Origin of the sequence: Cryptosporangium arvum DSM 44712, assembly GCF_000585375.1 — a bacterium.
Classification (GTDB): domain Bacteria; phylum Actinomycetota; class Actinomycetes; order Mycobacteriales; family Cryptosporangiaceae; genus Cryptosporangium; species Cryptosporangium arvum.
In genome coordinates, this window is the sequence record NZ_KK073874.1 from 3290738 (window position 1) to 3348408 (window position 57671).

At 68.3% G+C, this 57671-nt stretch carries 32 protein-coding genes and 1 pseudogene (2 of these 33 running past the window's edge); 10 read left to right on the forward strand and 23 right to left on the reverse strand.

The window, feature by feature from the left end; genetic code table 11:
• The 18 genes and pseudogenes from CRYAR_RS15385 to CRYAR_RS50710 form a co-directional block, all read right to left on the reverse strand.
• Nucleotides 1-868, reverse strand: partial view of a hypothetical protein gene (locus tag CRYAR_RS15385; protein WP_169745035.1) — the start only. 1010 nt of this gene lie to the left of the window's left edge; 868 of the gene's 1878 nt are visible here — the first part of the coding sequence; the start codon lies at nt 866-868; its stop codon lies off the left edge, out of view.
• A 100-nt stretch (nt 869-968) separates the two neighbouring features.
• Nucleotides 969-1840 (reverse strand): IS5 family transposase gene (locus CRYAR_RS45290; RefSeq protein WP_169744990.1). Its coding sequence is split into 2 segments (ribosomal slippage): nt 969-1451 and nt 1454-1840, totalling 870 coding nucleotides; the frame shifts between segments, so codons are not numbered across the junction.
• Nucleotides 1841-1866: 26 nt separating this feature from the next.
• Nucleotides 1867-4104: a P-loop NTPase family protein gene (locus CRYAR_RS15400; protein ID WP_035851513.1), complete on the reverse strand. Its 2238-nt coding sequence runs from the start codon at nt 4102-4104 to the stop codon at nt 1867-1869.
• Nucleotides 4101-4655, reverse strand: a complete 555-nt coding sequence (locus CRYAR_RS43095) for a hypothetical protein (RefSeq protein ID WP_051570269.1) — start codon at nt 4653-4655, stop codon at nt 4101-4103. Before CRYAR_RS43095 ends, CRYAR_RS15400 begins: the two co-directional genes overlap by 4 nt.
• 977 nt (nt 4656-5632) lie before the next feature.
• The gene (locus CRYAR_RS15410; RefSeq protein WP_035851515.1) at nt 5633-6112 is read right to left on the reverse strand and encodes a hypothetical protein; all 480 of its coding nucleotides are present in this window, start codon (nt 6110-6112) and stop codon (nt 5633-5635) included.
• Nucleotides 6109-6795, reverse strand: coding sequence for an alpha/beta hydrolase (locus tag CRYAR_RS43100; RefSeq protein WP_245620695.1), 687 nt, complete (start codon nt 6793-6795; stop codon nt 6109-6111). The genes CRYAR_RS15410 and CRYAR_RS43100 overlap by 4 nt, the downstream gene beginning before the upstream one ends.
• Entirely contained in the window at nt 6735-7205 is a 471-nt protein-coding gene (locus CRYAR_RS49580) for a hypothetical protein (RefSeq protein ID WP_051570272.1), read from the reverse strand. Before CRYAR_RS49580 ends, CRYAR_RS43100 begins: the two co-directional genes overlap by 61 nt.
• 540 nt (nt 7206-7745) lie before the next feature.
• Nucleotides 7746-8048 carry a WXG100 family type VII secretion target gene (locus CRYAR_RS43110; protein WP_051570274.1) on the reverse strand — a complete coding sequence of 101 codons (303 nt, stop codon included), beginning with the start codon at nt 8046-8048 and terminating at the stop codon, nt 7746-7748.
• 196 nt (nt 8049-8244) lie between these two features.
• On the reverse strand, nt 8245-9177 hold the full coding sequence (locus CRYAR_RS15425) for a replication-relaxation family protein (protein ID WP_051570276.1): 933 nt from the start codon (nt 9175-9177) through the stop codon (nt 8245-8247).
• A gap of 90 nt (nt 9178-9267) precedes the next feature.
• Nucleotides 9268-11592, reverse strand: a complete 2325-nt coding sequence (locus tag CRYAR_RS15430) for a type IV secretory system conjugative DNA transfer family protein (RefSeq protein ID WP_051570278.1) — start codon at nt 11590-11592, stop codon at nt 9268-9270.
• Nucleotides 11589-13289 carry a VirB4 family type IV secretion system protein gene (locus CRYAR_RS15435; protein WP_035851516.1) on the reverse strand — a complete coding sequence of 567 codons (1701 nt, stop codon included), beginning with the start codon at nt 13287-13289 and terminating at the stop codon, nt 11589-11591. Before CRYAR_RS15435 ends, CRYAR_RS15430 begins: the two co-directional genes overlap by 4 nt.
• Nucleotides 13286-14191, reverse strand: coding sequence for a PrgI family protein (locus CRYAR_RS15440; protein WP_035851518.1), 906 nt, complete (start codon nt 14189-14191; stop codon nt 13286-13288). Before CRYAR_RS15440 ends, CRYAR_RS15435 begins: the two co-directional genes overlap by 4 nt.
• Nucleotides 14188-15315: a hypothetical protein gene (locus CRYAR_RS15445; protein WP_051570280.1), complete on the reverse strand. Its 1128-nt coding sequence runs from the start codon at nt 15313-15315 to the stop codon at nt 14188-14190. The genes CRYAR_RS15440 and CRYAR_RS15445 overlap by 4 nt, the downstream gene beginning before the upstream one ends.
• Before the next feature lie 2 nt (nt 15316-15317).
• On the reverse strand, nt 15318-15563 hold the full coding sequence (locus CRYAR_RS15450) for a pilin (protein WP_063725715.1): 246 nt from the start codon (nt 15561-15563) through the stop codon (nt 15318-15320).
• A 243-nt stretch (nt 15564-15806) separates the two neighbouring features.
• A complete protein-coding gene (locus CRYAR_RS15455) occupies nt 15807-16547 on the reverse strand; it encodes a hypothetical protein (protein WP_157017717.1) in 741 nt (246 codons plus the stop codon).
• 261 nt (nt 16548-16808) lie between these two features.
• Nucleotides 16809-19208, reverse strand: a complete 2400-nt coding sequence (locus CRYAR_RS15460; protein ID WP_035851521.1) for an ATP-binding protein — start codon at nt 19206-19208, stop codon at nt 16809-16811.
• Between the two features lie 15 nt (nt 19209-19223).
• Complete coding sequence (locus CRYAR_RS15465) at nt 19224-19823, reverse strand: DUF6879 family protein (protein ID WP_035851522.1); 600 nt, start codon at nt 19821-19823, stop codon at nt 19224-19226.
• A pseudogene (locus CRYAR_RS50710) lies at nt 19816-20084 on the reverse strand (hypothetical protein). The gene CRYAR_RS15465 and the pseudogene CRYAR_RS50710 overlap by 8 nt, the downstream one beginning before the upstream one ends.
• Before the next feature lie 107 nt (nt 20085-20191).
• On the opposite strand from CRYAR_RS50710, the gene CRYAR_RS15470 reads away from it, so the two are divergent.
• Nucleotides 20192-20479, forward strand: a complete 288-nt coding sequence (locus CRYAR_RS15470; RefSeq protein ID WP_035851524.1) for a hypothetical protein — start codon at nt 20192-20194, stop codon at nt 20477-20479.
• A gap of 61 nt (nt 20480-20540) precedes the next feature.
• On the opposite strand, the gene CRYAR_RS15475 is transcribed toward CRYAR_RS15470, so the two are convergent.
• Together CRYAR_RS15475 and CRYAR_RS15480 are read right to left on the reverse strand one after the other, a co-directional pair.
• Nucleotides 20541-21374 carry a hypothetical protein gene (locus CRYAR_RS15475; protein WP_035851526.1) on the reverse strand — a complete coding sequence of 278 codons (834 nt, stop codon included), beginning with the start codon at nt 21372-21374 and terminating at the stop codon, nt 20541-20543.
• The gene (locus tag CRYAR_RS15480) at nt 21371-25369 is read right to left on the reverse strand and encodes an AAA domain-containing protein (RefSeq protein WP_051570286.1); all 3999 of its coding nucleotides are present in this window, start codon (nt 25367-25369) and stop codon (nt 21371-21373) included. Before CRYAR_RS15480 ends, CRYAR_RS15475 begins: the two co-directional genes overlap by 4 nt.
• 391 nt (nt 25370-25760) lie before the next feature.
• Between CRYAR_RS15480 and CRYAR_RS15485 the strand changes: the two genes are divergently transcribed.
• The 5 genes from CRYAR_RS15485 (at nt 25761) to CRYAR_RS15505 (ending at nt 44077) form a co-directional block, all read left to right on the forward strand.
• Complete coding sequence (locus CRYAR_RS15485) at nt 25761-26813, forward strand: serine/threonine-protein kinase (protein WP_211247462.1); 1053 nt, start codon at nt 25761-25763, stop codon at nt 26811-26813.
• Nucleotides 26814-26962: 149 nt separating this feature from the next.
• The gene (locus CRYAR_RS15490; RefSeq protein ID WP_084701898.1) at nt 26963-29752 is read left to right on the forward strand and encodes an SNF2-related protein; all 2790 of its coding nucleotides are present in this window, start codon (nt 26963-26965) and stop codon (nt 29750-29752) included.
• Nucleotides 29749-35118 carry a hypothetical protein gene (locus CRYAR_RS15495; RefSeq protein ID WP_051570288.1) on the forward strand — a complete coding sequence of 1790 codons (5370 nt, stop codon included), beginning with the start codon at nt 29749-29751 and terminating at the stop codon, nt 35116-35118. Before CRYAR_RS15490 ends, CRYAR_RS15495 begins: the two co-directional genes overlap by 4 nt.
• A complete protein-coding gene (locus tag CRYAR_RS15500; RefSeq protein WP_035851534.1) occupies nt 35115-41885 on the forward strand; it encodes a DEAD/DEAH box helicase in 6771 nt (2256 codons plus the stop codon). Before CRYAR_RS15495 ends, CRYAR_RS15500 begins: the two co-directional genes overlap by 4 nt.
• Nucleotides 41882-44077 (forward strand): UvrD-helicase domain-containing protein, encoded by a 2196-nt coding sequence (locus CRYAR_RS15505; RefSeq protein WP_035851536.1) that lies wholly within the window; start codon nt 41882-41884, stop codon nt 44075-44077. The genes CRYAR_RS15500 and CRYAR_RS15505 overlap by 4 nt, the downstream gene beginning before the upstream one ends.
• A 46-nt stretch (nt 44078-44123) precedes the next feature.
• On the opposite strand, the gene CRYAR_RS15510 is transcribed toward CRYAR_RS15505, so the two are convergent.
• Complete coding sequence (locus CRYAR_RS15510; RefSeq protein ID WP_035851539.1) at nt 44124-48746, reverse strand: DEAD/DEAH box helicase; 4623 nt, start codon at nt 48744-48746, stop codon at nt 44124-44126.
• Nucleotides 48743-52201: a hypothetical protein gene (locus CRYAR_RS15515; protein ID WP_035851543.1), complete on the reverse strand. Its 3459-nt coding sequence runs from the start codon at nt 52199-52201 to the stop codon at nt 48743-48745. Before CRYAR_RS15515 ends, CRYAR_RS15510 begins: the two co-directional genes overlap by 4 nt.
• A 116-nt stretch (nt 52202-52317) precedes the next feature.
• Here CRYAR_RS15515 and CRYAR_RS15520 point away from each other — a divergent pair, with 116 nt between their 5' ends.
• From CRYAR_RS15520 to CRYAR_RS50165, 4 genes are all read left to right on the forward strand, one after another.
• Nucleotides 52318-53469, forward strand: coding sequence for a hypothetical protein (locus tag CRYAR_RS15520; protein WP_157017719.1), 1152 nt, complete (start codon nt 52318-52320; stop codon nt 53467-53469).
• Nucleotides 53470-53948: 479 nt separating this feature from the next.
• Nucleotides 53949-55790 (forward strand): GmrSD restriction endonuclease domain-containing protein, encoded by a 1842-nt coding sequence (locus tag CRYAR_RS15525; protein WP_035851548.1) that lies wholly within the window; start codon nt 53949-53951, stop codon nt 55788-55790.
• Nucleotides 55791-56048: 258 nt separating this feature from the next.
• A complete protein-coding gene (locus CRYAR_RS15530; RefSeq protein ID WP_035851551.1) occupies nt 56049-56501 on the forward strand; it encodes a hypothetical protein in 453 nt (150 codons plus the stop codon).
• 36 nt (nt 56502-56537) lie between these two features.
• Complete coding sequence (locus CRYAR_RS50165) at nt 56538-56660, forward strand: hypothetical protein (protein WP_281174583.1); 123 nt, start codon at nt 56538-56540, stop codon at nt 56658-56660.
• Between the two features lie 720 nt (nt 56661-57380).
• Here CRYAR_RS50165 and CRYAR_RS45300 read toward each other — a convergent pair.
• Nucleotides 57381-57671: the final stretch of a zinc-ribbon domain-containing protein gene (locus CRYAR_RS45300; protein WP_084700527.1), read on the reverse strand. Its footprint extends 1302 nt past the window's final position; 291 of the gene's 1593 nt are visible here — the last part of the coding sequence; its start codon lies off the right edge, out of view; it ends in the stop codon at nt 57381-57383.

The window sequence follows — 57671 nt, forward strand, 5'->3', positions numbered from 1 at the left end:
CGGCACGGTCGCCCGTTTCGGCGAGCAAAGGTAGGACGGGCGCATTGGTCTCGACCACCCGTTCCCACTCCATGCCCTGCGCTTGCATTTCGAGCCGCCTCTGCGGGTCAATTTCGGCGAGGTAGGGGCGTAGCCGCAGCGCGACTTCGACGTCATTCGATGTCGCCAAGGTCTCACCCTGTGCGAGGGCTGCCTGGCACAGCTCGGCGGCGTCAAGCGGGTGACGGGAAGCCAACTGCTGGGCGAAAGCTTTACGCCAGGCGACGGCTGCCTCGACGTTCCTCGGCCTTTGCGCCTCGGTAAGCACCTCGGCGAGGATATCGAGTGCCTCTGTGGCTCGGGCTGCCTCGGCGAGGCTGAAGGCGATCTCGGTGTCGAGTGCCCAGGGTGCGGCGAAATGGGCGTGTAGTCGCCGTCCAGCTGTGCGCACCATGTCGAGGGGCAGCCGCGCGTCCGCGTGCGCTCGCGCGACCCCGGTGAGAGCGGTCAGCGCGAACGTATTGTCGGCGATGGCTGACGCGTCGCTGAGCGTCATCTCGATCCCGGTCAGGTCACCGGCGGAGGCAAACGCCTCTGCGAACGCGGCAATGAGCTTGCCGCTGGAGCCGTATCCGTCATCCGGTGCATGCCGGACGTCGTGGTAGGCCGCCCGGAGAATCGCCTGATCACCAGCTGTGCCCAGCACCGGAGCGGCCCTCACGTATTCGTCGGCAGGCCATCGTTCACTACGCGCCGACGCGCGTAACGCGGCCAGGGCTCGGCCGGCCATCGCCCGCCGCTCGCGAGGGTCCGCGAGCACGGCGAGACCAGCGAACCATGCATCGGCCTTCGTCTGGGCATCGGGCATCCGATCGGCGATCTCAGCCACCGACTCGCCTGCGGCCACGAGGGCTTTAGTCGCATGATGGGCGGCTGCTTTGGCATTGGCCGCCAGCATTCGGGCGGCTAGGGCCTGTTTGAAAAGCTGGTCACCGTAGCCATTCGTTGATCGCGGCGATGTGCAGCGTCGTGAGAAAGCGGACGGCGAGTTTGTCGTAGCGAGTCGCGACCGCCCGGTAGCGCTTGAGGCGGTTGATCCCGCACTCGACCGCGTGGCGCTGCTTGTAGGTCTCGGCGTTGAACGTCGGTGGGCGGCCGCCGGCGCTGCCGCGACGTCGGCGGTGGGCCAACCGGTCGGCTGGTTCGGGGATGGTGGCGCGGATTCCGCGTCGGCGCAGGTAGACGCGGTTGGCGCGGGATCCGTAGGCCTTATCGGCTAGGACCCGCGCCGGCCGTGTCCTGGGCCTGCCGACTCGACCGGGGACACCGATCGCGTCGATCACCGGCTGGAACTGCGGCGCGTCTCCGGCCTGCCCGGCGGTGACCAGCAGCGACAGCGGACGCTGTCCGCCCTCGGCCGCGAGATGGATCTTGGTGCTCAACCCGCCGCGTGACCGTCCCAGACCATGGTCGTTGGGCTCTGCGGTGCACCCTCCCGGCGGTTGTTTCTGATCGACCCCCTTTTACGGGCGCCCGCGGCGTGCTGGTGAGCCCGGACCACGGTGGAGTCGACGGACACGTCCCAGGTGATCAGCCCCCGGGCCTGGGCGCGGGACTGCAGATCGGACACGATGCGCGCCCAGGTCCCGTCCCGCTGCCAGTCCCGGAACAGCGCATACGCGGTCTCCCACGGCCCATACCGTTCGGGCAGGTCCCGCCACGGCGCCCCGGTCCTCACCCGCCACCGGATCCCATCAATGACCTGCCGCCGCGAACGCGGCGGCCGACCACCCGGCTTAGCCGACGGCAACACCGCCGACAAGACTTCCCACTCCGCATTCGTCAGATCACCACGAGCCACGCATCACCCAACGAACGAAGCGCTTTTCAAACACGCCCTAGTTCAGCGCCGTCGGCGATGCTGCCCTCCAGGACCATCTGTTCAGCCACCTCGGATCCGACGGCAACCCGAGCCGTGCTCCGCTCGGCTAGACGCATGGCTAGCTCGTGGTCGCCCACCTTGGCGAGAGCCCTACACACCGTCGTCAGGGCTGCCGTGTCGGAGAACATCAGCCGCGTGGCTCGATCTGAGCAGGTGACCGAATCGCCGAGAACGGCGTAGGCATCGATGACGTCGGCGAGGAGCCCTTGCTCAGGACTCGGCTGTACCGGGTCGGCCCGGTCGATGAATTCGACCACGAGGTCCACCCCGGCACGGTCGGCGGCTTGGGCGAACCCGCCGAGCATGCGGGATATCGCGGGTATCGGAAAGAAGCCAGCAGCATCCATGACCGCCAGGCTGGTGCGTAACGCGCCGCACCCGATGGCATGCTCGCCGGCTCGTACGAGCTCCATGCCGGCGGCCAGAAAAGCCACTGCCCGACCGGACGGGTCACGAACGGACTCCGCCAAGCCGATGGCCAGCCGCGAGGCCCCAGCGCGACCGGCGGCAGCGATCAGATCTTCCGGCACCGAAAGGGCCGCCGCGGCGAGGTTCGCCAGCAGCCAGCGGGCCCGAACCTCGGCCACCAGTGCACCTGTGCCCGAGATCCGCGACGCAGTGTCGACAGCGAGGCGGACGTCGACAGCGAACGATTCCAGCGACCCGTATCGGCGCGACTTCTCAAGCATCAGTGGCCTGCTGATCAGGTCGTCCAACTCCCGGAGCGAAACAGCGCCGGCTGCCACAAGGGCACTAACATGCTGGGCGAGATAGCTCATTGCATACTCGTCGGCGTCGCTCCATTCCACATCGCTCCAGGTGGCTTGCCCAGCGCGGTACGAGGACGCGATCCGTCGGTGCCCGTCCGTCACATTCAGGCGTTCGTGCAGGTAGTCACGGAAGGTGTCGTGGTAGACGCTGTATCCTCCGTCGTGTTCACGCACGAACTGCCGGATCACGCGAAGGCCCGAGACCAGTGGGCGATCGGGCAAGAACCGCTCGAGTTGGGAACGGGTCACCGGCGCGAAGGCGGCGGCCAGCAGCGTGAGCAGTGGCTCGACTGATCCTTCCCAGGCGGGCATTCGGTGCGCTGGCTGCGCGAGGTCGCCCGAGGGGAGTTCAACCCATTGGTCGCGCATCGCTCCGGCGACTTGGTCGACGAAGAATCGATAGAGACCGGTCAGGTCTTCGGGAAGTTCATCGAGACTGGCCTGCTCCGACGCCTGGATGCCCCGATACAGCGCGCTGAGGTACTGGAAATTCCCAGCGGCAAGGTCGACGGTTCGGGCGACGAACGCGTTCTCGTCAGCTCCGGCACGGGAGACTGCTCGGCGGATAATGGGGTTGGCGACCCGGCGGCGGGCGAATTGCAGAGCGTCCTGATTGACAACGCCCAGGTCAGCGCCTACGTGGTGCTCCTGAAGCCATTGTCGCTGACGGTCACGGAAGACACCGAGCAGGCTGTCGTCTGGCCGTGAGGCCAACACAACGAGGATGTTCGCCGGGAGCTGTGGGGCGTTCTCCAGCCAGCTCAGTATTGTTGGACCCCCCAGGTGGTAGCGCAGCTCGTCGAGGCTATCCACGAAGATCACGATGCGGGCCGCAGGGTCTTCGGCCGCGAGCACGGCGGCCGGATCGAGCAGCGCCAAGTACTGTAGGCTCTCCGGGCTGAGGAGGCGGTCTTCGAGGACAGCACGGCCGGCCCGAACGCCAATGACCTCACCTGCTGCGATCCTCACGTCCTGCTCTACCTGAATGGCCGTCTGATAAAACGGCGACAGGACCAGTTCCTCCACGTCGATGCCCACCGCGCGTGCCCCGGCACGGAGGGCGTCGATCCGCTGTCGGACCGCGATGCGGAGCCTGTCGGGACGAAACAAGGAGGGCCGCCGGCTCGCTAGCTGGTGGCCCAGCGCCAGCAAAAACGACTGCGCGTCTCCCGCCGACAGCGGCTGCCGACTGTCGCGTCGTACAAAATACCGCAGCGACTGACGGTCGTGGTCGGCTAGCCACGCCAGCGCGGCCGTTTTGCCGGCACCGGGTTCTCCCACCAGGAGCAGATACCGGCAGTTGGGATCCTGCAATGCGGCCTCAAACCGGTCTGCGAACCATGGCCGCGGCACGAAGTCCGGATCGTCGCGCACATACTGAGAAACGACGCCCTCGGCGAAGAGATCTGTCATCCGATCCGGCGGATCCGGAGTCCGGTCACGGAGCCGTCCTCACGCACCTCGCCGGCCGCCTGGTCGACCGCGATGTCGACGGCTCGTCCGATCGATTCGGCGTCTACGCCGGTTATTTCGCCCGATGCCTGGCTAATGCGCTGTGTGACAGTGAGCCGGGATCCCGTCTCCGCTCTGTCCTCGCCACGGAAAGTGAGTCGCTGTCCGTAGGCACGCTCCAGAATGTCTCGTGTTCGGCTAACTGCGGTAGCGAGTGACGCATCGCCCGGATCAACGTCGGACAAGCCGACCGCATACGGGGCCAGGTCCTGGATGAGGCGGACCAAGGTGGCCTCCTCGAGCTGAATGGTCCCGGTGTCCAGCTCAACACCAACCGGCACGCCATCGAGGACATCGGTTTCAGCCACGGGAACCTCAAGGGCGTCGTCCGAGTTCCTCTGCCGTCGGTCACGCCAGGCTTTGAGTACCTCGGTCGCCTGTGCGAACAGAAACTTGATGCTCTCTGTCGCTGCAGTCCCGCCGAGCGTCGCCCAGGTCAACGGATCTGTCACAACCCACCCCCTATGCCCAAAGGGTACAGTGACCGGCGATTTCCAGGGACCGTCCAACCAGGTGGAGTCAGCTTCGTTGTCCCGGCGACCCACGGCGGGAATCCCTCGGTCGAGCTCCAAGCCGGGGGGCGCAATACGCGAGTGACTGCCGCTGCGGACGATCTCGATTAACCGTCCTGCAGAAGCTCAGGAAGCTACCATGTCAGCGATGCGGAGGCACGCCGTAAATGCTCCTGTCTCGGCGTCTGGCGTGGGGCGGTGGACGTCTACCGCGCTGAACACTCGTCTGTCGCGCCGAGGGCGAAGCGCTGCTCTGCCGCTGATGACGGGTGGCGGTGCCGACAGCAGCCGGCGGAACGTCCGTGCATGCCGCGCCGTACGTCACGGCAGCTTTATCGGTCGCGCCCCAGGCTCGGTAGACCACCGCTGACGGTGCGCACCGAGGTTCCCGTGGTCCTTGCACGGTCGCGAGCGTCGGAATCTTTCCGCCGTGCCAGCTCCTTCTGGCGCTTCCGCGGCGGACCCGCACGATCGCGGCAGGGTAAACAGGGCTGTTCGCCAGGTGGCTTCTCGGCCAGGGCAGGCTCGGCGAACTGATCGAACTTGTGGCCGCACAAGGCCCACTCGATTTCGGCACTAATGACGCGATGCAGCGTCCTTCGCCGCCTGATCCCTCTTTTCGAGTCAGGGAATCGTACTTGGACGCGCCACATCGGACTACGCCGACGCGGCGCAGCTTCGTCGCACGCCATGTGCCGATCGTGACAGCAATCTGCCAAAAGGTCAGCCGAATCTGTGGGATTCCTGTGGTGACCCAACGGAGCGAGTCGGCGCCGGCCGCCGAAGCGTGATCGATGCTGCATCCCGCAATCTGCGTCTCACTCAACTAGCCGCGCAGAGTCCGGTCCGCGCTACCGGATGGGACTGTCCGGGATCCGTGCCACTTACGGGCTGGGTCGCTTGTTCTGTCTGCGACTTCATTCGTGGCGGTAGCAGGGTGTGGTGATTTGGAGGGCCAGGACGGTGGGCGGATTGCCGGAAAGAATACGGACGCCGTAGTCGTCGGGGTTGACGCCGGTGAGTTCCGCGCGGGTGTCGGCGAAGGGGCGGTAGGTGACGGTGGTCCATCCGGCGGTGGTCCAGTGGTCGCGGAGGCGCTGCAGGGCTGCGCGGTGTTCCGCGGTGGGCAGGGGCAGTTGGTAGCTGACGAAGACGTTGAAGGGTCCGTCGTCCTCGTCGCCGCAGGCTTGCGCTCGGGGTTGTTCGTCGCTGAGCGGTTGGGTGGCGCCGAGGTCGGTGCGGAGGGTTTCCGCGAGGGCGGCGACGGCGTTCTCGACGGCGGCGGGGGATCGGGCCGACAGCGTCGATGTGGGGGTCGGTGCCGGTTTCGGGTCGGAGTTGGTGCAGGCCGCGGCGAGCAGCAGGACAAGGGCGGCGCCGGCCAGGCGGCGGATCATCGCTGCGGGGGAGGGCCGTAGGGCGCGGGTTCGCGTGGCGGTGCCGGCCGGGGTGGCCCGGCGGCGGCTTGGTCGGAGGTGTGGTCGAGCGCGCCGGGGTTGGCGTCGAAGTAGTCGTAGTCGCCGGTGATGATCGCGGCCTGGTTGGCCAGGCTCTGGCTGGGCAGACCGCTGGGATCCTTCTCCCAGTAGTTTCCGTGTCCGGAGGTGTCGACGTGGAATTGGTTGGCTTCGAAGCGCAGCGCGGTGGGGTCGTCGCCGTGGACGGTGCCGGGAAAGTAGTTGGCGACGTCGTCGTCGGGGGCGGCGCCGGCCCAGACGCGGCGGCGGTCGATGTGGAGGTCGGCGGCGTGGTCGACGGTGGTTCCGGGGGAGCCGGCGACGACGAGGTCGTCGACGGCGAGGCCGTCGCCGTGGGCGGCGGCCCAGCCGGTGGTGGTGGAGCCGTAGCTGTGGCCGACGACGCTGAGGTTGGCGTCGTCGGTGTAGCCCTCGGGGGCGTCGTAGTCCAGCCAGGCGATCACCGACACGTCACCGGCCTCGGGGGTGAGGTCGTCGGCGACGTCCTGAAGGTTTTCGGCGCGGTGGAGCATGAGACCGGGTACGTCCTCGAGTTCGGTGTTCAGGCCGGGGACCATCGTGGATACGTGGGCGGCGGTGTCGGGGTTGCCGACGGCGACGATGGCGCGTCCCTCGTGGTGTGGCCGAAGTCGGGGTTGAAGCCCAGCAGGTAGAGGTTGCGGTCCTCCAGCTTGCTGTGGAGCTTGCGTGCCGGTTCGTAGCTCTCGTCGTAGATCGGGCCGCCCGGGGTGCCGTAGAGGGCGTCGGCGTTGGCCTGCATCTGGGCAATGTACTGGTCGAGGCGGGTCCGGTTGGCGTGATCGCGGGCGATGGCCGGGATGCCGTTGAGAGCGCCGATCTCGCTCGGGTAGGCGGTCAGATAGGCCTGTCGCTGGTCGGCGGTGAGGCCCTCCCACCATTCGCGAACGACCCAGGCCGACTGCCCGCGCGGAATCTCTGCCCGGTCCGCGCCGAGTAGCGCGGCGTTGTCGCGCGCGTCGGCGGCGGCGTTGAGGACCTCCGAGGGGCTCATCACGCCGCTGGGTGGATGTTCGTAGCGGGCCAGCGCGGTGGCGTACTCGTCGTCGAGGCGGGTCGCTTCGTCGAGGATGTCGCTGATCTGATCGGCGAAGGACTGGGCGGCCGCGTTGTTGCGGCGGGCCGCGGTGAGCGCGGTGTGTTCGTCGGCCGATTCGGCCGGGGTCAGGTAGGCGGGTTCGACCGTGCCGTCGGCGCGGACCCTGGCGCCGGCGTCGGTCGCGGCCTGCGTCAGGTCGGTCAGGCGTCGTTGGAGTGCGGTGAATCGGGGTGGCGGCGGCGTCCACCAGGGAGCCGACGGCCTGTGCCTGTTCGGACAGGAGGCTGAAGCCCTGGTCGACGCCGTCGAGGTGGCGGTAGGCGGCCGTCGCGGCGTCGCCGTCCCAGCGGCGCCGGTGGATCGGCGTGATCAGATCGGTTCGGGCCTTCTGTTCCAGGTCGGCGAACTTCGTCGCGTATCCCCGCCAGGCGGCGCCGAGGGTCTCGAGGTCGGTCAGCCGCGCGTCGCGCAGATCCTCCAGCGCCACCACGGGGATCAGTACCGGTCCAGCGCGCGGAACTCCGCCGCGGTGTCGTCGTCGGAACGCCGGTAGCCGGTGGCGGCGTCGGCGAGCGCGGTTCCGAGTTCGTCGAGGTAGTCGCGGTGGCGGTTGAGGGCGTCCGACCAGCCGTAGGCGAGCCGTTCGAGAACGTGCCGGGTGCGGAAGCCCGGCACCGCGCCCCCGGTGCCGAGTGTGTCGGACTCGAGGGCGGTCTGGTGCGTACGGACGGTGCCGCCGAGCTCGTCCACCGCGCCGGACGCGGTGAGCAGCGCAGCCGGATCGACACGTGTGCTCATCGAAGCCTCCCCGTGGGAAGTGTCCCGCCCGGACGCATCCCGCTCGACGCTGATCGGCGGCAGCGCGTCACAGTGCGAGCGCGATGCGTCGATCAATCACCACAGAACGCACGTCCAAGAAGTGCACGGGGTTCACCGGTCGTGTGAGCCGAGGGTCGGCAATAACTCGGGACCTATGGCCCGCTGGACCTTCTTCTCAGCCTTTCAGCAGATGAAGCGGGTGCTCGTCCGGTAGCGGCGGCCCGGGCGTCAGCGGCCCGGGCTGACCGTGGTTGCTGGGCAATTCGGCAAGGGGCACGCGGTGGCGGCCGTTGCCGGCGAGCCGCCAGATCGGTCCGAAGGGTCCGACGACGTGGTAGCCGGATTCAGCGCAGGTGGATGCAATGACGAGAGTCGGTTCGGGTCGGTCGGCCAACCGGCGGTGCAGATTCTGCTCTCGGGCCCGGCTGGGCAGGACGAAGAGCAGCGGATACCGCGGTCCGGCTTCGGCACGGAGCCGCCGGTGGGAAGCGAGCTTGTCGACGAGTCGGCCGAGAGGTTCGGTGCCACGGTCGAGCTCGAGGAAGAACCCGGTTTGCTGGGTTCCGTCGCTCCAGACGCCGTGGCCGTCCGGATTAATGCGCCGACCGAACCGGGCAGCGGTCTGGCGCTCGGACCACCACCGAAGCAGACCACCTTCGGAGCGACGGCGGCCGTCGGCGAGCAGCGCAGTGAAGAACGCATTCGTCGCGAGCGTGTGGTCAAGAATTCGGCTGGAGTAGACGCGATCCTGTCGCTCCCGGAGCGTTTTCAGCGTGGGCGGGTTCTCGTCGCGGGTCAGCGCGACGTACCGCGACGAAAGCAGCCCCGGTAGCCAGCAGATCGGCTGGTTTGAGCCGGGATAGTTGCGGGTGAACCGATCGATGAACCCGATGCGGCGCAGCAGATGGAGCCGATGCCTGGCCGTGCTAGCGGCATCGAAGAGCACGGAGGTCAGCTGATCGGTGGTCAGCGTGGTGTGGTCCTCGAGAAGCAGCGCGATGGTGTGATCGCGGGGAGTCAGACGACGGTCGATCTCGAGGAGCGTCGTCTGACTCCCCGCAGGAAGCTCCCCTCCGGGGGAGTGTCGGGGCGGGCGGCGGGTGACCATGCAGCCTCCTAGCTGCGGTGTTGGCTGGGCAGGGTTAGCCGTGCCCCCGGCAGTTGGCCGACCAGGGGTAGGGCTGCCGGTTGGGACGGGTCAAGGGCTGGGCACGGAGCCGGCGGAGACTCGACGTACTTCGTCCGCGTCGCCAACGACGGCCTTGGGTGGATTGGTGCGCAGGGTGAATGCGGCGGTCTCGCGGTTGCCGATGACGAGCCGGCAGGCGGCCTGGAACGCGTCGAGGTGCGACAGGTCGTGTTCCTCGAGCTCCGGCTGGGTGTGACGAGCGAGCTGCCGGGCGTCCTCGGGAGCGCAGTTGAAGAACACTTTCTGTCGTGCGTTTGCTGAGATCGCGAGCTGGGTTTCCCGGGGTAGCTGGGCGAGGTTCTGGTGGGAGAGGACCAGGCCGAGGTGGTAGCCGCGGGCCTCGGCGAGCATGTCGTCAACCGAGCCGGGCAGGTTGAGGAAGTTGTGTGCCTCGTCGATGTAGGCGAAGGCATCGCGCCGGTCGGTCTCCGGCAGGCGTGCGCGACCGGTGGCCGCTTGCCAGGCGGAGGCGACGACGAACGAGCCCATCAACCTCGCGGTGTCCTCGCCGACCTGCCCTTTGGGGAGACGGGCGAGCAGGATGCCGCCATCGAGGACGCGTCGCATGTCGAAGGAGCTGCGTGGGGATCCGAAGGTGGCTCGGGGGAAGGGACGGAGTAGGACGTTGCGCAGGCGGGAGAGCAGGGGAGCGATGACCTGGGATCGCAGCGGCAGGGGCGCGGTCTCGTACCAGTCCCAGAAGCCTTGCAGGCCTTCCGGGTCGTCGAGGTCTGCGGTGTAGGTGCGGCGGAACGGCCGGTCCTGCAGCAGTTGTGGGATGAGCGTCAGCCGGGCGTCGTTTTTGCGGAGCAGCGTCAGGCACGCGACCCGCAGGACGTCGTCCATCCGCGGTCCCCAGTGCTTGGCGAAGATGCGCCCGAAGATCGACACGACGTTGTCCACGGCGAGGTCGGGGTCCCCGCCGGAGAGCGGGTTGAGGGTGACGCCGGTCGGCTGGTCGGGGTCGATGAGTACGAGGCGTTTAGCGTGCTGCGGCGGGATCCGGTTGATCAGGTCGACTACGAGGTCGCCCTTGGGGTCGATGACGACGACGCCGCGGCGGGCGTGGATGTCGTCGAGAATCATGTTCAGCAGGAGCGTGCTTTTGCCGGAGCCGGTGGAGCCGAGGACGTGCACATGTTGGCGGGCATCGGCCACGGGCAGCGCGACGGCGTGGCCGCCGAGTTCGGCTCGGCCGAGGACCTTGGTGTCGCGTCCGCCGGTGGGTACTGCGGTCGGTACGGGCCGCGGGGTGGCTCGGGCGCGGTCGAGGCCGGGTACCGCGAGGTCTTGCGGCAATGTCGCCAGCGTCGCGAGTTCGGTGGTGGAGAGCAAGAACCCGGAGCGCAGCGAGCGGCCGGCCAGCACCGTGGCGGGGCGTCGTAGGCGCATGCGGCGCGGGTGGTTGCGGCTGGTCCAGAAGCTGAAGGCGGATGCGACGCCGTGCGCCAGCGTGGCCAGCCGCGGGCGGAGGTTATCGGGATCGACCCTGCGGGGGTTGGTGTGGGTGACGCCGTAGCGGAGCGCGACCTCCCACTGCGGCTCGGTGAGCTTGTCGAGAGCAGTGCGACGGTCGAGCTGCGGCCGACGCGGTGCGGGCGCGGCCTGACGCCTGGTCGGTCCGACGAGCTCGCCGACCACGTCCAAGACGATCAGAAGCCAAGCTGCCGGGTCGAACGCCCACCGGGGTGTCCGACCGGTCTGCAGGCCTTCCACTCCGGCGCGAAGCCGGCGGGTCTGCCGCGCGGTGGCCGGGCGCGCGAGAACCTGTACACAGATGGATTCGGCGGCATGCAGGCCGGACGCAGTCGCGAGCAGAACCCGCAGCGGGTCGTTGTCGTGGTCGGTCTTCAGCGCATACCAAGGCGGCAGCGCCGGAGTGAGCGCGCCGCCAGCGTCGATTGCGTCGAGGGGCAGGGGTGGGTCGGCGTCGGTGACGGTGCAGGTCGCTCCGGGCCAAGCGCCGCGGACGGCGGCTTGCACGGGGCCGGTCGGCACGGTGGCAGGCAGCCACAGGCAGAGGGACAGTTTGCGACCGGACCAGCGGTATTCCAGACCGATGTGGGCCCGGCCGTCGCGAAGCCGGCGGCGCAGCCTGGCGTACAGGATTCCGGTCATGGCGGCCCAGAACGCGGATGCCCCGGCGGGATCGACTTCGGGCGGCGGATTGATGTGGACGAGGTGAGCGTGGCGGGTCATCCGTCGGTGTAGTTGTCGGATGCGTAGCGTCCGGGCAGCCCAACCGACGACGACGAGCGCCACGATCCAGGGCCACAGGTGTTCGGCGACATCGAGCGCCCACTGCGAGGGCGCCGGGAGCGGCTCGGCGATCATGAGAGCTCCAGGTCACCGGTGCAGAGCTGGTGTTCGCGGGGAGAGGCGACGACGTCGAAGGCCACCCGGTGGGTTCCGGAGAGCAGCAGTCCCTGGCCGCGGCCGGCGCTGAGCAGTTGCCGGGCTTCTCCGCCGGTGAGGCCGAAGGCGTCGGCGACGAGCTCGATGGCCTGCGGGGCTTGGCGCAGCAGGATCTGGGTCGCCGCGTTGGCGATGACGATCTGACCGAGCTCGGAGCCCAGCAGGTCGCCGACGTCCTGGGTGATGACGGCGAGCCCGGCCCGGCGCTTGCGCGCGGACTTCGCCAGCCGGGCCAGGAACCGGGCGCCCTCGCCGTCGCGGAGCAGCGTCCAGGCCTCGTCGACCACGACGAGCCTGCGCGGGGCGGCGGTGACGGGTGTGTCGACGTCCCGCCAAATCGCATCGAGCGCGAGCAGCATGCCGGGGGCGCGCAGCTCATCGGGCAGTTGACGGGTCGACCAGCACACCAGCTGCCCGCTAGGCACGGTGGTGGTCGGGCCGTCGAAGAGGTGCCGGAACGAGCCGGTGGTCCAGGGCGCGAGTCGTGCGGCGAGCGTGGTTCCGGCCGCGGTGTCCTGCGCGGTGAGCGCGTCGGCGACATCGCGGAGCAGCGGTGCTGGGCGTCGCCACGTCGCCGGGTCGTTGGTGATTCCGGCGTTGTTGTAGGCGGTGTTAATTGCGCCGTCGAGCGCGGCGCGTTCGGTGGGCGGCGGCTGGTGGCCGAGGAGCACGGCGATGAGGGTGTGCAGGAACAACGCGCGGTAGGTGCGCGCCTGCGGTCGGCGGTCTCCGGGTGGGATGTCGAGCGGGTTGAGGCGGACGCCTTCGGCGCCGAGGGCCAGGGTGACGCCGCCAACGGCGTCGACGAGGCGGAGGTATTCGTTGTCCGGGTCGATGATCGAGACGTGCACGCCATCGGCGAGTGACCGGAGGATCTCGAGCTTGACGAGGTAGCTCTTGCCGGCGCCGCTGCGGGCGAGCACGACGCTGTTGGCGTTGTGTTGGGTCCACCGGTCCCACCAGACGACGCCGTGGGAGGCGGGATTGAGGCCGTAGAGCACGCCGCCGGCGGCGGCTGGTTCTCCCGGTAGCGGTGCGGGCAGGTCCGGGCTCGCGAGGGGGAACATCGCGGCGAGTGCCTCGGTGTCCATGACCCGTCGCATGTTCAGGCCGTCGGTGGCCAGGGGCAGGCAGGTGGTCCAGCCCTGGAGTTGCCGCCAGGTGGCTGGTTGGGTGTCCAACAGCATCGACGCCGCGGTGGCGCGCACGTCTGCCACCGCGTCGTCAAGTTCGTCGACGGACTGGGCGTGGACGCTCAGGTAGAGGCCGACGCGGAACAGTTTGGATTCGCCGCGGGCGACTCGGTCGGCGAGCTCTGCGGCGTCTTCGGCGGCGGCGTCGGTCAGCGGATCGCCCAGCCGCCCGGTCGCCGCGTCGTCGCGGCGGGTGGATTCCAGACGAGCACGTTGGCGCCGCAGTTGCGTCGCGGCGACCGGAGCGGGGAGCGGATCGAGGTGGACGACGACGTCGAGGCGCCCGGGCCAGGCCAAGAGCGGATCGAGCCAGGCCGGTCCGACTTCGGCGGGGTAGCCGGTCACGACCAGCGTCGCGGCGTACCCGTCGCCGACCTGGACGTATCGGGGCGTGTTTTCGATTGTCGGGGCTGGATTCTTCATCGTGGGGCGCTCCTTCCGGTGAGTACCGTTCCGGGCCGGGCACGTGGCCAGGTCGTGTCGGATGGGGTGTAGGGATCGGTGGCGGCCGTGAGGACGGCGGTCGCGCGGGTGCCGTCGAGAACCGCGGTGCGGGCGCCGAGCGTCGCCAAGGTGGAGGCGGTGTGGTCGGCGCGGCGCAGAACGTCGGATCCACTGCTGGTGACGGCGATGAGGACGGTTCGCTGGAGCGGATCCCGGCGGGCGGCGAGTTCGTCGAGGAAGGCGGCGTAGTCGTTGGCGACGCCGGCCAGGGCCCGGTTGGGCAGCATGCCGGCGGAGCGCGCGATGCGGTGCGCGTGGCCGGAAAGGTCGACCCTTTGGGTCGTGACGACGATCTGGACGGGGGCGGTCAGGCTGTTGAGCCACTGTCCGTAGGCGCCGAGGAGCGCGGCTTGTTCGTGGGCGGTGCGCAGGTCGATGTTGACGGTCGTGCACGCCACCAGTGCCATCGACTTGTTGATGACGCCGGATTCGGCGATCGCGTCGGCAGGCAGCCGCAGGTGCGGCACCGTTCGTGGTGGCCGCTCAGCGTGGGGTGCCCATGCGGGAGTCTGGGTCGGCGGCGCGAAGCGCTTCGGAGCGGGCAGATGGCGGAGCGCGGCGAGCAACCAGGTATCCATCGGGAGGCCATCGCGTTTGCCAAGCGCCAGGACGATCGCCGCGCCGGCCAGCGGAACGAGAACGGCGACAATGAAAGCTGGCGGTAGTAGTCCGTCGGTGACTCGGAACAGGCCAAGGCCGGCAGTGCCTGCGACGGCCAGGACAGCCAGTTGACGGGCGGTAAGGCCGAACGCGATGCGGTCGGGAATTTCGACGTCGGCGGGGATGCGGGCTCGGGGGCTGGTTTCGGGTTCGTGGTTCATCGGTGGTCTCCTCGTCTCTTGAGCGCGCGGGTGTAGACGTCGACGCCCCCGGCGAGTTCTTCGCGGGTGTAGGGGCGGACCGGGCGGCCGGTGGGGTAGGCGACGCCGACCCTGCCGGGGCCGGCACCGGACGGGCGAGGCAACGGCCGCTGGGCACTGGGCCGAGTCAGCAGTAGCCAGGTGCCGTCGTGGTTCGACCGGTCGCGGGTCGGTGCCACGGCACGGCTGAGGACCCGCTGGGCGTTGCGCGTCAGCTGCTGGATTACTGCGACCCGCACGATCGTCCCGATCGTCGAGGTGCGGGGTTGCGCCACGAAGCGGCGCATCAGCGCGGGGATGCGGATGATGCCCAACAGCAGGCACAGGATGACGAAGAGGTTTATGACTTCGCCCGTGTCGTCGCCGAGGCCGAGCATCGGCAGGTTGGCCTGGGGGTCGAGCAGAATCGACAGCGTCAGGTGCAGGGCAACGGCCTGCAGGACGATGACGGTCAGGGCGCCGAGGAGCGTCCGCCACCACGTCTTCGCCAGAGCGTCGGTTTGCGGTATTCCGTGCAGGGCCAGCGCGATCGGCGCGACACCGACGGCGACGATCAACAGGCCGAGCCGGACGATCCACTGCACGAGCAGCATCCCGGTGAGCACTGCGATGATCACGCCGATCGCGAGCAGCAGAAAGCCGCCGGGGCTGGTGACATCGTCTGAGGTCAGTGCCGCGACCGTCAGGTCCCTGAGTTGCTGCACGGCCCCGTTGCCGGCGATGGGCCGATCGGTGAGGGCAACGATCAACGCGTTGGATCCTTGGATGACTGCCGCGCAGATCTGGGTGGCGAAGTTCGCCGCGATCAGGCCGACGATCAACCGCGGGATGAGCTCGCCGGGGCCGACTGTGGACTGGATGGTGCCGCGACCGGCGACCAGGATCGCGACCCAGAGGAACGCCAGCACGTAGCAGCCGTTGACGATGTTCGTGCTCGTCCGGGCAAAGGCCGTCACTTGCGGCAGTACGGTGACGTCCGGGCTGACGAACACCGTGGTGGCCAGTAGGTCCCACAGGGTGTTGAGGATGCCGACGACGGTCTGGGCGAACCAGGTCAGTAGCGAGTCCACGATCCAGCTGCCCACGGCTACACCCCGAGCCAGGACTTGACGATCCCCAGCAGGATCGGCGCGAGGACCGCCAGGGCGTAGCCGATCAGCGCCGATCGGATCGCACTCTTGCCCTTCTCGGCTTCGGTGGGGTCGCCGCCGGCGGCCATGATGCGTAGACCACCGATGGTCAGGAACAGGGTGGCGACGCCGACGAGCAGACCGACGACCCAGACGGTGATGTTGGCGATGATCTCCGGTAGTGAGTTGACGGCGATGTACACGGTTCCTCCTTTGTGGGGTTGCGGGACGCGCCGCCGGGGACCGGGGCGGGGCCGTGGGAGCGCTGCTCCTTTCAGCCGTGGGTGATCGGGTGCGAACACGGCCACTCAGGCCGGCCGCGCCCCGATCCCCGGGGCGCTGACGCCGGCCCGGGGTCGGTCCGACGTCGTGCCCACCAAGGCGCGTGAACCAGCGCCAACCACGAGGCCGTCGGGATTGTTCGGACCCAACGGTCGGTCAACAGGTCAGGTCGTCCGGGGGCGTAGGGGTACGAGCGACAACTCGCCGTCGCTGATAGCGGTCACGAGGCGCCGTTCGGCCCGACGTCGCCAGGCGGATGCGAGGCCGGCGCCGATTCCGATTCGCGCGCCGGCCTCCGCGAGCGTGAGGCGCTCAAGGCGGGTCGCAGCGATCAGGTTGGCCTCGTCGGCATCCAGGACACCGGCCGCGACCGACCGGGCGAGGACCAGGTCGGGGTGGTCCGATGGCGCGATTGGTCCTGCCGTATCAGTAGAGATGGCCCGAGCATTGGATTCGGCGTCGCGGGCCTTGCGCGCGGCGCGAACGCCTGCGTCGATGAGTCGGCCGCAGATCCGTGGTGCGTCGAGATTGATGGTTTTGAGGCGGGCGACGAAGCCTGTGAGGAGCTCGGCGTCGAGGTCGCTCGTGTCGCCGCGCCAACCGGCCGCGGTCGTGCCCGCAGCGCGGCGGAGACCGGGCATGGCGATGCCGACTGCGACGACGACCCAGGTGGGTCCGTCTCGGCGAGCGCGGAGGACGAGTTCACGCCAGACGGAGTCGCGGGTAAGGAGGGTGGTACCGGGCTTGAGTAGCAGGCGGCGAAGCTGATCGAGTGGCACCGGCCCCTGCGGAAGGTCGGTGACTTCACGGCCGTCGAACTCCAGTGGAGTGGGCGGATGGACCAGAAGAGCGAAAGCACGATCGGCGGCAGCCAGGGGAGACGACGGCCATGAATGCGCAGGCATGAGCGACCTCGTGGGGGACCGGCGCCGCTGCTTCCGACGGCGCGAGGACCCCTATCCGCGCATGCACGCCGAACACGACGGCGGCATCGATGAAGCTGTTATGCCTCCTCAAGCCTGCTAGAGCCAACAGATCGTCGGTTGCGGACGGTACCGAGCTCACAGCAGCGAGCGCTAACGAAGCAGGTCCGCGACCCGTTGATCGCTGTTGCCCGAACTGCTCACCGCGCGGCGCTCGGGTCCCAACAAGAACGAGGGGGTGAGCTACTCGGGCGCCAGCATTGCCAGCGATCGACTGATGGATTCTCGGAGTTGGTCGGTGGCGGGGTCGGCGAGGTCATCGACAAGCGCGAGCGCCTCTTGCCAGTGGGATTCGGCGTCGCTGCGGCGGCCGGTCTTGACGAGCGCGGCGGCGAGGTCGTTGAGGGCGGTGGCGAGGTTCCAGGCCGCGGTGACGGTGCGGAGGATGAGTACGGCGCCGCGGTGGAAGTTGATGGCTTCGTCGACACGGTCCAACCGTTGGTAGATGTGGCCGGTGCCGTTGAGTGCGAGGGCTTCGCGGACTCGGTCGCCGAGCCGGCGTTGGATGCTGGCGGAGCGTTGGTAGCTGATCAGGGCGTCGGCAGTGTTGCCGGTGGCGAGTTGCGCGGCGCCGAGGTCGAGTAGCCAGAAGCCTTCCCACATACGGTTCTCTGCCTCAACTGCGATGTCGACGGCGGCGCGGGCGTAGCGCAGCGCATCCGAAAAGGTGTTTTCGCGGAGGCTGATGCGGCTGAGCAGGCGGAGCGCGTTGCCTTCGCCTTCGGCGCTGTTCTCAGCGCGGAATTGAGCCCTCGCCTGCTCGAGCAGTTCGACAGCTTGGGTGAGCTCGCCGAGCTCGACCAGGGTTCCGGCGAGGTTCAGCTGGGCGAACGCCTGCCAGGAGGCGTCGCCGAGTTGGTCGAAGAGTGCGGCGCTCTGGGCGAAGTGGTTGGCCGCGTTGGTGAGGTGGCGGGCGCGGAGTTTGGTGAGGCCGAGGGCATTGAGCGAGACGGCTTCGCTGAGCTGGTCACCGAGATCCCGTCGGATGTCCAGGGCTGCGGTGTGATGGCGGATCGCGTTGTCGAGTTGCTGGGTCGCGACGTAGGCCATGCCGAGGCTGTCGTGCATTTCGGCCAAGCCGTGCTGGTCGTGGATGGCTCGGGCGGCGTCCAGGCCGATGTGAGCGCTGGCGAACCAGGCGTCGAAGAGATTGTGGCGCATGTAGTAGCGGCGGGTCAGTGCGGCGAGCCGCCACGCGAGTTCTTGGAGTTCGGGCTCGCGTGCGGCGGCTCGGATCGACGCCAGAAGGTTGTCGTTCTCGGTGTCCATCCAGAGGGCAGCCGAGCGTTCAGCGTCAAAGTCCGGTGGAGGTGTCCTTGGGGCCTGCGCGGGAAGCGGGATGGCGAGGTCGAGGATTCCGATACGTGATTCGGCGGCGTTCGCTGTGTGGGCGTACCAGGTGATGACCCGGCGGAGGGCCGCGATCCGGCCGGGCCCAGCGTCGTCGCGGCCTTGGTCGATGGCGAAGGCGCGCAGCAGGTCGTGGAACTGGAACCGGTCGGGGGCGATCTGGTCGATCAGGTGCGCTCCGGCGAGCACGTCCAGGAGGTGCCGTGCTGTGCCGAGGGTGTCTCCGATCAGGGCTGCGGCGGCGGGCGCGCTGAATTGTGGTCCGGGGTGCAGGCCCAGGAGCCGGAAGAGCTGTGCGGCGGGTTCGGGGAGCGCGCGGTAGGACCAGGCGAACACGGTGCGGACGGCGTCGGATTCGTCGTCGTCTTCGGCGGACAGGGCGTCCCAGAGTGCGTATTCGTCGCGGAGGTCGCGGATGAGGTCGATAGGCATCAGTGGTCGGCTGGCGGCGCGTTCCGCGGCGACGCGGAGGGCGAGCGGCAGCCGTGCGCACAACCGGGCCAGCTCCGTGATCTGTTCCCGGTCCTCGTGGGGGCGGTAGGCGTTGGTCAGGTTGTCCAGGAGAGTGACGGCGTCGGTTTCGGGGAGGACGTCGAGGGTGATGCGTTGGGCGCCGTCGCGGACGGCCGGCGCGGACAGCCGGCTGCGGCTGGTGACAATGACGAGGCAGTGCGCGGTGCCGGGTAGGAGCGGGCGGACTTGGCGGACGGTGGCGACATTGTCCAGGAGGATGAGGACGCGTCGTTCGGCCAGGCGCGATCGGTAGAGGGCTGCGCGGTCTTCCACGTCGGTGGGGATCGCGGTCGGTGTGACGTCCAGCGCGCGGAGGAACCGGTCGAGTGCGTCGGCGGCGGTGAGGGGTGCGCCGGGGTCGTAGCCGCGCATGTTCAGGCAGAGTTGGCCGTCGGGGAAGCGAGGGGCGACGCGGTGGGCCAAGTGGATCGCCAGTGCGGTCTTCCCGACTCCCGCGGTGCCGGCGAGGACATAGACCCCGGTCCGGGGAAGCTCGTCCGGGTCGCTGGCCCACAGGGCGTCGATGATGCCCAGTTCGTGGTGTCGGTTGACGAATCCGCGGACGTCGGCGGGAAGCTGGCGCGGTGTCCCGGCGGGTGGGGCGGTCGGTGTGTGGAAGTGGACTCCGCCGTGGACGTCGCGGGCTTGGACGACGTCCCCGGCTGACCCGGACAGGTCGGAGCTGGTGGAGTCGTCGTGGGGTCGATCTCGTCCCGGCATGAGATCTCGACCGCGCTATCCGACCGGCGGGGGTAGTGGTGCGACCTCGCGTTCGAAGAACGTCTGGATGTCTTCGCCGGTGGCGAACATCTGGCGAAGTGACTGACGGCAGGCTGCGGTCAGCTCCCGGTCGATGTAGCGGGCCGCGCCCGCGGCGATGCCCTCGTCGTCGTAGAGGACTTCGTAGGTGACGTCCGCGCCGAGCAGCACCAGTTCTGGGAGTGGTTCGAAGGGCTGGGCGGTCTCGGGTCCGATGACGCGGACCTGGTCGGCGGTCTCGGCCACCAGCCGCAGGAGATGCAGTTCCCAGGCCAGGTACGGCGTCAGCGGGAGTTCGACGACCCGGACCCGGAACGCGTCGATGTTCTCCTCGGCCAGGCGACGGCCCTCGGCCTCCAGGTCGGGGCGTTGTTCCTCGATCAGCCGCAGCGCGGTCGGCCAGTCGCCTGTGTTGAAGGCGCGCCAGCTTTCGTCGCGGGGTTCCTGGAAGGTTTGGCGGCGTTCGATTTTCCAGAAGCCGTCGGGGCCGGCGTTCCAGAATCGGTCGCCGAAGTCCGCGCGGTACTCGGCGCTGGTCAACTGCGTGCCGTGGGCGTGGTTGAGCAAGTCACGCATCCGGCATGACCGCCTTGGCCGCCAGGATCGTGGAGCGGGGGATCACCACGAGACGCTCGATGGCGGCGATCCGCAGGCCTGGTGGGAGGCGGTCGCGGTAGGACTGCGTCAGGTCGTGGCCGACGACCGCGACGTCACCGTTGTCGAGTTCCCAGATGTCCGGGCACTCGGTTCGGCCGCCGGTGGTCCCCAGTTCCTCGGGGGACTCCCGAGGCGGCGGAGGAGCGCGGCAGACTCGTCCGGCTTCCAGGCGTGGGTCACGACGATTCCTCGACGGCAGGGCTGCGTGCTCAGGGTAATCGGATCGTATCGAGTTGTGACGGGAGTCGGCTGGTGAAGGGCATCATGGGCAGATGAGTGCTCGGCGGGTGGCGTTGCTCGGCACCGGCGTGGCCGTCGTCGTGGTGGCTGTGCCATTTGTCTTTCTCGGGTCGGCGCGGGCCGTGGTGATCGGGGCGCTGGTTTCGGCAACGGCGGGGGTCGCAGCGGTGGGTGTCGCGGTGTGGGCGGCGCTGCGGCAACCGACGGTGGACGACGCAATCGCGATCCAACCGGAACCGGGTGCGGTGTCGAACGAGATCTCGGGGACCGTGCACGGCGGCGTGGTGCAGGCTCGGGACATCGACGGGGACATCCGCTTCAACCGCCCGGGCTGAATGGCCGACACTACAAACGCGCTGGCCCGGTGCGGTTCTGGTGACGGAGTTCGGGCACCCGTCATGGCGCGCTGGCTCCGAGATCGTTGAGGGCCGCGATCGTTACGTCCCAGCAGATCTGGACGGTGTCGCCGTCCGGCCAGTCGTTGTTGGCCCATTGCTGTCTGGCGTGAACGTAGTTGCGGAAGCCGCGTAGGCGTCCGGAGAACTCCTGCGCGTCTTTCTGTAACCAGCCCTTCCGGTGGGCGTGGCTGATGAGCTGCGCGAGGCTCGGCTCGCCTGGTGTTCCGTCGCGCCGTCGGGGACACAGGCGGTCTAGTCCGTCTGGGTCGCGGGCCGCGATCACCTCGTACAGAAGCCCCTCCAGGACGCTGCCGAGCATGACGATCGCGGCGATCGGGCTGCCGTACTCCCGGCAGGTCGCTGCCTCGCTCAGCCGGTCGTTGAGCACCCGTCGCTTGATCGGGTCGTCAACCAGCAGGTCGAGCTCGGCGGTGAGCACGACGGGAGCGGTCTCGGCCGCTGCGACCAGCCGCGGGGTGATTTCGAAGACACGAGGTCGCCCGCCCTCGTAGCCGACTTTCAGTCCATCGAGCGCGAGGCACTTGTTCAACGCGTCGCGAATGGTTCCCGCGGCGTCGGGGTCGCCTGGGTACTCCCGCGGATCGCAGAGTCGGCAGAGAGCTCGGTCGATCGCGGCGGGGTCGTCGGCCCGACCCTCCAGACACCCGACGACCCAGGACACCTTGGGCGACCCGTCGTAGTCGGGCGGCTGTTCCCAGTTGGCGTGCCGGAAGAACCGGGCCAGCTGCCAGCCGGCCCGTTCATAGGGGCCCTCGATGTCGCAGATGATCTCAGCGACCGCGCGCACGGTATTTGGGTCGAGTCGGCTCACCGTGTCTCCCTGGCAGCCTGGATGGCGGTGCCGATCGCGCTCTTGATGCGGGGACCTTGCCGCTTGAAGCCCAACTCGGCCATCACCGCACGCAGAAGTTCCTCGTTGTCCCGCAATACGCCGTCGCTCTTGACCCATTTGACGATGCGCAGCAGGTCGCGCGGGGGGTACTCGGAGATGGGTTGCCCAGGCTGGAACTTCGGCCGTGGCAGGGTCCGCCGACGTTCGGCCGGCGCAGCCGCGGTGGGGATCGTCACCGGGGTCTCCGCTGGTGCGTCGGCCGTCAGGACGGCGGCTTTCCACGCTTCCTGGACACGTCCGACCTCGCCTTCCGGGTCGCGGAACCACTGCGTCGACCAGATCCGGTGGAAACGCCAGCCGAGCCGCTCCAGGTGCTCCTGGCGGAGTCGATCGCGATCGCGGGCAGATCCGGACGAGTGGTAGGTCGCGCCGTCAGCCTCGACCGCGAGCACCATTCGCCCCGGCTGATCGGGGTGGGGCAGCGCGAAGTCGATCGTTGCTCCGGACACCCCGTACTGGGGTCGAGGATCGAGGCCAGCGGCCGACAGGCGATCTAAGACATCCTGTTCGAATCCGTTCAGGACGCGGGGCTCAGTGGCGCCATCGCGGAGCACCGCCTCGCCGTGCTCGGCGTAGTGCAGAAATCGGCGAAACAGTCGAGCGCCGGGTTTGCTCAGCCGAGATTCGTCCAGGTCGGCGGACGAGAACGTCGCGACGACTGTCATGCGCCTCCGGGCTCGGCTGATGGCGACGTTCAACCGTCGTTCGCCACCGTCCTTGTTGAGCGGACCGAAGTTGTGGTTGACCGTGCCGGTCGCGCCTCGAACGCCGTAGCCGACCGCGAACAGGATCACGTCTCGTTCGTCGCCTTGGACCCGTTCCACCGGCTTGACGAAGTACGGTTGCCAGTTCCCACCGGGCTCGGCCGGACGGCCGAAGAAGCCCTGTAGGCCTGGGCGATCCTGCAGCACTTTCCGCAGCTTGGACTCGATCCGGTCGGCATGCTTCTCACCGAGGGTGATGATGCCCAGCGTCTGCGTCGGTGTGGTCAGCGCATGATCGACGGCCAGTTCCACCACAGCGTCGACTTCCTCGGTGGCGCCACCTTGTCCAGCGACGGCCGAACCATCGACCTGGTGGAACGAGATGGGGCGCTGCGCGCTGATTCCGGGGAAGGTGGTCAGCGCCCGGTCGTAGATGTGCTCGTTGGAGAAGGCGATCAGCCGCTCGTCGGTGCTGCGGTAGTGCCAGGTCAAGCCGTGCTGGTCGAGCAAGCCGGTGTCGAGTACCTCAAGGATCGACTGGAAGTCGGTCAGCGTTACGCCGTCGTCGTCGATTTCCTCGTTCGGACCACCGGTGGCGAGGGCCAATTCGAAGAAGTTCGTCGGCGGTAGCTGTCGCTCGTCCCCGGCGACCACGAGCCGATCACCGCGCATGATGGAGGTGATCGCATCAGCTGGGCGTACCTGGCTGGCTTCATCGAAGATGACCACGTCGAATAGCCGTTGAGGCGGTAGGACCTGGCTCACGACCAGCGGTGACATCGCCCAGCACGGGCGGGCCGCGAGCATGAGGTTCGGTGCGCCGTCGAGCATCTTGCGCAGTGGCGGGTGGTTGCGCACCTTCCGTGATTCCTTTTGGACCAGCGCCTTCTCAGCCGGATAGTCGTTTCGTGCGTTGTTGAGGTGTTCGGCCACCCGGTACCGCACCCGGGCGGCGGCCTCTCGGAGGTGGTCCCGGTCTGCGGTGCGGAAGCGCTCGCTGGCCGCGTCGTGAACCGGTGCCTTGAACGTCCGGTAGGCAGCCACTCCCGCCCGCATCTCGGCGAGGATGCCGGTGAGCCACGCGGCGCGCAGACGGGTGACGCCTTCGTCCACGCTGACCCCGAGTGGTTGCAGCGCGGCGAGCACCGGACCGAGTCCGGCGGCCTCGAGCCGGCGCCGTGCCTCGTTGAGCTGCGGCAGGTTGACCAGCGTTTGCTGGTCCTCGTGGAGTCGGCGGACGGTCTGCTCGGCGTCGGCATCGCCGAGATCGTCGAATCGGGTGGTCACCAGGACCGCGCCTACCAGAGTCAGCTCCCGCTGCGCGGCGTTGAAGTGGTCGAGCACCTCCTCCAGCCCCGCAACCGAAACCGGCCCGGCTCCGGTGGGGGAGAGTGTCTGCCAATCCTCCCGTTCGGAGATCGCCAGGAGCAGATCACGGTGCAGCACCGCGCGTTTGCGCTGTCCGTCACGACGCCGGTCACGGAGTTCCCGGACGAGTCGGCGCCGTGTGCGCCAGCCGGGTTGATCGGATCGGCCGCGGCGCCACCGCCGGGAACCGGAGGCGTCGGCGAGCTGCTCCAGTGGCAGTCCGAAGACCTCCGGCCCGAACACCTGAACGGTTCGTTGTACCCGTTCGAGTAGGTCAAGAGTCACCCGCCACGCGGAGAGGCTGGCCGGCCGGGGCAGCCCCGTCTGGTCGAGCGCGTTCTGGAGTGACCGCCGCGCGTCGGGGAGGGTGGAACCCACCAGATCGTCGAGAACTTGACGTAACTGCTCGACCTCGGCCGCGGTGTTGACACTGGCATCCGCCCAGGGAGTGGTGTCCGGGGTGATTCGCAGGCCGTCGAGTTCGAGATAGCGCCGGAGGTCTTCGCTGACCGCGTCGAAGGCCGAGCCACCGAGGTTGCGCACTGCCCGGAGCGGCATCGTCACTCCGGTCCGCAGCGCGGACGGGATGCCTAGGAGCTCGCTCTGCGCGTCGAACGGGCTGAGCCCCCATGGCATCACCGGCTCGTGCATCGTCCGCCGATAGGCAAGGAGGTCACTGCGATCACGGCTCAGCCGCGTGTGCAGTTCGCCCACCTGCCGTTGTTCGGCCTGCCCGATCCTCTCCATGCTCTCGCGGACCTGGGCGATGACCGACTTCCGGTCACCGGCACCGGAGTGCAGGTCGAAGACCAGATCAGCCAGGCCGACTTTGTTTAGCCGGTCGACCACCGCGTCGATCGCGGCTCGTTTCTCGGCGACGAACAAGACTGTCTTCCGCTCCGCGGCGAGGGCGGCGATGAGGTTGGCGATCGTCTGGCTCTTGCCGGTGCCCGGCGGACCCTTGATGATCACGTGCCGGCCGCCCAGAACGGCGTCGATCGCCCGGGATTGCGACGCGTCGGCATCCAAGACCAGGTGTTCCGCGCTGGGCGTGATGGCGTCCGGCCCTGGACGTGCGGTTCCGGTAGGGGCGGCCGCCAGCGCTTCTCTCGCCCCAGGAAGGCCAGCGATCGCCGCGATCACCGGGTGACCGGCCAGCACTGACGCCGAGGCCCGCAGGTCGCGGACGATCGGGAGCTTCTCGTAGCTGAAGAAACCCAGCACCAGAGCATCGTCCACCCGGAAGTCAGTCAGCCGACCCGCAGCGGTTTCCAACGTGGCCTGTACCTCGGCCAGCTTCCCGTAGGCATCAGTTCCGTCCGGCCCCAGCAGAGTTGACTCGTCGAGTTCCACACCGTGCTGGCGGCGAAGGAAGTAGGCCAGCACGAGATTCGGTTCGATCGGTCCGCGGAGTTCCAGATCGAAGTCCTCCTGCGTCGGCGAGCGCGGAGTGATACGGAGTGGGCAGAGCAGCACCGGCGCGTGCGGCTGTTTGGTGACACCGAGAGAGTCGGCAAAGCGCCAGCTGGCCATCCCCAGGGCGATATACCCCGCATTGATGCCCTGTTCCTCGTCGATCGTCCGGATCTTCTTGGCGAGACTTCGGACACGCGTCCGGACCTCGGATCGAGTGTCGAGGTCCGGGTAGAGAGTGGAGAGCCGAACGACCTGACCAGCTAATAGCCGCTCGATGGCCGCTGCTGACGCTTCCGCGAGGTTGAGCGTGCTCGTCCCGTTCTGTCGAAAATAGAGGAGGTTGTTCTTGTACGACAGGTCGATGAGCTGCTGTTCCCATTCGCCGATCTTCTGCTCGATCGCGCGTTCGAGCACGCCATCGTCCATCAAACTCTCTCCGCCCACCGAAAATGATCACCGGAGCCACAATGCTCAGGATTGAACGCTTCAGAATCAAGAAGAACAGCTGCAACGTCAAGGCGAATTCGCCGATTTACGGCCGACGCGCGGGCTACCCGTTTGGGCGGCAGGAGTCGGTACTTTCGGGTTGATCGGCTTCTGGTTCGTCACTTCAGCCCCAACTGTCCCATGTAGAACCCACTGTTTGTTGCTGCGCAGAGGTTCGTTATCTTCGGCCTGTGTTCGTGTTGTTACTAAGCTGGCGCCACGGTTCACGCAGATAGGCGTTCGAAGACACGAGGAGTGACCGGCGGTCATGGGTGAGGCCTTCGATCGGGTGGGTCGATACACGATCGCTCAGGCGCTCGGCTCCGGTGGGATGGGCGAGGTCTACCTGGGCTATTCGCCGGCCGGCGATCCGGTCGCGGTCAAGCTGATCCGCGAGGACTGCCTCAACACGCTGGTGCGTGCCCGGTTCGAGAAGGAAGCATTGATCGCGCGGACCGTAGTGGGTACCAACCGCGTCGCGCGATTCCTGGACGCGGAGCCGCTGGCCGACCGTCCCTGGTTGGCGATGGAGTACATCCCTGGCGCGACGCTCCAGGCCTGGGTGGACGCCAACGGGCCGTTACCGGACGTATTGGTCGCCAGCCTCGGGGCCTTACTGGCCGAAGGCCTCGCCGCCGTACACGCTGCCGAACTGCTGCATCGGGACTTGAAGCCGCAGAACATCATCCTGGGTGACTACGGTCCGGTCATCATCGACTTCGGCTTGGCGGCGTTCACCGACGCCGGGCTGGGGTCACTGTCTCGCCGCGGCATGATTGTCGGCACGGTCCGTTGCATGCCGCCCGAGCAGGCCGAAGGTAACCCGCAGGTGACGACCGCCGCCGACGTCTATGCGCTGGGCACCGTCCTGCTGTACGCGGCCACGGGGCACTACCCGTATGACGGGCCGACCTGGCAGTCGATCGTCCTCCAAGTCGCCAACCCTGCCCTCGAGCCCGATCTCACCGGCCTCCCCGGCGCGCTCCGGCCGCTGATCACCGCGATGTTCGCGCACGAGGCGACCGACCGCCCGACCCTGGACACGGTGACCAGCACCTGCGCCGACCTGCTGCGGCTGGCCGACGTGCATCCGGTCGTAGCACGACGCGCGCTGATCGACCGGACGACGGCCCCTTCCTCCCCCCGGGTGGTGAGCACCCTGACCCTGTCGATCGAGGATGCGCTCTCCGATCTGGCCGGCGGCTCTGCCGACGAGGGATTCCGGCTCGACCAGGAGGAGACACCGGCCTCCTCGACGGCCAGCGACGCAGCCGAGAGCCCTAAGCAGGCGTCGGATCACGAGAGACCGGCGCCGAGGTCGTCGCCCCAGGCGAGGATCGCCGCGCAACTGCGTGACGCCTACGCCGTCGGCGCCCCGTTCTGATCCGAACCACCGCCGAGCCAGCCACAGGAGCGCGTGTGACAGCCCCGACCGACGCCGAACCGTCGTCGTTCCCCCCGGGCGCCCAGGTCGAGATCCGAGACGAGATCTGGCTGGTCCGCAAGGTGACCGTGACCGAGCACGACGGTGCGATGCTCGAGGTCACCGGTGTCTCTCCCTTCGTGCGGGATGTCGACGCCGTCTTCTACGCCTCCCTGGACACCATCACTCCGCTCGACCCCCGGAAGACCATCCTGGTCCCGGACGACTCGCCCTATCACCGCCGCGCCCGTCTGTATCTGGAGGCGGTGATCCGGAAGTCGTTCCTCCCGCAAACCGAGACCGGACTGGCGCTGGCCGGGGCATTCCTCGCCGACTACCAGGTACACCAGGTCCGGCCGGCGCAACTGGCGCTCTCGATGCGTAATCCGCAACCCCGGCTGTTGATCGCCGACGTCGTCGGGTTGGGCAAGACGCTGGAGATCGGGATCCTGCTCGCCGAGCTGATCCGGCGCGGCCGGGGTGAGCGCATCCTGGTTGTGACCCCCGCGCCGGTGCTCGAACAGTTCCAGCGCGAGTTGTGGACCCGGTTCGGTATCCCGCTGGTACGGCTGGACTCCACCGGCATCCAGCGGGTCCAGCAAGAGATCCCGTTGGGCCGTAATCCGTTCGCCTACTTCAAGCGCGTGATCGTCTCGGTCGACACGCTGAAGAACAGCAAGCTCTACGGCCACCACCTGGAGCACACCGACTGGGATGCCGTCGTGATCGACGAGTCCCACAACCTGATCAACCGCGGCTCGCACCGCAACGAGCTGGCCCAGACGCTCGCGCCCCGCACCGACGCGCTGATCCTCGCCTCGGCCACCCCGCACAACGGCGACGGCCGGTCCTTCGCCGAGCTGATCCGTCTGCTCGACCCGGCCGCGATCGCCGATCCCGCCAAGTACGACGTCAGCGACCTCGAACACCTCTACCTACGCCGCTCGAAGAACACACCCGAGGTGCGAGACGCGCTGCGGGGTGCTTGGGCCGACCGGGGGCCGTCGTTGCCGGTCCGGGCAGCCGCGACACCGGCCGAGGAGGCGGTGTTCGACGCGCTGGCCGCCGAGTGGCTACCCGCCGATGGAAAGCCCTCGGTCAGCGCTGCGCGGCTCTTCCCGTACACCCTGTTCAAGGCATTCCTCTCGTCCCACAAGGCGCTGTTGGAGACGGTCGGCCAGCGGGAACAGACGCTGAAAGACCGAACGGACGCCGAGGCCGAGCGCACCGCTCTGGCCGAGCTCCGCCAGGTCGCGACGAAGATCGGCGACGGTGACTCCGCCAAGCTGGCCGCGCTCGTCGCCGAGCTGCGTGATCTCGGGGTGCGGCCCGGTTCGGACACCCGCGTCGTGGTGTTCTCCGAGCGCACCGCGACACTCAACTGGCTGGCCGACGTCGTGCCGCTCGCGCTCGGCTTCCCGGCCGACAGTGCCGAGGACGAGAAGCGCCCATGGCTGAAATACCGCGGTGTGGTCGAGGTGATGCACGGCGACGTCACGAACGACCAGGAACAGATGAAGGTCGTCGAGCGGTTCGGCTTGCGCGACGCGCCCGTGCGGCTCCTGTTCACCGGCGACGTCGCCTCCGAGGGCGTCAACCTGCACCAGCAGTGCCACTTGCTCGTCCACTACGACCTGCCGTGGTCGTTGATTCGGATCGAGCAGCGCAACGGCCGGATCGACCGGTACGGGCAGAAGTACCCGCCGCAGTTCCGGGCCATGATCCTCACCAGCACTGTGCAATGGCGCCCCCGCGCGGCCCCGATGCTGGACCAGCCCGAACCCGGGTACCGGCCGTTCGATGACCGGCTGGTCGGAGAGATCCTGCTGGCCCGGGAGGCCGAGGCGCATCGGATCGAAGGATCGGCCGACGCCGTCTCCGGTCTGTACCGGCCCCAGGACGAGGAGGACCGGCTGACCCGCGACCTGATCGCCGGGCAGACCGTTCCGGAGTCGCTGGCCGCCTCCGCCCAGACCGCCGGAGGCTTCCTCGCCGGCTTGCTCGGCCGCCAGGCCGGCGCCACGCCGCCCAATAGCGAGGTGCCGCGCGCCGTGGTCCCCGCGCTGTTCAACCACACCGAGGACTACGTCCACACCGCGCTGCGCCAGGTCTTCCACGACGCGCCCGAAGGCGCCCTGTCGCTCCGCTACGACGAAGACGGCGCGATTTCCCTCACCCCACCGCCCGATCTCGTCTACCGGCTACGCGCACTGCCGGCCAGTTACCTCTCCGAACAGCGGATCCTCGGCACCGCAGACGAACCGGGCCGGATGAGCGTGACGTTCTCCCGGAAGCTCGCCGGGCATCGGCTGGACGCCGCCCGTGAATCGTCGGACACGATGTGGCCCTCGGTGGTCTACCTGACCGACATCCATCCCGTGCTCGACTGGCTCACCGACAAGGTCCTGATCGAGTTCGGCCGCCACCAAGCGCCGGTGCTCGGGGCCGCCGTGAGCACCCCGACCTTCCTGGTCCAGGGCATCTACTCCAATGCGCTGGGCCGACCCACCGTGGTGGAGTGGATGGCCGTTGACGGGCTGCCCGGAACGCCGCGGGTGACATCGATGACCGAGGCGCTGGCCGCCGCCGGCGTTGGCGCCGACATGCCCGGCCGGCGCACGCCGCACGACCTGCCGGGCCTCCAGTCGCTGGTGCCATCCGCGATCGACGCCGCCACCGCGCACCTGACCGCTCGACGGGCCGCTTACGACGCCGAGATCGACACCGCTCTCGCGCCGTACCGGCGGCGGCTGGACGCCTGGCGGCAGACCGCGCCGCCAGGAACCACCAAGTCCCGACACGCCGAGGCGGTCAACCGCCGCGGCGACCTGGTCCGTGGGCTCGAGACCGTTGGCGCCCCGATGCTGCGGCTGCTGGCCGTCCTGGAAGGCGACGCATGAGCACGTTCGACGCCATCGGCAACCGCGGCGAGTACTTCGCCGCGCATTACTACGCCGAACGGCTTCCGCTCGACCTCCGCAAAGGGATCTTCGGCCGGTGGACCGACCGGGAGACCGACGAACTGGAGCAGCGGCCGACTACCCGCGAGCAGGTTCGCGCACTACGTGGCGAGTACTTCACCGACCCCGTTCGGGGCTTTTTCGTCGAGCACGCCCGGCTGGCCGCAGAGAGTCTTCCCGCCCCGGACGGCGTTGAAGGCAGGCCCGTCGCTGACCAGGAGTGGGCCAAGCGTTTGACCGCCTGGCATCACACCGTCCTGCGCCACTTCGGCTATCCCGTCGACCGCCCCGATCAGGTGACCGTCCATCGAGCCGGACGCGAGCACACCCTGCGGGTCGCCTTCGCCGGCGACGGGATCCTCGCGGTCGACTGCGGCTGGGCGGTCGACGCCGACGCGGCCCTGGACGCCCACGGCCCGGACCAGCTGCTCGGCCCGGTCCGGATCTCGGCAGGCGAGTCGTACGCCACCGGCTCGGCGCTGGCCACCTGGTTGTTCAACAGCCAGATTGTCTGGCCGAACCAAACCGAACCGGGCTCGCCACCCCGCTTCGTGCTGCTGCTCGTCGGTGGTGTCCTGGTGTTGGCCGATCGTCACTGCTGGGGAGAGGGCCGTTTCCTCACCGCCAACCTCGACGGTGCGCTCCAACGCTACGACCGCCGCCAGAACGGTGAGCTCGCCACGATCGCCGCGCTGTTCAGCTACGAGATGCTCCGCACCGGGGCCAACGGCGAAGACCCGGCGATCGACGCGCTGCTGAAGACGTCCACCGAGAACGCAGTGGGCGTCGACGGCGACCTGCGTCAGGGCCTGCAGCGGTCGGTGGAACTGATCGCGAACGAGATCCTCGACCGGCTCATCGAGGCCGGCGTCGAACCCGCGCAGGTGGCCCGGCCGGACAAGCCGCTCGGTCGGGAACTCCGCGACGAGGCACTGCGCTACCTCTACCGAATCCTGTTCCTGCTCTTCGCCGAGGCCCGTCCGGAGCTGGGCATCCTCCCCTCTGACGACGGTAGTTACGAGGCCGGCTACTCACTGGCCCGGCTACGGGAGTTGGTCGCTCGCGACGAAGAGCTCATCGAGGGGAACACCGCGCGCGGCTTCCACCTCTACGAGTCGCTGAACGTGCTGTTCTGTAAGGTCAATAAGGGCCACCGCGCCTACGGCACCGAAGCGGGCGACTACCAGCCCGGCGACGACGAGGCCACACGCAAGGCCAAGAAGGAACGCCGGAGCGAGGACCGCGGCCTCCGGTTCGAACCGCTGCGGTCAGCACTGTTCGAGCCGACCGCGACCCGCTTGATCGGTTGTGAGGTCCCCGACCCACGGTCCGACGACATACCTGCTCCCCGGTTGGACCTGCGACTGCGCAACGGCACCCTGCACCGAGTGCTGCGGCTGCTGACCATGAAGCGGCCCCGCGGCAAGGAGCGCGGCGGTTTCATCTCCTACCGCAACCTCGGCATCAACCAGCTCGGCGCGGTCTACGAAGGCCTGATGTCCTACACCGGCTTCCTCGCCACCGAGGAGCTCTACGAGGTCGCCAAGGGTGGCAACCCGAAAGACGGTTCCTGGATGGTGCCGTCATCCCAGATCGGCCAGTTCACCGACGACAGCGTGTTCGTCCGCTACGACCAGGCCGACGAACGGCGCGGTCTGCGCGGCTGGAAGCGGCACCCGCGCGGCTCGTTCGTCTACCGCCTGGCCGGCCGGGAACGCCAGGTCTCCGCCTCCTACTACACCCCGGAATCGCTGACCAAACTCACCGTCGAGCTCGCCCTCAAGCACCGACTCGACCAGGACCGCGACGCCAACGGCGCGACGGTCGAGACTCGCGCCGCCGAACTGTTGCAGTACCGGATCTGTGAGCCCGCGCTCGGCTCCGGTGCGTTCCTCAACGAGGCGATCAACCAGCTGGCCAGTGAGTACCTACGGCGACGGCAGAACGAGACCGGCAAGACCGTGCCCACCGCCGACGCACTCACCGAGTTGCAGCGAGTCAAGGCCTACATCGCGCTGCACAACTCCTACGGCGTCGACCTCAACGCCACCGCCGTCGAGCTGGCCGAGGTATCGCTGTGGCTCAACACCATGCACCCCGGGATGCGCGCCCCCTGGTTCGGCCTGCACCTGCGGCGCGGCAATTCCCTGATCGGCGCCCGGCGGGCGGTCTACACCGGCAGCGATGCGGCCGGCCGCAACTGGCTCGCGTCCAAGAACCCGCTGCCCCCGACCGAACTGCCCTTCCGCGCCGCCGTTGAGAACACCGACGCCGACGCGATCCAGCCGTTGCCGGTGGGCGCGATCCACCAGTTCCTCTTGCCGGCTACCGGCTGGGGCACCGTTGCCGGAGAGTCCGAGGCCAAGGCGCTGGCGCCGGAGGCCGCAGCGCGGCTGGGCCGTTGGCGCAAGGGCATCCTCAAGCCGCCGAAGACTACGGGCGGTCAGCGGTCGGAGCTCGCCCGGTTGCAGGGGACCGCCCGACGGGTGGAGTTCCTCTGGGACCTGGTGGTCGAACGGATGCGGATCTCGGAACGCGAGATCGCCCGCCGGATCGACGTCTGGGGCGCGAACCCCGACGACCACGAGTACGTCTTCATACAGCGTCCGGAGCACCCGGTCCCGAAGGAGAAGGTCTATAAAGATCTGTTCGAGAAGGTCGGCACGCCGTACTGGCGGCTCAAGACCCTGATGGACGCCTGGTGCGCGCTCTGGTTCTGGCCGGTGGACCAGGCCGCTCTGTTGGACGGTGACGATCCGGCCTATGAGCAGACGCCGGTGACCCCGGCGCAGTTGAGCGAGCTGCTGGGGGTCGGCCGAGGGGAGCAGGTGGCACTGTTCTCCCGCGATGTCGAGCAGATGCAGCTGTTGGAGCCGGTGGTCGAGGAGACGAAGCCGGACGGCAAGAAGAAGCGCAAGGAGAAGCCGAAGATCCTTCGTGACGCCCGCATCGCGATGAAGGAGCTGGCCAACTGGATCGACTTCGCCGAAGCGCTGGTCGGTACCGAGGACATGCCCGAGGACTCATTGGCCTCTGGCTTCAAGACGTTGAAAGACCTGGACTACTACGAGAAACTGATACCGGGGCTGACCGGCATGGACGAGGAACTCCAGCTACAGGCACGGTTCCCCTGGCTGGACAAGGTCGAGTCGATTGCCGAGGAGCGAGGGTTCTTCCACTGGGAGCTGCACTTCGCGCTGGTGTTCGCCGAGCGAGGTGGCTTCGACCTCCAAATCGGCAACCCACCGTGGGTGCGCCCGGACTGGGATGAACCGGCTGTGCTCGCCGAGTTCGATCCGTGGTTCAAGCTGGCTGAGAAGGCTGACGCTAAGGAGAAGGAAGCTCGACGAGCCGATGTCATCGCGCGGCAGGAGTGTAGGGAGTACGTGCTGGCCGAGCTGACAGGGACGTCGGCCTCTGTGGCTTGGTTACGTTCGCCGCACGTGTATCCACTAGCTGCTGGCACTAGGCCTGATCTTTATCGAGCCTTCATGTGTCAGACATGGGCTCATACCGCCGTTGCCGGGACGGTCGGCCTGCTCCATCCAGATTCTCATCTGGCCGGCGTCGGTATGGAACACATCCGGGCAGAGGCCTATCGCAGGCTGCGCGTGCACGGCGACTTCGTAAATGCAGGGAACAGGTTTTTTCCGCCACCAGTTGGCCGTTCCAGTCACTTCGGTTTGCACGTCTATGGAACGCCCGGAGAAACATCGTTCGATCACCTATCCTGGCTCTTCTCTGTTGATGCTCTAAGGCACTCTTACAGGCAAGGTGTCCCGGATGAGGGGATACTGCCAGGAATCCGATTTGACGGCGATTGGGATACCCGTCCGCACCCTAGTAGGGTGATTCATGTAAATGCTGAATTGCTTGCTGTTTGGCAGGGCCTTACGGGCGATGAGAGCGGTCCCGCCGAATACGTGCGTCTACTTTCTCCAGTAAGTATCGCGGAGAATCGTGGTATCGAGTCTCTTGCGGGATTCCCGGTCCGCCTGGCGACCCTCTTGCCGCAGATCTCAGGTGGGTACAACGAGGCGACGGCAAAGTCTAAGGGGCTCATCCGGTATGAGGTTTCAGAACCCAGCGACTGGAAGGAGGTAGTGCTCAAGGGTCCGCAGATCGGAGTGGCTACGCCGCTGTTCAAGCAGCCTACGCAGGGGAGCGGCGAGGTCCTGGGGCTCGACTTGACGACGCTCCCGGCTGATGCCTTGCCGGCGACCGAGTACCGCAACGCCACCGATCGCGCCCGATTCGAGGCGGCGCAGGATCGGTGGATCGACCATCCGCTGCTGGAACGGCTGCTCGCTGACCCGGAGGAGCTGTCCGCAGCCCGGGTAGTCCTCAGCGAAGCCGCCGGTATCGCCCTCGACGCCGTCCCCGATGGAGATCTCCAGCTATATCTGACCGAGAAAGCGCGTCGCCGCTGTACGGAGTTCTACCGCGTCGCCTGGCGCAAGATGATCGCGCCCGATACAGAGAGAAGCTTGTACGTTGCATTGCTGCCGCCAGGCCCTAGCCATATCGATGGGATCAGGAGTGCGGTCGCCAGAGATAACAGATCCACGACCCTTTTAGGTGGCTTTTGGTCAGCGCTTCCTGTCGACTACTTTTTACGCACCACTGGCATAGGCGATTTGCATGTGGCTTCGGCCATTCGATTGCCGGCGCCGATTCCGGATCATCCGCTGGCCAGAGCGCTGCTGATTCGTACATCTCGGCTCAACTGCTTGACGGCCGCTTACGCCGACCTTTGGCCGGAGTTGCACGACCGGGCCTGGCGTGACGAATCGTGGGCAAATGGCTGGGACGGGCTACCGCCGCTCGGTGACGTCAAGCCGGAGTGGGACTGGAACACGCCGCTGCGGACTGACCGGGCTCGCCGTGCGGCCCTCGTCGAGATCGATGCGCTCGTTGCGGTCTGGCTCGGCGTCGACGCCGCCGCCCTGGAGGCCATGTACCGAGCCCGCTTCCCGATCATGGCTGACTTCGACGAGGTGACCTGGTTCGACGCGACCGGTCGTCGGCTCGCCGGAAACCGGTACGCCTACGGCCACGGCCAGACCAAGGAGCACTTCGAGCAGCTCCAGGCATACCTAGCCGACCAACGTCGGCCGCCGGAGAGCCGCCAGAACACCCCAGCGCCCGACGGCTACACCCCGCCTTTCTACAAGGCCGACCGGGTGAACGAGATGAAGGCCGCACACGCGGTCTTCCAGGCCCGGCTCGACGAGGCGATCGCGGCAGGGGAGTGGGATCCCGTAACCCATTCCCGCCCTGGCGTCCAGAACAGAGCAGGCGCGTGAGGCCGACCTTGGAGGCCAACGGCCTCACCGCGAATCTGTTGCAGTACCTCTCCACGACCTACGCGCTCTCCGACGAGGGGGCCCGCCGGGCACTGGAGGCATTCCTCGGCGACACCGACGCCGGCATGTTCCGTGGCCCGTTCCTGCGGATCCGCACGCCGTTCCAACCAGCGCCCGACAACTGGCGCGACGGGCTGGACTGGCCCGACCGGGGCTTCCTGCCGCCCGGGTTCACCCCGTACGCGCACCAGGCGGCGGCGTTCCACCGGCTCTCGTCCCGCCACCACCCGCCGCTGCCGACGCTCGTGACCACCGGCACCGGCTCGGGTAAGACAGAGGCGTTCCTGCTGCCGATCCTGGACCACTGCCGCCGCGAGCGGGCCCTCGGCCGCGCGGGCGTCAAGGCCGTGCTGCTGTACCCGATGAACGCGCTGGCCAGTGACCAGGCCGACCGACTCAACCACTACCTCCAACAGGACGCGTTCTCGCAGGTCACCGCGGGCCTGTTCATCGGCGACACACCGGACACCCCCTACCCGCGGGTGATGACCCGTCGGTCGGAGATCCGGAACAACCCACCGGATCTGCTGGTCACCAACTTCAAAATGCTCGATCTGCTGCTGCATCGGGCCGACGACGCACCGTTGTGGGCCGATGCGGATCTGCGGTACGTGGTGGTCGACGAGTTCCACGCCTACGACGGGGCCCAGGGCACCGACGTGGCCATGTTGCTGCGCCGGCTGGCGGCCCGGGTGGGGGCGGCCACGGCGGAGATGCCGCTCGGCGGGATCTGCCCCGTCGCGACGTCCGCGACCCTGGCGTCGCCCACAGAGGCGGATACGCCCGGGGACGCGCCCGACCTGCTGGCGGTCGCCGGGCAGATCTTCGGCACGCGGTTCACCGCGGACGCCGTCATCAGCGAGAACCGCCGATCGGTCGAGGAGTTCATCCCGCAGCACTCGCTGGCCGCCGAGCTGCCGTTGCCGGATCCGGAGACGCTGGCCGCGCTGCCGGATCCCGGCCGCAACGACGAAGCCATGGCCAGGCTGTCCGAGGTCGTCACTGGTCAGCCGGAACTCACCCCCGAGCAGCTCGGCGCGGTGCTGCGAACCCATGTGCTGACCCGTGCCTTGCTGACCGCGCTCGCGGACGGCGTCCGTGACCCGGCGCAGATCTTGGACGTGCTCTGGCGGCACAACGCCTACTCGTGGGGCCGCGCGGTCACCGAGCGCCCCCAGCAGGCGGCCCTCGCGTTGGCCCGGTTCGTCGCGCTCTTGTCGGTAGCCCGCGATCCGGACGCCGACCCGGCGCACCCACGTCCGTTGGTCCACGTCGAGGTACATCAGTGGGCCCGGTCCGTGACCCGGCTTCTGCGTGGCATTCTGCCGTGGCCGGAGGCGGAGTTCCGCTGGGACGCCGCTGACCCGGCCGGAGCCACGGCTGTCGACGGTGACCGGGCCGCGCCGGTCACCACTGCCACCGGTGGGCAGCGGGCGAACGTGTTCCTGCCCGCCGTCTACTGCCGCGAATGTGGCCGGTCGGGGTGGGCGGCGTTCTCCCCGGAGAGCGACGACGCGGCGCTACGTCTGGATCCGGTGCTCATCCGCCGCGCGTCCACCAGTAGGGACAAGATGCGGGTCCGCGCGCTGATCGCGGCGACCGACGCCGAAGCGCGTGAAGGTGCCGGATCGGGCCCGATGGCCGTGAGTAATCGAGCCTGGGGCGGCACCGGGCGACCGGCGGCCGCCGGTCTCGGCGGCGTCCTCATGGTGCTTGACGGAGCAGGCGGACGCTTGCGTCCGCCACAGCCGAGCACCGATTACCACCCGGAGACCGGTGAGCCGACGTTGACCGCCCGGGACTCGGCATTCGTCCTGGTCATTCTCGGGCAGACGGCGAACACGGCAGCGACCGGCGACTGGTGTCCGGCGTGCGGGGAGCGCAACGCGATCCGCTACCTGGGTACTCGGACGGCAGCGCTGGCCGCGGCGGCGCTGACGCAGCTGTTCACCGGCGGCGAGCTGGACGACAAGCAGAACGAACGCAAGACGTTGATGTTCAGCGACTCGGTGCAGGACGCCGCCCACCGGGCCGGTTTCGTCGCCAACCGGTCGTACGTGTTCTCGCTCCGGGCGCTGCTGGTGGCGCACCTGTCGGAGAGCCGAGACACCGCGCTCAACGACCTGATCGCCGACGTGGTGGCCGCGACGACCGACCTACAGACGTTGGCCGCCGTCGTCCCACCCGACCTGCACGACCGCCCCGGGGTGGACGCTCTTTTGGCAGGCGAGAACGGCGGTACCGCCGGGGTGTGGCAGACGATCGGCGAGCGATTGGCCTTCGCCGCGCTGATGGAGTTCGGGTTCCGGTCCCGGCAGGGCCGCACGTTGGAACTCACCCGCACCGCCGCAGCGCAGGTGTCGATCCCGAACAAGGATGCGGCAATCGCGCTGGTCCGGCAGGCGTACCTCGCGGGTACCGAGTTACCGGCTGACGCCCCGGAAGACGCCCGCTACCTGGGCTTTCTCCGAATCTTCCTGGAACGGATGCGGTGGCGGGGCGCGGTGCGCCACCGGTGGCTGACCCGGTATGCCCTCGACGCGGGGGTCAGCCGGTATTTCGTCTGGGGCAGGCGCCCGGCCGGGATGCCGGCATTCCCCGCCTTCGTGGCAGCGCCGGTGTTCCTGCTCGACCGCCCCCGGCCGCGGAGCGAGTTCGACTTCGCCACCGGCCGGCTGTCGTGGCACGAACGATGGGCGCAACGCAGCTTCGGCCTCACCAGGGACGCCGCGGCGAAATTCTGGGAGCGGTTGCTCCCGGCCCTGGCCTCCGACGGTCTGCTCGCCACCCGGGTCACGCGGGACGGACAGACCCGGCTCTACGGACTGCAACCCGGGGCGATCCTGGTTCGCGGCTTGACCGACGACGAGGTCAACGTCGCCGCGGTGCGTTGCCCGGTGTGCGCGTGGGAGCAAACGGTTCACCCCGCGCTGCTCGACCAGTGGCGGGGTCAGCCCTGCCCGTCCTACCGGTGTGCACGGGGTCGGCTGGAGGCCGCGAATCGGCCCGCCGCGAACGGAAGTGACCCGCACCGGCGCGACCGGGACTATCGCGACGACTACTACCGGCGGTTGTATCGGGGAGCAGGCACCTACCAGATCGTCACCGCCGAACACACCGGGATGCTCACCCGGCCACAGCGGGAACGGGTGGAGAAGGCGTTCAAGGCCGGTGGGCGGTTCACCGATCCGAACGTCTTGTCGTGCACCCCGACGCTGGAGCTGGGGATCGACATCGGTGACTTGTCCGCTATCGTGCTGGCCTCGTTGCCGCCGAGCCCGGCTCACTACGCCCAGCGCGTCGGCCGGGCCGGGCGGCGGACCGGCAACGCCTACGTCCTCACCGTCCTCGGTCACCGTCAGCGCGATCTGTACTTCCTCGACCGCCCGGTCGACATGATCGCCGGTCGGATCATTCCGCCTGGCTGTTACCTCTCCGCAGTGGAGATCCTGCGCCGTCAGTACCTGGCGCACCTGCTCGACCTGGCCGCTGCTGGTCGGCTGCCTGCAGCCGACGGTGGTACGGAGCCACTGCGTCCGTTGCCACGGACCGCGCCGGCGCTGTTCGGCGATTCCGGCTACCTGGTGGACCTCGTTGCCACAGCGCTGGCCCACGCCGAGGAGTTGCTCGGTGGGTTCCTCGCGCTGTTCCCGGGGGACACGATCGAGCCGCGTGCCGTCGATGAGCTGCGGGCGTTCGCCACCGCGGGGCTGCGCAGCGCGGTGGATCGGGCCGTTCGGGAGTGGCGGGAGCGGCTAGCCATCCTCGCGGAACGGCTCTCGGCGATCACGGCCACCTCTGCGGCGCTCAACCCCGACGACCCGGAGCAGGCGCAGCAACGCGCGGAGCTGGACGGGGAACGCCGGGGAATTGGCGCTCTGCTGGCCCGGGCCGGTGAGAAGGATGCTCCCGGAGCGCTGGTGGAGTTGGGTCTGCTGCCGAACTACGCGTTGGTAGACACCCGGACGGTGCTCGAGGCGACGCTCTACGCAGAACGGAGGGCCGAGTCCGACGAAACCGAGCGTTCCAGCGCCGAGGTCCGGTATCGCACCGAGCTGCGTGAGTACGACCGGCCCCGCCGGCTCGCATTGACCGAGCTGGCCCCGGGGAACACCTTCTACGTCAACGGTTACCGGCACGAGGTCACCGGCCTGGAGATCGGCACCCGTGACCGGCCCGGCTGGCAGGTGTGGCGGTGCTGTCCGGAGTGCGGCTACGTCCGGACCACCGAGGCCGAGAGCGACCGGACGCCGTGCCCGCGCTGCCGCAGCGGACGCATCGCCGATGACGGTTCCTGTCTGCACCGAGTGGTGGAGCCGAGCCGAGTCACCGCCCGAGATCGGCGGGAAGACGCGCGGATCCGCGACGACCGAGACGACCGAGACCCTCGGTTCTACGAGACGGTCACCGCGGTGGACATCCCGCAGGATACCGTCGAGCTGTCCTGGCGCCACGAGCGGCGTGTCTTCGGCATCGACTTCACCCGTGATGCCACGATCCGGACGCTCAACCTCGGTCCGGCCCGGTTCGACGTGCCCGCCCGCGACCTGTTCGCCGGTCAGCTGACCCGGGTCAACCCGTTCACGGTCTGCACCGGCTGCGGCGCGGCCGGCGCGGACGGGGCACCGGTGTTCGACCAGGACTCCGATGCGCTGCTCACCTCCGGCCCGGACGATCCGCGGCTGCGCCACCACCGGCCGTGGTGTCCGCTCCGCCAGGGACGCCGGGACGATACCGTTCAGCTTCCGGTGCTGCTGGCCCACCAGCTCAAAACCGAGGCTCTGCGGATCCTGCTGCCAGCGGCGACGGTGCTGGTCGAGGAGCGAGTGCACTCGTTCCGGGCGGCGTTGCGTCTCGGCGTCGACCGGCACTTCGGCGGCGACCCGGACCATCTGGACACAGCAATCGCCACCATGCCGGACCAGAACAGCGGCGAGCGTCGCTCGTACCTGGTGCTCTACGACACGCTCCCCGGTGGCACCGGCTACCTCCATCGGCTGACCGATCCGGTGGCGTTCAAGGCCACCCTGGCGGCCGCCCGGGCCGTGCTCGCCGCGTGCCCGTGCGCGGCCGAAGGGCGCCGGGCCTGCCATCGCTGCCTGCACCGCTACACGCCCGACAACCTTCAGCAGCACGCCTCCCGGCGGACCGCGCTGGAACTTATCGACGGGCTGCTCACCGGCCCGGACGGCAGCGACGGCTGGGACATCTCGGACGTCGGCGGCACCGACGACATCGGACTCGATCAGCAAGTCGAGTCCGACTTGGAAGCACGGTTCCTGGCCCTGCTGCGGACCTGGTCCACCGTGACCACCGACACGGTCCTGGAGGAGAACAGCGCGACCAGCGGACACCTGCGATTCACCGGCGGCGCGGACGTCGTCCACTGGCGGCTCACCGCCCAGCAGCCGCTGGACAACACGCGGCCGGACTTCAGTTTCCACCGCGTCGACGGACCGCCCTGCGCGATCCAGGTCTACCTGGACGGCCGGCGCTTCCACGCCTCGACCGACAACAACCGCCTGGCCCGCGACGCGGTCCGCCGGACGCGGCTGCGCTCGACGGGCAACCTGGTTTTCCAGCTCACCTGGGACGACCTGGACCTGTTCGAGGAACGCGCCGACCGCGCCCAACCGGTGTGGCCGCCGTATCTGACCGGTGCGCAGGACGCGGCGAAGGCGGCCTATGCCGCCTACGAAGGTGATCGGTCCGACTTCGCCGACACCGTCCTCACCAATCCGGTCGAAACTCTGCTGGCCTTTCTCCGCGATCCTGACCTCACGCGGTGGACCAGACGGGCCCGCGCCCTTGTCGCCGGGGCGGCCGCCATGCCCGGTACGGTGCACGTCGGGACCGCCGGCGGCTCCCAGGAAGTCTCGGGCCTGCTTCGCCAGGCGCTGTGGGAGTGCATCCCGCCAAGCGACCGACCGGATGACCGTCCGACGACGGACGTCGCGCAAGTCGGCGGCTCCGTACACCTGTTTCGCGCCACCGACACCGCGGAGCTTCCGCTGGTGCTGGTGGTCGACGAGAGGTCGCCGGAGGCGTGGACCGCGTTAGCCGTCGTCAACGATCTGAACGCCGACTTGGACAGCATCACCGCGAAGCACACCTGGCGCGCGTGGTTGTACTGGTCGAACCTGATCCAGTTCCTGTCGTTGCAGGGACGGGCCGACGGGGTGCAGCTGACCGCGAGCCAGACGCTGGAGTATCCGGTGGAGCAACTGGCGATCGCCGGTGGTGTCGGCGAGCTCAGTTCGATGAAGGGCAGCGCCTTGGTGCCCTACGTGCCGGCGCCCGCGGAACCAGTGAACGACGTGCCCGCCGGACCGACGTCGGGCTCCGCGCGCGACCCCGGCTGGGACGTCGAGATCCTGCCCTACCTCGACGAGCAGGACAGCGCCCTGGCCAGACTGGCCAGGACCCTTGCCGAACGAGGCAAGCGCGTCCCGGTGTTCGGCTACGAACTGGGTCAGAGCGGCTGGCCGGCTGACTTCGCGTGGTCCGATTCGGGTGTACGGATCGCGGTGGTGACCGCCCCGCACGATGCGGACGACGACGAAGCGCGCCGTCGTGACGCTGCCTATGCCGAAGCGGGATGGACCGTGCGGACCGCCGCTGACTGGAACCTCCACCTGGAATCACTGCTGGCCGTGTTGCCGGATGCGGCCGAACCCACGGAAGCCGTTGAGGAGACACACGCATGAGCGCCCGGTTGAGCCTGTACCAGAAGGCCGAAGAGGAGCTCTACAAGCTCGACTCGTCGGTCAAGGCGAAGTTCTACAACTTCTCCCACCAGTTTCGCCAGGATCCGTGGAAGGGATTGAGTCTCAAGGCGCTCAAGGGCGCGCCCAACATCTATTCGGCGCGAATCGGCGCTGACTACCGGGCGCTGCTGACCCGAACCGGGATCGATGACAACGGGACGGAAAGCTGGCTGCTCATCGCTGTCCGGCACCGTAGCGCCGTCTATGAACAGCTGTCGGTGACGGTCAACCGGATCAGCGGTGAGATCGAGTTCGTCGACCTCTCGGTTGTCGGACAGAGCGCGCTGAACCGGGCAGGCATCATGCTGACGCCGGCCACGATCGACGACGACGAGGCGTCGGCACCCACGGAGGTACGCCCCCCCGAGGTGGTGGAGCCGGCTGCGGCCCTGCTGGCGGATTGTGACTTCAAGACACTGCACGACCTCGGCGTGGCCGATTCGCTGATCTCGCTGGCACTGTCGGTCACGAGCAGCGACGAACTCGATGATCTGGTCAAGGACGCGCCTCTGCTCTCGAAAGACGTCCTGTACGGACTCGCGGCAGGCATGTCGGTCGATGAGGTCAGGGCGGAGATCACCGGCAAGGTCGCGGCGGAAGGTCCCATCGACCCGGACGACTTCACCGCTGCACTGGCCCGCACCACCGTCACCTCCGTCGACGACAACGTGCGGAACGTCCTGGAGGAAGGCGACTTCCGCGCGTGGAAGGTCTTCCTTCATCCCACCCAGCGAGCGCTCGTCGACCGCAAGTACTCCGGGCCGGCACGGGTCAGCGGCGGGCCCGGGACGGGCAAGACCATCGTCGCGCTACACCGGGTCCGCCATCTCGCCGAGCAATTGCCGGACGGAAGCGACCGGCCGATCCTGCTGACCACGTTCACCAAGAACCTCGCCGCCGACCTGCGAGCCCGGTTGGCGTCGCTGCTCGACCCCGATGCCCTGGCACGCGTCGACGTGCTCCACATCGACCAGCTCGCGGCCCGGGTGGTGGGAGAGAACGCTGCCCCCGGTCAGGGCAAGAATCGGGTCGCCGATAGTTTGGTCGTCGACCGGATGCGGGCCCTCCTGGAGGCGTCGGGCGAGCAGCGCTGGGAAGCGGAGTTCCTGGTCGAAGAGTGGGAGCAGGTCGTCCTCGGCCAGTCGCTCGCCACCCGGTCGGACTACTTTCGGGCTCGGCGTGCCGGGCGGGGACGTCCCCTCAACCGGGCCGAGCGCGGCGACGTCTGGAAGCTGATCGAGCAGCTCACCGCAACGCTGGACACCGAAGGCGTGGAAACCTGGGGGCAAGCAGCCGATCGGGCGGCCCGGTTCGAGATCGAACGAGCCGCAGCCGGCAAGTACCGGTACGACCATGTCGTTGTGGATGAAGCGCAGGATCTGCGCCCCGCGCACTGGAAAATGCTGCGCGCGATGGTCCCGGCTGGTCCCGACGACCTGTTCCTCACGGGCGACACCCACCAGCGGATCTATGACAATCAGGTCGCGCTGGGCACGGTCGGTGTCCAGATCCGTGGGCGATCGTCCCGCCTGACGCTCAGTTACCGGACCACCAGGGAGATCCTCACGACGGCGCTGGAGATCATGTCCGGTGAGACGGTCGACGACTTGGACGACGGAACCGACACCCTGGAGGGATACCGGTCAGTGCTCCACGGCCCCGCGCCAGACCTGCGGGGCTACGCCAGCTGGAACGACGAGCTGCACGGTCTGGTCGAGACCGTCCGGTGGTGGCACACGGAGTTCGAGGCTTCGGGTCGTGATCCGCGAGGGCTGGTGGCAGTCTGTGTCCCCGATCATCGGCGGGTGGGTGCGGTAATCACCACGCTGACCGGTGATGGTGGGTTCACGTGCGCGGAGCTCACCAAGGACGGCCCGCGTGGTGACGGGGACATCCACGTGGGAACGATGCACCGGTTCAAGGGGCTGGAGTACCAGCGGCTGGCGATCGTGGGGGTTTCGGACGGGGTCGTGCCACGGGCCGCGATTATTCGGCTACAGGATGAGGATCCGGCGCGGTATCTGAGGGAGCGGCGGCGTGACCGTGCGCTGTTGTTCATGGCGGCGACGCGGGCGCGCGACGCGTTGGCGGTGAGCTGGCACGACAAGCCGAGCCAGTTCCTCCCGCACTGAGTGGTGGTCGGCGGGCCGGCATGGGGTTGCTGGCCCGCCGCCTCTCTCAGCCGACCGTGACCAGCGGTTCGAGCACGGATAGCGCGCCCCGACGGGAGAGTTCGTCGTGGTAGCGCCGGTTGCGGTATGACCGGAGGCAGGCGTAGCACGAGGTCTCCGCGCCGCACTCGCACTCGGCGACCCGGTTGCGCGCGATGCGAAGGACCTGGCCGATGTGCTCGCCGATGCGCAGGACGTTGCCGGCGCCTCCGGGCACGGTGTCGAACAGCCCGATGTCGGGACGCCCGTCACTGCGCGGATCGAGAGAGCCGTCGACGTCGTCTCGTGCGATCCGCAGTAGCTCGGAGGCGCCCTCCAGGATCGCGTACAGCGCAGACCTCCATGCGGAGACCGGAAGCTGACCGGAGCCCGGCAGGTCGAGGGTGAGCAGGTCTGTCTGGAACCGGTGCGCGAGGGAGCGGAGCTCCAGCGTCCCGTCGCACTGGTCGGATCGACGGAGGTCGGGATGGGAACGCGGCAGTTTGCCGATGCCCTGCGGGGTGCCCCAGCCGCATCGACGACAGAGTAGCCAGCCGGCGCCCCGGACGCCGTCGGCCACCACGACCAGCGTCCCTCGCGGGCCGGAGAACACTGTGGCCTTGTCTCCCGACGGGAGGTCGACGATACGTTCCGTGCTCTCAGGCGATTGATCGACGATGTACGTGGCGCCGTGCCAGCTCCGCCGTGGTGGGCTGTCGGACGTCGAGGTGGTCGCTCGGTCCGCGATGAACCCGAACTCGGGCACCAGGTACTGGCGGGGCTTGCCCCGTCGATGCGTACCGCACAGATCGCAGACCGGGTCCAGCGGGGCCAGCGACTCGCGGTACGCCCCGCACACGGTGCACTCGTCGTAGTACTTGGACGGAAGTTCCCTGCCGGGAAGACGGTAGATTCCGGCCGACCGCAGCAGTTTGCCGCCGGCGACGATCTCCGCGCCGGGCGCGTATTCGTAGATCGCGCTGCTCAGGTCGCGGCTGAGCTCCAACTGGCTGCGCAGCTTCTGGTCTTGTAAGTACTGCGTCCGTAGCTCGACGCTGTCGACCGGGAAACCGTACTTCGGCAGAACGTTGCGGGTGGCGAGCATGCCGAGCAGGTTCCGGCCGGCCAGTGTCTTCACCACCTCCTGGCAGCGCCTGGCCAGGGTGTAGTTCCGCTCGGCGCCGGCCACACGCTCGAGATCGGTGAAGAATTCGACGTCGGTGGCCACCTCGACTCGCACGGCGTCCAGCAGGTCGAGGAGCCGTTCGATCCATTCGCCGGTGCCGACGCCGATTTCTCGTGCGACGTCGGCCGGCAGAATCCGGCCCAGGGCGTCCACGACCGGCTGGGGCGGGGGGGCGAGGTACCGGGCCACCAGATCGATAGCGCGTTTCCCGTCCGGTCCGGCGAGCACGAAGTCACCGATAGTCGACCACTCCAGCCCGTGCTGCTCCTTCGCCCAGCGGAAGAACGCCGCGAGGACCACCGAATGAGCGTGGCGACGATCGATCCGTTCGTTGGCCAGCGGGATGTACGGGGCGCGCACCTGGCCGGCGATCATCTGCTCCGGCCGGGCGAACTGTGAAAGATCGTGCGACTGGCGCTGCGCGTAGGTGACTACCAACGCGGCCGAGCTGGTCCGCCGACCGGCACGCCCGGCCCGCTGAACGTAGTTGGCCGTGGTCGGGGGCATGTTTCGAAGCATGACCGCTTGGAGATCACCGACGTCGACGCCGAGTTCGAAGGTCGTCGAGCATGACAGGACGTTCACCTCGCCCTGGATGAATTTGTGCTGGATCTCGGCGGCGACCGTGGAACGCCACTGCGCGGTGTGCTCCATCGCGTGGAGTGGTACGGGGTCCATCGAGCGGTAGAGAGTCCGATAGTGGTCATCGTCCTCATCGTCGGGTGACCACGCCTGGAGCGCGCCGCTGCACCCGAGCGCGGGACACACTTGCCGAACAGACGTTGGGGCAAGGCGGGCGCAACGGTCACAGCGGAACAACTCGGCCGCCGCCGAGATACGCAGCGCCGAGTGATCGACTTGGTGGACGACTCCGAGAGAGCGATCGGACATGGAACTCAGGGCACCGTCGCGCTGCGCCGCGAGCCACCGGAAGATCCCTGCGAGCAATTCGGCGGGGTCGGAGTCGGCGCCGGTGGCGGCCGCGATCTTGGTGAGGTAGTCGATACGGCGGTTGGTACTGCTAGCCGGTGACCAGGCCAGCACCTTGCGCTTCGCGTCTGGTCCCTTGCTGCGGACGTAGATCGGGCCAAGCCTCGGAGCGAAGATCTCGTCTCGCGGATCGACGTTCTCCGGCATCGTCAGCACACCCTGGCGTACCAGCCCGCGCAGCAGCTCCGCCACGACGTCCCGGGCTTCGGAGTCGGTCAGCCCCAATCCGGTCATGAGCGGCGCCGGCAGCGCGCCGCGACCCAGATCCAGGGCGAGCCGCATCATCCCGGTGCCTTCCAGCGACTGCCGGTCGTCGGTCGACACGAGCTCGGCCATCAACCATCGCAGCGCCTCCCGCGCCTTGCCCTGGCCAGTCATCCTCCGGGAGAAGAACCCGAAGCGGTCGGCTTCCTTGGCGAGGTGAAATGCCAGGTCGTCCACGCTGACCGGTTCGTCGTCGAACGACCGGGCGCGCCGGAGGCCGAGAACGATCAGGCGCCTCCACTGCAGCCGCTGGTAGGTGCGGTCGAGGTACGGGGCGAAGAATGCCGCCGCTTGCCTGCTGTCGTTGAACAACAGCAGCTTGCGGCCCTCCCCCGGGTAGTCGGCGTCGTCTCCCTCGGCGGGCGGAAGGCTCTGGTAGACCGCCGTCGTCAGGACGGCGGTGGCGGCGTCGGAGCCGGTCTCGAACAGACGGATGCTGTGCTCCCCGCGCGCACCGCACGTGACGCACCCACCAAGAGTGCCTGACCTCCTGGTGGCGAGCCGACGTGTCGCGGTGACGACGCCGGAACACCCGCTCCGACCGCAGCGGGTTCGAGGAGCGGAGTGCAGGGCGCCGCAGCGCAGGCACAGTCCGGACTCCTCGTCGGACAGTGCGGTACCTGAGCCGTCGTCGAGCGTCGCGTCGTCCTCGTCCTCTCCGGATCGCCCGGCGGCGAGGGCGAGCCAGACCGTGTTCGGATCGGTCGCCCGTCGAGGCCTGAGCCGCCCGTCGTCCTCCGTTCCGGCGAGATACACCTCCCCGCAGCGCCGGCACGAACCGAACTCGAACATCGCGTTCTCGCACTGGTCGCACACCGTGTGGCGGGCCAGCGAGACGTGGGGTGCCTCGGTGCCGAGACACAGGAACGCTCCCTCGGTGGCACGGGCAAAAAGGTGGTAACGGGCGGAGAGCACAGCCGATCCGTCCGGATGACGCATCGCCGCGGCGAGCCGCACCATGGCGTCCAAAACGTGTGAGGCATCGGCGACGTCAGCGAGGAGCTCCGCGAGGACGCTTCCGACGTCCTGTGGCCCACGGGCCAGGAGCTGCTGGAGCGACGCGAAGCGTTTCTCGTGCGCGAGCGCCGTCGCGGCATCCGGGGCGGCGAAGCCGGCCGACGCCGCGTACGCCACCAGCCGTGCGTCGGCGTCCGACGCGTCGAGCAGCTCCGCATAGGCGGCTGTCGGAAGCGGACCCCAGAACGAGCCCGCCGGCGCAGGCAGACGGGACGGCCGGATCAGGTCCTGCGCCGACTCGACACCGGGCACCCAATGAAACGGCGTACCGAACAGATCCGTAGCGAACCGGACGGCGGCTGCTGCGTCGTCGCCGACCGTGGCGGACGTGGCGATGTACTGCAGTTCTCGCTCCGGAGCGACCCGGTCGCGCAGCCGCCGTAGCAACATCGCCAGCTCCGCGCCACGGGCACCGTCGTAGACGTGAGCCTCGTCGACCACGACGAATCGCCACGTATCAGCGAAGGGGCCGGCGAACAGCTCGACGTCGGCCGGCCGGAGCAACAGGTACTCCAGCATCGCGTAGTTCGTGAGGAGGAGGTGCGGCGGACTCGCCCGCATCTCCTCCCGGCTCAGGAGTTCGTTGGGGAGCGGCTCCGCACCCGGGAAGCGGGCAAGGAACTCTTCCTGCGCGTCGGCCCGGCGCTGCCGCGTCTCGCCGATGTACCGGCCGAAAGTCACCTCCGGCGCGCCGGACAGCAGAGCGCGCAGGCGTTTCATCTGGTCGTTGGCGAGCGCGTTCATCGGGTACAGAAGGATTGCCCGTACTCCGGGCGTCAGTGGGCCCCTGGCTGCCTCGGAGGCGAGGGCGTTCAGGATCGGCAGGAGGAACGACTCGGTCTTTCCGGAACCGGTTCCGGTCGCGACCACGAGGTTGCGGCCCCAGGCCGCTTTGCGGACGGCCTGCTCCTGGTGGGCGTAGAGCGGCCTGTCCGGAGGCAGATGGGGGCCGGTGAAGGCACGAATTCCGGGCGCCAGCACGCCAGACGCGACCAGCTCGTCTATCGATGCGGCCTGCACGTAGGGCGGAGTGGCCTCCAGGAACGGGCCCTTGAGGAGATGCCCGCCGGCGATCTGCTGAGCGAGTGCCGACCGGATCGCGGGATCCCGTACCGGCTGCATGGAGGACAGATAGCGCCGGTAGGCGGCGCCCACGTGGTGGGCGGTCTCCAGCGGGTCGATCGTGGCGGTCACTGCGGGTCTCCAGACCGTGGGGAGGGAACGGCGCGAGGAGCGCGCCAGCTACCGGGAGGGCGGGGCACGGGTCGAGCGGAGAGTTCGGACCTCTTCCGGACGCGGAGGGCCTCGGCCAGAACGAGATCGAGGGCGACCAGGTCAGGCGCTACTTGCGCGAGCGCTACCCACAGCGGCCGATGCCGCTCGGCGAGGCGACCGGCGTCTCGGTCGCCACTCCCGGCCGCTCGTGCGGTCAGCGCCGCTCCCAGTGAGAAGGCGGGCAGCCCCCGCCATCCGTCCATCCGCTCGGCCGGGAGCCGCGCACGGAGCGCCTCGAGCGGAGCCGGGTCGCCGGTGCGGGTCGAGAAGAAAGCCTTGATCTCGCGGACGAGCCGCGTCACGCCATGCAGGTGGGAGGCCAGTGGCGCGGCGCCCCGCGCGTCGAACAGGGCCAGAGCCGCTTCGGCCCGGGTGTCGGTATCGAGTAGACCACGGGGGACCAGTGCGACCGCGCGACGCAGCTGTCGGAGCTGCTCGGGGCTGAAATGGGCCATCTGTTCCTCGGACGCACCGGGCCTGCCGGTCGCGGCGGAAGGATCTCCCGCGCCACTCAGGACCGATTCGAGCCCTGCGCCGCACCGTTCCCGAGCGGCATGCCGCAACTCGAGCACTTCGCCGCCCTCCACGCCGGCCGATCCCACCAGCCGGCGGCCGGACAGCAGAGCCGCAGCCGGCGGCAGTGACGTCCACGCGGCGGCGACTGCGAGAAGGTCGTCGGTCTCCACGGCCGCCGACGGCAGACCAGAGCGGATCAACGCGACGATCTTCGCTTCCCGCTCGAACTCGGCGCTCACCAGCGCAAGGAGACTCGAGCCGGGGCGCGCGGAGAGCACGACGCCGATCTGCTCGGCCGCGGCGGCCAGCCGGTGCCGCGGAACGAGATCGGGCAGTAACACGAGAGCCGTCCAGAACAATTCCGGGCGCGTGGTGGCCGAGGGCAACTCGGACGCTCCGCCCAGGAAGGCCGCCAGGGTCCGCTCGTCGTCGTCACCCTCGGGGTGCCCAACACCGGCGAGCGTGAAGGTGTCGTCGCCCGGGCGCGGCCAGGACGGCCATCCGTCTGGTGCCCAAGGATCGTCGATCCGGACCACGACCCGGAGCGGCCCGCAGGTCGCCAGCCGCGGCGGCAAATCGACTTGCCCGTCGCGGACAGGTAGCGGCGTCACACCCCACCAGGGAGCGAGTGGGGCATAGACACCGGCTGTCAGCCCGACGCCCGCAGCGAACCGTCCGAAACGCAAGACCCCTCCCTCGCGGGTGAGGTCGTCAGCCAGTCGGCGGGGCCGAACGAGTGCGCAGAGGCTGACGGTGGTGGGCTCCGTGAGCCCGTCGGGACTGAACTCGAGTCGCAGATGCCCGTGGCGTCCCACCGTGTCGCCGAGCTCGGCGAGCGCGAACCGGGCGGTGCCTCCGCGTAGCGGGCCTTTCGGCGCGAGCGTCTGGAGGATCTCGCCGCTCACGGCCCGGGCGAGCAGCACGGGACCGGTGGCGTCGGGGCCGACCGTGACCAGCAGGCTTCCCGGCTGTCCGGTCATGTCCTCGGCGACCAGGTCGAGTGGGCTCGTGCGCCAGCGAACCGTCAGCCGACCGTGATCGTGTGCGACGGCCATGTGTGCCGGAGTGATCGACAGAGTCGCCGAGGCTCCGGGCGCGTGCGCGGAGACCTGGGCGCTGGTCTCGTCGGCGGGCAGCCTGAGTCTGGCCGGGCTGACCGTCAGGCCCCGAGCACCCTCGACGCGGACGTCGACAGGAACCAGGCCGCTCCTGGTCATCAGTCGCCGCGACGGCGATGCCGTCATCGAGAGGTCCTCGGCGATGGTGACGACCCGGCGTGCGCTCCGTCCGAGCGGTCCCCGGACGTGGATGACGAACGTGCCGAGCACCGGGCGAGGCAGCCGATGCCAGATCACGTTGGGATCGTCGCCACCCGATGTCGTCACATGAGCGAGGGGCACGTCCCCGTCGTCGCTCCTGACCTCGATCTCCCAGATCAGCGACTCGGCGCCGGGCGGTAGCACGATCGTGGGAAGGGAACGGTGGACCGGCCCCCCGGAAGCCGACCGAACCCCTCGGACAGAAGGTCCCACCTGGATCTGGGCTGCCGCGGTCGTCGCTACCGACCAGCGACGAGCACGATCACGCAGCCCGAGCGCCTGGACGTCGGTCAGGTCGAGGTACCGCAACCGCCAGCCGAACCAGCCGTACGGCAGCGGCGCTTCGGCGATCGAACGAGCGTCGCCCTCGACGAGCAGAACGTCCGTCTGGCCCTCCTCCGGGTGGAGGATCCACACGTCTGAGCGGGGTAGCGGAACCGTCGCGGAGAGCCGTCGGCCGTCCGAGTCGAACGCCAGCATCGGCCACGACCGATCAACTATCGGCAACTGGTAACTGAGCGACGAGTCGCCGAGCGTGATCATCAAGTCGCTCACCGGCCTGGACAGCGAATAGTCCGTGGGTGCCGCGACCGCTCCACCTTCTGTTGACCGAACGGTCTCGTTCGTGTCCTCGGTGGTCAGATGCCACAGCGCCGCACGGCCCAGGTCGTTCAGCGGAGGCAGGCGCAGAACCACCCCTTCGCCATACGGATCGAGAATGACGCGCGGGCGCCGTCCGGCATCCGAGCGAGAGGGGCGCCGGTCGCCGGATTCTGGGCGGTCCGCCGTCTCCCACCACTGCCGGGCCTGGACGCCGAACCGGGCAGGCAACAGCGTGGTCGAATCGTCCAGTCCGTCCACTAGCCGGTCGAGCAGGTCGTACACGCGGTCGACGAGGTCAACCGCGTAGCTCCCGCCGAAACGAAGGAAGCGTCCGACAGGAACGTCCACGTCGGCGAGTCGATCGATGGCAGCGCGTTGGGCAGCCCAGTCGACGAACTCCTCCGGGGACACGTGCGCGATCCGGCGGCGTTCGGCCACGAGACCGAAGAAGTCGGGAAGGCAGTAGTCGGGGATCCCGGTATGCATCAAGATCCGCGTCAAATAGGGGAATGCGCCCTGCTCGACCAACTCGTCGAAGGTCGGCAGCCCGAGACGGCGAAGCGCCTCGATGAACGCCAGGCTCCAGCAGGCCCGGTCCTCGGTGTCACCGCGATAGCCAACAGCCTCCCAAAACGCCGGCCAGAACGTCCCCCGGCGGTATCCGGTGATCGCGAAGCCGGCCGTGCCGACGACGAGCGCGTGTCGATACCGCAGCAGGTACTCGGTCGGGTCGATGCCCTTGACCCGCCGATTGCGGTAGAGCTTGCCCAGGGCACGAAGGATCTCGGTGCACTGAGCGGGATCCGGTTCGGCCTCACAGACCAGGGAGACCGCGCTCAACCGCGGGGACCACTGCGCGTCCCGGATCTCCAACAGCTCCTGCGCGCCGACTCGTCGCGGCGTCGCGCCGATCGAACTGGTGCCCCCACCATCCATCGAACTTCCCCTCCGAAGGCGCACGTCACGAAGGTGCGCTCAGCAGAACGCTCTAGAATGGAGTGAACTGGTGCCAGCGTCAAGAGTTGTTCTTGCGGGTCGGGGGCGCAGGTGTGATGATCTCGAGCAGCTTTCTGGCACGGCTCGCGCGGAGGCCCGGGATCCTGCTTCGCGCGGAGCGGCTCGTGTGTTCGCGAGGTCCGGACTCCGTCCAGTGGCAGGTCACCACGTCGCCGGAACTCACCCTCTCCCGTCTTGACGGTCCGCCGATCAAGGTGGTCATCCTGCAGCACCCCGAATACGGACCGTGCCCGCCGGGAGTCGTGACCTTCCACGTGGGTAGCGAGGACTCCGACTCGGTGTGGCCGCCGTACTCCAAGCGTGCACAGCAGCAGGCGGCGGAGGCCTATGCGGCATACGGCGGTGATCCTGCTGAGCTCGTGACCACCGTCTTCGCCGATCCGCTCACGTTGGTGTCGGAGTTCTTGCGCGACCCGGATCTGACCCGCTGGAGACGGAGAGCCCGGGCGCTGGTCGCAGGGGCAGCTACCGTTCCGCTCGCCACTGCTGGCACACGAGGTACCGCGGCCGACTCCGTGCGGGGCGCTTTGGCCGATCGATGGTCTGCCGAGTCGTACCCGCACGGACCCGGAGGCGATCGGCGGCCACTGCGCGGGGTCGTCCACGTGTTCCGAACAGTCGATGCGTCCGGCGTTGCACTCGTGCTGATCGTTGACGACGCGGAGCCAGAGGAGTGGACCGCGATCGCTGTTCTCGGCAGGGAAGCCGGTCGTGCTGCCCGAAACGCCTGGCTCCACTGGTCGGACCTGCTTCAGTTCCTCACCACGCCGGGTCGCGCGGAGGGCGTCTCGCTGAACGCCGAGGACCTCGACCCATTCGAGGTCGAGCGGCTCGCTGTTCTCGGAGGCGGCCAGAAGCGGACGTCGGCCTGGGATCGCGAGATAACGCCGTATCTAGACGAAAGCGACACAGCCTTGGTGCGGCTGGCCGGGTTTCTCGCACGCCACGGTGCGCAGACTCCGGTCTTTGGCTACGAGCTGGGGGAGAGCGGTTGGCCAGCGGACTTCGCCTGGCCGGCGGAAGACATCCGCATCGCCGTCCTTCCGGAGCCGGACGGAGACGATGACGAGGAGACCCGTCGGGGCGGCGAGGCGTATGTCGCCGCTGGCTGGCGGGCGCAGACCGCCAGTGAGTGGTGCGAGCAGATTGACGCGCTGCTGGCAGCGGTACCACGGGCTTCTGCCTGAACCAGGCCCGGCCTGCTCAAGTTTGCCTGTGCACGGTTGCCGGGCTCAAGCCGCTGAGTTGCATCTTTCGCCCAGGTCGTCATGTGCGGAGGCCGTCAGCTAACCAGTTGGTGAAGACGCGTCGGCGATGGTGCTGGCTGACCTACGTGGGTGAAGAGAGCCTGGCCGAGACCGGTGGTGCCCTGGGTGGGCGCGGCTGCTCGGTCGTGTACTGGATGGCGGTGTTGACCCAGCTCACGTCAAGAGTGTCGGATGTGGATGCCTGTCCTGCCTCTTGCTCCGCAATTGATACCAAGAGCGCGGTTCGGGAGCTGCCGCTGATTTCTCGCGGTGGACTCAAATTGGGTGGCGCGATCTCCGCGACCCACAAGCACCGGGGAGCCGCATCGAGCGTCGATCGGCATCACGCTTAAGCGTCGACTCGCGTAACCTTCGGTGATCGTCCGACTGCTTGGAAGATCGCTCGAGGGGGAAGCCTGGTGGGATTCTTGACGCCGATGTACGAGCTGGGCGAGTACCTCGCCTGGACACGGTCGGGCGAGATTCAGTTGCCGGACTTCCAGCGCGGCTACAAGTGGGAAGACGAGCGCATTCGTCAGCTCCTGATCACGGTGCTGCGCGGACACCCGCTGGGCGCGGTGATGCTCCTGAAGACCGGTAACTCGCAGGTGCGTTTCAAACCTCGGCGGTTGGAAGGTGTCGAGCTTCCGGCCGGAACCGAGGCGAAGTTCCTTCTCCTGGACGGCCAGCAGCGTCTGACGTCGCTGACGCAGGCGTTGAGCGGTGACGGGCTCGTCGCGACGAAGGACAGCCGGGGCAAGTTGTTCAACCGCCGCTATCTCGTGCACATGCCAACGGCGCTGGCCGATCCCAACCGGGTCGATGAGGCCGTCATCTCGGTCCCGGCGGATGGCGTTGTTCGCACGAATTTCGGCAAGGACGTCGTTCTAGACCTCGGCGATCACGACAAGCAGCGCGCGCAGGGATACTTCCCGCTGCACCTGCTGTACGGCGACTACATGAGCTGGATTCTTGAGCTGGACGATCGAGCGCTGGGGAAAACCTTCCACGAGCAGTTCATCAAACCGGCCGCGACGTATGACATTCCGGCCATCGTGCTCGACGAGAAGACCGACAAGGCTGCCGTCGCGACTGTGTTCGAGAAGGTCAACATCGGCGGACTCCCACTCAACGTGTTCGAACTACTCACGGCGGTCTTCGCCGGCGACGCCGACCACTACGCGCGGACGAAGGAGGACTTTCGGCTCAACGACGACTGGCGCGACACCCAGCTGAAGTGGTCGTCCTCGCCAGTGCTCGGCGTCGTGGAGAACACCGACTTTCTGCAGGCTGTCACGATGTTGACCACCCGCAAACGCAACCTCGCGGACGCCTCGGATCGTCCGCCGGCGATCTCGGCGAAGCGTGAGGACGTTCTGAAGCTCACGCTGGCGGACTATCTCGAGTGGCGGGACCCGCTGCGCGAGGCGTTCGTCTGGGCCGCGACGTTTCTCGCCGACCGGCACATCTTCGTGCCTCGGGACGTCCCCTACGCCAAGCAGCTGGTACCGCTCGCCGCGATCAAGGTGGTGCTGGGCAAGGACGCAGACCTGATCGGCGTCAGCGAGCGCTTGACCCGCTGGTACTGGTGCGGCGTGATGGGTGAGCTCTACGGATCGGCGATCGAGACGCGCTTCGCCCGGGACATCGAGATGGTGCCGGCCTGGGCGCTGGACGGGTCGGCCGTGCTGCCGCGGACGGTTGCGGATGCCAGTTTCACCGAGTCTCGGCTGCATTCTCTGCGGACCCGCAACGCGGCTGCCTACAAGGGAATCGCCGCAATGATCCTGGCCGTTGGGGCGCGGGACTGGATGGAAGACAAGGCTCTCGACAAAATGCAATACGTCGACCTGGCGGTCGATATCCATCACGTCTTCCCGCAGAAGTGGTGCTACGACCACGGAGTCGACGATGAGCACCGCGAGAGCATCGTCAACAAGACGACGATCAGCGCGCGGACCAACCGGGCCATCGGTGGCACCGCCCCCTCGATCTACCTGCAAACCATCCAGACTCGCGCCCAGATCGATCGCGCGAAGCTCGACGAGTTGCTGCGGACGCATCTCGTCCCGGCGGATCTGCTCGGAGCCGACGATTTCGACGGCTACTTCGCGGCGCGACGAGAGTCGCTGTGCCGACTGGTGGAGGCTGCGATCGGCAAGACGGTCCAACGGGATGTCGGGGAAGGTGAGGCGGGGGAGGACTCCGCCCACTTCGAGCCTGAGGAGCTGCGCAGTGAACTGATCGACGAGACCGACTGACGCGACCACCCGCTGCTGTACGACGTGGATGGCGCGCCCTGATGCCGACCCCAGAGCACGGTCGCTGACGGCTCGTGGTCAAGTTCGCTGCCTGCTGGGGACGATGAAAAATCCAGGTCTGAATGAATCTGGGGGCGTTGGCTGCTGGCTTATTCAGCGCGGGCGAGGTGCGGCGGCGAGGATTGGCTGAGTCCGACCACACGTATCCGACGCTGGTCAAGCGTCAGGCTGTCACCTATACGGGGAACGCTGGAGGCGGTGCGGCGGTTGTACGAGCAGCCGGCGGGTCTCGTCGCTGCCCGGCTCCTGTTGACGCAGTTGGTAGCGAGCGGCACCTTTCCCCACCGGGAGAGTTATGAGCCGGAAGAGGTCGCCGCGGCGTGGGCGGTCTCCGAGCTCAGCAGTCGCGGAGCACGCGCAGCAGCGGGCCGTGGGTTCGACCGTCCGTACCGGGGCAAGCCGGCCGACGCGGTGTACCCGGAACTCATCCCGGCAGGCGGGGCAGCCCGCGCCGCGGCGGTCGCCGAGCACGACGCACTATGTCGCCAGCTCCGTGATCATCTCGCTGCTGGCGGCATCGCGTCCGGCGAGTTGTTCGACGTGGCGGTGGATCTCACCTGGTGCGATCGGGCGGGTGGCAAGGTGATCGCCGAGATCAAGAGTTGCCTGGCCGGGATGAACGCCGATCGGCTACTGCTGGGCCTGGGGTAAGTCCTCGACTACCGGCAGCGCCTCGCCACACGGGAGGTGACGGCGAAAGCGGTGCTGCTGGTGTCGCGGATCCAGGACCCGATGTGGTTCGACATCTGCGCCAGCGTCGACGTGACATTGCTCGCCGGGGACGACGAGAAGGCCTGGCAGTTGACCTGAACCACGTGCCCGTCAGCCCGGCCCTTCTTTGTCAGCGCCGCGAGGGTACTTACGGACTCTGGGGTGGGCGACCCGTGGTCTCCGAAACAGGTGAAGCGTCCGGGGATGATTCCCTCGCAGTCGGGGTAGCGAGGTTCGCGGCGGCGAGGTGCGATCGTCGGGTCGTCACCGTTGAGTCATTCCCGTGGCGCTGCCGACGGCGCGGCTACCCGCGTCGATACCGGTCGCGGGCCGCAGAGAGTTCGATGTTGCACGCCAACGGCACCACGAGGCCGAGCGGCAGCAGGGGAGCGGCGGCTATCGACTTGTCGGGCGGAATCCGTTGGCTGGATGCGTCGGCCTTGACGGAATGGCCATCGCTCGTAGGATCGAGCGCATGCATACACACATTTGGTGTGTATGCCGTGCGTGGGGGTTCAACTCCCCCCTCTGAGTTGGAGCCCCACAAGTTCTCGTGAGAGTTCGCGGGTGAACTCTCGGGACGGACTGCGGCCCGCGACCGTGGCCGAGTGTTGGTGCTGCGGCGCGGCTCCGGAGCAGCCGTCCCCGCACCGATAGAAAGCGTTGACGGGTGGGGCGTCCTGCCCGCCTGCTCCGGAGCCGATGTCAAGGGTACGGAGCCGCGGGTTCGCCGGGCGATGGGAACGTGCGGCGAGCTGATCGAGTTGTACCCGGCGCTGCCGCACCGTCTCCGTCGTCGGGCGAGTCTGCTGGTTGGGTTTACGCCCGAGTCACGCGGCAGTGGCCGGCGGTCTGGACGAGACTGACAGTGGCGGACTCCCCGGGCGCTTCGCTGACGGCTCTCGGCATCTGCACTGGCGTGTGGCTGAGCTCGAGCCGAGCGAGATGATCGAGCAGGAGTGTTGCGACGCGTCGTCCTGCGGTTTCTCGGTCGGAGGTGTTGGTGATTCGGTCGGGTACGACCATGTCGTCGCGGTGTAGGAGACCGAGTGGTTCTTCCCGGAGTCGGATCAGCCTGTAGCCGCGCGTTGCTAGCTGTTCGTACCGTGC

Coding starts and splice junctions, on each gene's coding strand:
- CRYAR_RS15455 (WP_157017717.1), bottom strand. CDS start 16,547: ATGCCTGCGCATTCATGGCCGTCGTCTCCCCTGGCTGCCGCCGATCGT.
- CRYAR_RS15460 (WP_035851521.1), bottom strand. CDS start 19,208: ATGCCGGGACGAGATCGACCCCACGACGACTCCACCAGCTCCGACCTG.
- CRYAR_RS15410 (WP_035851515.1), bottom strand. CDS start 6,112: ATGATCCGCCGCCTGGCCGGCGCCGCCCTTGTCCTGCTGCTCGCCGCG.
- CRYAR_RS15480 (WP_051570286.1), bottom strand. CDS start 25,369: ATGGACGATGGCGTGCTCGAACGCGCGATCGAGCAGAAGATCGGCGAA.
- CRYAR_RS15485 (WP_211247462.1), top strand. CDS start 25,761: ATGGGCGAGGTCTACCTGGGCTATTCGCCGGCCGGCGATCCGGTCGCG.
- CRYAR_RS15490 (WP_084701898.1), top strand. CDS start 26,963: ATGCTCGAGGTCACCGGTGTCTCTCCCTTCGTGCGGGATGTCGACGCC.
- CRYAR_RS49580 (WP_051570272.1), bottom strand. CDS start 7,205: ATGAGCCCCTCGGAGGTCCTCAACGCCGCCGCCGACGCGCGCGACAAC.
- CRYAR_RS15515 (WP_035851543.1), bottom strand. CDS start 52,201: ATGGATGGTGGGGGCACCAGTTCGATCGGCGCGACGCCGCGACGAGTC.
- CRYAR_RS15520 (WP_157017719.1), top strand. CDS start 52,318: ATGATCTCGAGCAGCTTTCTGGCACGGCTCGCGCGGAGGCCCGGGATC.
- CRYAR_RS15425 (WP_051570276.1), bottom strand. CDS start 9,177: ATGGTCACCCGCCGCCCGCCCCGACACTCCCCCGGAGGGGAGCTTCCT.
- CRYAR_RS15465 (WP_035851522.1), bottom strand. CDS start 19,823: ATGCGTGACTTGCTCAACCACGCCCACGGCACGCAGTTGACCAGCGCC.
- CRYAR_RS15495 (WP_051570288.1), top strand. CDS start 29,749: ATGAGCACGTTCGACGCCATCGGCAACCGCGGCGAGTACTTCGCCGCG.
- CRYAR_RS15430 (WP_051570278.1), bottom strand. CDS start 11,592: ATGATCGCCGAGCCGCTCCCGGCGCCCTCGCAGTGGGCGCTCGATGTC.
- CRYAR_RS15400 (WP_035851513.1), bottom strand. CDS start 4,104: ATGACAGATCTCTTCGCCGAGGGCGTCGTTTCTCAGTATGTGCGCGAC.
- CRYAR_RS43110 (WP_051570274.1), bottom strand. CDS start 8,048: ATGAGCACACGTGTCGATCCGGCTGCGCTGCTCACCGCGTCCGGCGCG.
- CRYAR_RS15435 (WP_035851516.1), bottom strand. CDS start 13,289: ATGAAGAATCCAGCCCCGACAATCGAAAACACGCCCCGATACGTCCAG.
- CRYAR_RS15440 (WP_035851518.1), bottom strand. CDS start 14,191: ATGAACCACGAACCCGAAACCAGCCCCCGAGCCCGCATCCCCGCCGAC.
- CRYAR_RS15505 (WP_035851536.1), top strand. CDS start 41,882: ATGAGCGCCCGGTTGAGCCTGTACCAGAAGGCCGAAGAGGAGCTCTAC.